General features: G+C 41.7%; 49 protein-coding genes, 25 tRNA genes, 2 rRNA genes, 1 other RNA gene, 1 riboswitch and 1 other annotated feature (2 of these 79 running past the window's edge). Of the genes, 61 read left to right on the top strand and 16 right to left on the bottom strand.

The genetic code is table 11. From position 1 onward, the window contains the following. The 30 genes from IGI67_RS14185 to IGI67_RS14330 all read left to right on the top strand — a co-directional run. Window positions 1-105, top strand: a 23S ribosomal RNA gene (locus tag IGI67_RS14185); it begins 2,808 nt to the left of the window's first position. 77 nt (window positions 106-182) lie between these two features. Continuing rightward, window positions 183-298, top strand: a 5S ribosomal RNA gene (gene rrf, locus IGI67_RS14190). Between the two features lie 8 nt (window positions 299-306). Then, window positions 307-379 (top strand) — tRNA-Val (locus IGI67_RS14195). A 3-nt stretch (window positions 380-382) separates the two neighbouring features. Further along, window positions 383-455: transfer RNA gene (locus tag IGI67_RS14200), tRNA-Lys, on the top strand. Window positions 456-464: 9 nt separating this feature from the next. Continuing rightward, window positions 465-546, top strand: a tRNA-Leu gene (locus IGI67_RS14205). A 19-nt stretch (window positions 547-565) separates the two neighbouring features. Further along, window positions 566-638, top strand: a tRNA-Thr gene (locus IGI67_RS14210). A 4-nt stretch (window positions 639-642) separates the two neighbouring features. Further along, window positions 643-714 (top strand) — tRNA-Gly (locus IGI67_RS14215). Between the two features lie 22 nt (window positions 715-736). Continuing rightward, window positions 737-822, top strand: a tRNA-Leu gene (locus tag IGI67_RS14220). Between the two features lie 13 nt (window positions 823-835). Next, window positions 836-909, top strand: a tRNA-Arg gene (locus tag IGI67_RS14225). A gap of 3 nt (window positions 910-912) precedes the next feature. Then, window positions 913-986, top strand: a tRNA-Pro gene (locus IGI67_RS14230). Window positions 987-1,001: 15 nt separating this feature from the next. Beyond that, window positions 1,002-1,074, top strand: a tRNA-Ala gene (locus IGI67_RS14235). A 12-nt stretch (window positions 1,075-1,086) separates the two neighbouring features. Further along, window positions 1,087-1,160 (top strand) — tRNA-Met (locus tag IGI67_RS14240). A gap of 14 nt (window positions 1,161-1,174) precedes the next feature. Beyond that, a tRNA-Ile gene (locus IGI67_RS14245) sits at window positions 1,175-1,248 on the top strand. A gap of 15 nt (window positions 1,249-1,263) precedes the next feature. Then, window positions 1,264-1,353, top strand: a tRNA-Ser gene (locus IGI67_RS14250). 15 nt (window positions 1,354-1,368) lie between these two features. Further along, window positions 1,369-1,442: transfer RNA gene (locus tag IGI67_RS14255), tRNA-Met, on the top strand. Between the two features lie 18 nt (window positions 1,443-1,460). After that, a tRNA-Asp gene (locus IGI67_RS14260) sits at window positions 1,461-1,536 on the top strand. Window position 1,537: 1 nt separating this feature from the next. Continuing rightward, window positions 1,538-1,608 (top strand) — tRNA-Gly (locus tag IGI67_RS14265). Window positions 1,609-1,626: 18 nt separating this feature from the next. Further along, a tRNA-Ile gene (locus tag IGI67_RS14270) sits at window positions 1,627-1,700 on the top strand. 10 nt (window positions 1,701-1,710) lie between these two features. After that, window positions 1,711-1,782: transfer RNA gene (locus IGI67_RS14275), tRNA-Glu, on the top strand. Window positions 1,783-1,794: 12 nt separating this feature from the next. After that, window positions 1,795-1,884, top strand: a tRNA-Ser gene (locus IGI67_RS14280). Between the two features lie 15 nt (window positions 1,885-1,899). Further along, window positions 1,900-1,973, top strand: a tRNA-Met gene (locus tag IGI67_RS14285). Window positions 1,974-1,991: 18 nt separating this feature from the next. Next, a tRNA-Asp gene (locus IGI67_RS14290) sits at window positions 1,992-2,064 on the top strand. A gap of 5 nt (window positions 2,065-2,069) precedes the next feature. Continuing rightward, window positions 2,070-2,142 (top strand) — tRNA-Phe (locus IGI67_RS14295). 10 nt (window positions 2,143-2,152) lie between these two features. Next, window positions 2,153-2,223 (top strand) — tRNA-Gly (locus IGI67_RS14300). Between the two features lie 16 nt (window positions 2,224-2,239). Next, a tRNA-Ile gene (locus IGI67_RS14305) sits at window positions 2,240-2,313 on the top strand. Window positions 2,314-2,334: 21 nt separating this feature from the next. After that, window positions 2,335-2,422: transfer RNA gene (locus IGI67_RS14310), tRNA-Ser, on the top strand. A gap of 13 nt (window positions 2,423-2,435) precedes the next feature. Next, window positions 2,436-2,507, top strand: a tRNA-Glu gene (locus IGI67_RS14315). Between the two features lie 102 nt (window positions 2,508-2,609). Then, window positions 2,610-2,693, top strand: a riboswitch (SMK box riboswitch). Beyond that, window positions 2,691-3,881, top strand: a complete 1,191-nt coding sequence (gene metK, locus IGI67_RS14320) for a methionine adenosyltransferase (protein WP_429958114.1) — start codon at window positions 2,691-2,693, stop codon at window positions 3,879-3,881. It overlaps the preceding riboswitch by 3 nt. A gap of 177 nt (window positions 3,882-4,058) precedes the next feature. Further along, a complete protein-coding gene (locus IGI67_RS14325) occupies window positions 4,059-5,537 on the top strand; it encodes an MDR family MFS transporter (RefSeq protein WP_207109123.1) in 1,479 nt (492 codons plus the stop codon). Between the two features lie 22 nt (window positions 5,538-5,559). Then, the gene (locus IGI67_RS14330) at window positions 5,560-6,342 is read left to right on the top strand and encodes an alpha/beta hydrolase (RefSeq protein ID WP_207109122.1); all 783 of its coding nucleotides are present in this window, start codon (window positions 5,560-5,562) and stop codon (window positions 6,340-6,342) included. A gap of 83 nt (window positions 6,343-6,425) precedes the next feature. Here the strand turns inward: IGI67_RS14330 and IGI67_RS14335 are convergent, their stop codons facing one another. Genes IGI67_RS14335 through IGI67_RS14345 form a run of 3 tightly spaced genes read right to left on the bottom strand, consistent with a single transcriptional unit; the run spans window position 6,426 to window position 8,609 of the window. Continuing rightward, window positions 6,426-6,998, bottom strand: coding sequence for a class I SAM-dependent methyltransferase (locus IGI67_RS14335; RefSeq protein ID WP_429958115.1), 573 nt, complete (start codon window positions 6,996-6,998; stop codon window positions 6,426-6,428). Beyond that, complete coding sequence (locus IGI67_RS14340) at window positions 6,973-7,953, bottom strand: TIGR01212 family radical SAM protein (protein ID WP_207109120.1); 981 nt, start codon at window positions 7,951-7,953, stop codon at window positions 6,973-6,975. Before IGI67_RS14340 ends, IGI67_RS14335 begins: the two co-directional genes overlap by 26 nt. Then, window positions 7,950-8,609, bottom strand: a complete 660-nt coding sequence (locus IGI67_RS14345; RefSeq protein ID WP_429958116.1) for a phosphatase PAP2 family protein — start codon at window positions 8,607-8,609, stop codon at window positions 7,950-7,952. The genes IGI67_RS14340 and IGI67_RS14345 overlap by 4 nt, the downstream gene beginning before the upstream one ends. Window positions 8,610-8,746: 137 nt before the next feature. Then, window positions 8,747-8,938: a binding site (T-box leader), on the top strand. A 290-nt stretch (window positions 8,939-9,228) separates the two neighbouring features. Between IGI67_RS14345 and leuS the strand changes: the two genes are divergently transcribed. Next, on the top strand, window positions 9,229-11,742 hold the full coding sequence (gene leuS / locus IGI67_RS14350; RefSeq protein ID WP_429958117.1) for a leucine--tRNA ligase: 2,514 nt from the start codon (window positions 9,229-9,231) through the stop codon (window positions 11,740-11,742). A 217-nt stretch (window positions 11,743-11,959) separates the two neighbouring features. On the opposite strand, the gene IGI67_RS14355 is transcribed toward leuS, so the two are convergent. Continuing rightward, a complete protein-coding gene (locus IGI67_RS14355; RefSeq protein ID WP_429958118.1) occupies window positions 11,960-12,481 on the bottom strand; it encodes a hypothetical protein in 522 nt (173 codons plus the stop codon). A gap of 189 nt (window positions 12,482-12,670) precedes the next feature. On the opposite strand from IGI67_RS14355, the gene IGI67_RS14360 reads away from it, so the two are divergent. Continuing rightward, on the top strand, window positions 12,671-13,570 hold the full coding sequence (locus IGI67_RS14360; RefSeq protein WP_429958119.1) for a nitronate monooxygenase: 900 nt from the start codon (window positions 12,671-12,673) through the stop codon (window positions 13,568-13,570). Between the two features lie 12 nt (window positions 13,571-13,582). Here IGI67_RS14360 and IGI67_RS14365 read toward each other — a convergent pair whose 3' ends face one another. Further along, window positions 13,583-15,079: a UDP-N-acetylmuramoyl-L-alanyl-D-glutamate--L-lysine ligase gene (locus tag IGI67_RS14365; protein ID WP_429958120.1), complete on the bottom strand. Its 1,497-nt coding sequence runs from the start codon at window positions 15,077-15,079 to the stop codon at window positions 13,583-13,585. Between the two features lie 126 nt (window positions 15,080-15,205). Between IGI67_RS14365 and IGI67_RS14370 the strand changes: the two genes are divergently transcribed. Both IGI67_RS14370 and IGI67_RS14375 read left to right on the top strand, forming a co-directional pair. After that, entirely contained in the window at window positions 15,206-16,843 is a 1,638-nt protein-coding gene (locus IGI67_RS14370; RefSeq protein ID WP_429958121.1) for a putative polysaccharide biosynthesis protein, read from the top strand. Window positions 16,844-17,253: 410 nt separating this feature from the next. After that, window positions 17,254-17,895: a LysM peptidoglycan-binding domain-containing protein gene (locus tag IGI67_RS14375; RefSeq protein WP_429958122.1), complete on the top strand. Its 642-nt coding sequence runs from the start codon at window positions 17,254-17,256 to the stop codon at window positions 17,893-17,895. Window positions 17,896-18,018: 123 nt separating this feature from the next. Here IGI67_RS14375 and IGI67_RS14380 read toward each other — a convergent pair whose 3' ends face one another. Then, window positions 18,019-18,870, bottom strand: a complete 852-nt coding sequence (locus IGI67_RS14380) for an RluA family pseudouridine synthase (RefSeq protein ID WP_429958123.1) — start codon at window positions 18,868-18,870, stop codon at window positions 18,019-18,021. Between the two features lie 408 nt (window positions 18,871-19,278). Between IGI67_RS14380 and IGI67_RS14385 the strand changes: the two genes are divergently transcribed. Further along, window positions 19,279-21,480: a PBP1A family penicillin-binding protein gene (locus IGI67_RS14385; protein ID WP_429958124.1), complete on the top strand. Its 2,202-nt coding sequence runs from the start codon at window positions 19,279-19,281 to the stop codon at window positions 21,478-21,480. 68 nt (window positions 21,481-21,548) lie between these two features. Next, window positions 21,549-21,890, top strand: a complete 342-nt coding sequence (locus IGI67_RS14390) for a YlbF family regulator (protein ID WP_207109111.1) — start codon at window positions 21,549-21,551, stop codon at window positions 21,888-21,890. Window positions 21,891-22,093: 203 nt separating this feature from the next. Here the strand turns inward: IGI67_RS14390 and IGI67_RS14395 are convergent, their stop codons facing one another. The 4 genes from IGI67_RS14395 to IGI67_RS14410 all read right to left on the bottom strand — a co-directional run bounded on the left by IGI67_RS14395 (window position 22,094) and on the right by IGI67_RS14410 (window position 25,939). After that, window positions 22,094-22,276, bottom strand: a complete 183-nt coding sequence (locus IGI67_RS14395) for a hypothetical protein (RefSeq protein WP_429958125.1) — start codon at window positions 22,274-22,276, stop codon at window positions 22,094-22,096. Between the two features lie 86 nt (window positions 22,277-22,362). After that, on the bottom strand, window positions 22,363-22,953 hold the full coding sequence (locus IGI67_RS14400) for a TetR/AcrR family transcriptional regulator (protein WP_429958126.1): 591 nt from the start codon (window positions 22,951-22,953) through the stop codon (window positions 22,363-22,365). 77 nt (window positions 22,954-23,030) lie between these two features. Beyond that, a complete protein-coding gene (locus IGI67_RS14405; protein ID WP_429958127.1) occupies window positions 23,031-25,241 on the bottom strand; it encodes an FtsX-like permease family protein in 2,211 nt (736 codons plus the stop codon). Next, window positions 25,235-25,939: an ABC transporter ATP-binding protein gene (locus IGI67_RS14410; protein ID WP_429958128.1), complete on the bottom strand. Its 705-nt coding sequence runs from the start codon at window positions 25,937-25,939 to the stop codon at window positions 25,235-25,237. Before IGI67_RS14410 ends, IGI67_RS14405 begins: the two co-directional genes overlap by 7 nt. Before the next feature lie 317 nt (window positions 25,940-26,256). Here IGI67_RS14410 and IGI67_RS14415 point away from each other — a divergent pair, with 317 nt between their 5' ends. The 10 genes from IGI67_RS14415 to IGI67_RS14460 all read left to right on the top strand — a co-directional run bounded on the left by IGI67_RS14415 (window position 26,257) and on the right by IGI67_RS14460 (window position 39,465). Beyond that, the gene (locus IGI67_RS14415; RefSeq protein ID WP_429958129.1) at window positions 26,257-27,438 is read left to right on the top strand and encodes a metallophosphoesterase family protein; all 1,182 of its coding nucleotides are present in this window, start codon (window positions 26,257-26,259) and stop codon (window positions 27,436-27,438) included. Further along, the gene (locus tag IGI67_RS14420; RefSeq protein ID WP_429958130.1) at window positions 27,428-30,058 is read left to right on the top strand and encodes an AAA family ATPase; all 2,631 of its coding nucleotides are present in this window, start codon (window positions 27,428-27,430) and stop codon (window positions 30,056-30,058) included. Before IGI67_RS14415 ends, IGI67_RS14420 begins: the two co-directional genes overlap by 11 nt. Continuing rightward, a complete protein-coding gene (locus IGI67_RS14425) occupies window positions 30,055-30,999 on the top strand; it encodes a 3'-5' exoribonuclease YhaM family protein (protein WP_207109108.1) in 945 nt (314 codons plus the stop codon). Before IGI67_RS14420 ends, IGI67_RS14425 begins: the two co-directional genes overlap by 4 nt. A gap of 173 nt (window positions 31,000-31,172) precedes the next feature. Continuing rightward, window positions 31,173-31,679, top strand: coding sequence for a GNAT family N-acetyltransferase (locus tag IGI67_RS14430; protein ID WP_429958131.1), 507 nt, complete (start codon window positions 31,173-31,175; stop codon window positions 31,677-31,679). 188 nt (window positions 31,680-31,867) lie between these two features. After that, a complete protein-coding gene (locus tag IGI67_RS14435) occupies window positions 31,868-34,288 on the top strand; it encodes an HAD-IC family P-type ATPase (protein ID WP_429958132.1) in 2,421 nt (806 codons plus the stop codon). 175 nt (window positions 34,289-34,463) lie between these two features. After that, window positions 34,464-35,957, top strand: a complete 1,494-nt coding sequence (locus IGI67_RS14440; protein ID WP_429958133.1) for a phosphomannomutase/phosphoglucomutase — start codon at window positions 34,464-34,466, stop codon at window positions 35,955-35,957. A gap of 207 nt (window positions 35,958-36,164) precedes the next feature. Then, complete coding sequence (locus tag IGI67_RS14445) at window positions 36,165-36,518, top strand: iron-sulfur cluster biosynthesis family protein (protein WP_429958134.1); 354 nt, start codon at window positions 36,165-36,167, stop codon at window positions 36,516-36,518. 70 nt (window positions 36,519-36,588) lie between these two features. Beyond that, window positions 36,589-37,260 (top strand): two-component system response regulator SapR, encoded by a 672-nt coding sequence (gene sapR / locus IGI67_RS14450; RefSeq protein ID WP_429958135.1) that lies wholly within the window; start codon window positions 36,589-36,591, stop codon window positions 37,258-37,260. A 9-nt stretch (window positions 37,261-37,269) separates the two neighbouring features. Continuing rightward, a complete protein-coding gene (gene sapS, locus IGI67_RS14455) occupies window positions 37,270-38,292 on the top strand; it encodes a two-component system sensor histidine kinase SapS (protein WP_429958136.1) in 1,023 nt (340 codons plus the stop codon). 309 nt (window positions 38,293-38,601) lie between these two features. Continuing rightward, window positions 38,602-39,465, top strand: a complete 864-nt coding sequence (locus IGI67_RS14460; RefSeq protein ID WP_429958137.1) for a GRP family sugar transporter — start codon at window positions 38,602-38,604, stop codon at window positions 39,463-39,465. A 64-nt stretch (window positions 39,466-39,529) separates the two neighbouring features. Here the strand turns inward: IGI67_RS14460 and IGI67_RS14465 are convergent, their stop codons facing one another. Together IGI67_RS14465 and IGI67_RS14470 are read right to left on the bottom strand one after the other, a co-directional pair. Continuing rightward, on the bottom strand, window positions 39,530-40,720 hold the full coding sequence (locus IGI67_RS14465; RefSeq protein ID WP_207109101.1) for a toxic anion resistance protein: 1,191 nt from the start codon (window positions 40,718-40,720) through the stop codon (window positions 39,530-39,532). A 73-nt stretch (window positions 40,721-40,793) separates the two neighbouring features. Further along, window positions 40,794-41,447 (bottom strand): 5-bromo-4-chloroindolyl phosphate hydrolysis family protein, encoded by a 654-nt coding sequence (locus tag IGI67_RS14470; protein WP_429958138.1) that lies wholly within the window; start codon window positions 41,445-41,447, stop codon window positions 40,794-40,796. A 376-nt stretch (window positions 41,448-41,823) separates the two neighbouring features. Here IGI67_RS14470 and IGI67_RS14475 point away from each other — a divergent pair, with 376 nt between their 5' ends. The 4 genes from IGI67_RS14475 to IGI67_RS14490 all read left to right on the top strand — a co-directional run bounded on the left by IGI67_RS14475 (window position 41,824) and on the right by IGI67_RS14490 (window position 44,089). After that, window positions 41,824-42,387, top strand: a complete 564-nt coding sequence (locus IGI67_RS14475; protein ID WP_429958139.1) for an NUDIX hydrolase — start codon at window positions 41,824-41,826, stop codon at window positions 42,385-42,387. A gap of 89 nt (window positions 42,388-42,476) precedes the next feature. Next, the gene (gene macP, locus IGI67_RS14480) at window positions 42,477-42,761 is read left to right on the top strand and encodes a cell wall synthase accessory phosphoprotein MacP (RefSeq protein WP_429958140.1); all 285 of its coding nucleotides are present in this window, start codon (window positions 42,477-42,479) and stop codon (window positions 42,759-42,761) included. Between the two features lie 46 nt (window positions 42,762-42,807). After that, window positions 42,808-43,500, top strand: a complete 693-nt coding sequence (locus IGI67_RS14485) for a 5'-methylthioadenosine/adenosylhomocysteine nucleosidase (RefSeq protein ID WP_207109097.1) — start codon at window positions 42,808-42,810, stop codon at window positions 43,498-43,500. 43 nt (window positions 43,501-43,543) lie between these two features. Continuing rightward, window positions 43,544-44,089 carry a cysteine hydrolase family protein gene (locus tag IGI67_RS14490; RefSeq protein WP_429958141.1) on the top strand — a complete coding sequence of 182 codons (546 nt, stop codon included), beginning with the start codon at window positions 43,544-43,546 and terminating at the stop codon, window positions 44,087-44,089. Between the two features lie 43 nt (window positions 44,090-44,132). Here IGI67_RS14490 and IGI67_RS14495 read toward each other — a convergent pair whose 3' ends face one another. Then, window positions 44,133-44,804, bottom strand: a complete 672-nt coding sequence (locus IGI67_RS14495; RefSeq protein ID WP_207109095.1) for an HAD family hydrolase — start codon at window positions 44,802-44,804, stop codon at window positions 44,133-44,135. Between the two features lie 136 nt (window positions 44,805-44,940). Here IGI67_RS14495 and crcB point away from each other — a divergent pair, with 136 nt between their 5' ends. From crcB to fucO, 10 genes are all read left to right on the top strand, one after another. After that, complete coding sequence (crcB, locus tag IGI67_RS14500; RefSeq protein WP_429958142.1) at window positions 44,941-45,321, top strand: fluoride efflux transporter CrcB; 381 nt, start codon at window positions 44,941-44,943, stop codon at window positions 45,319-45,321. Then, window positions 45,318-45,671 carry a fluoride efflux transporter FluC gene (locus IGI67_RS14505; RefSeq protein WP_429958143.1) on the top strand — a complete coding sequence of 118 codons (354 nt, stop codon included), beginning with the start codon at window positions 45,318-45,320 and terminating at the stop codon, window positions 45,669-45,671. The genes crcB and IGI67_RS14505 overlap by 4 nt, the downstream gene beginning before the upstream one ends. Window positions 45,672-45,892: 221 nt before the next feature. Further along, window positions 45,893-46,375, top strand: coding sequence for a PTS sugar transporter subunit IIA (locus IGI67_RS14510; RefSeq protein WP_207109093.1), 483 nt, complete (start codon window positions 45,893-45,895; stop codon window positions 46,373-46,375). A gap of 3 nt (window positions 46,376-46,378) precedes the next feature. Continuing rightward, the gene (rhaD, locus tag IGI67_RS14515; RefSeq protein WP_207109092.1) at window positions 46,379-47,215 is read left to right on the top strand and encodes a rhamnulose-1-phosphate aldolase; all 837 of its coding nucleotides are present in this window, start codon (window positions 46,379-46,381) and stop codon (window positions 47,213-47,215) included. A gap of 42 nt (window positions 47,216-47,257) precedes the next feature. Beyond that, complete coding sequence (locus tag IGI67_RS14520; protein ID WP_429958144.1) at window positions 47,258-47,560, top strand: PTS sugar transporter subunit IIB; 303 nt, start codon at window positions 47,258-47,260, stop codon at window positions 47,558-47,560. Between the two features lie 16 nt (window positions 47,561-47,576). Continuing rightward, window positions 47,577-49,004 carry a PTS galactitol transporter subunit IIC gene (locus tag IGI67_RS14525; RefSeq protein ID WP_207109090.1) on the top strand — a complete coding sequence of 476 codons (1,428 nt, stop codon included), beginning with the start codon at window positions 47,577-47,579 and terminating at the stop codon, window positions 49,002-49,004. Between the two features lies 1 nt (window position 49,005). Beyond that, window positions 49,006-50,052, top strand: coding sequence for an NAD(P)-dependent oxidoreductase (locus IGI67_RS14530; RefSeq protein ID WP_429958145.1), 1,047 nt, complete (start codon window positions 49,006-49,008; stop codon window positions 50,050-50,052). A gap of 29 nt (window positions 50,053-50,081) precedes the next feature. After that, entirely contained in the window at window positions 50,082-52,145 is a 2,064-nt protein-coding gene (locus IGI67_RS14535) for a BglG family transcription antiterminator (RefSeq protein ID WP_429958146.1), read from the top strand. Window positions 52,146-52,158: 13 nt separating this feature from the next. Continuing rightward, window positions 52,159-52,725, top strand: a complete 567-nt coding sequence (locus tag IGI67_RS14540) for a hypothetical protein (RefSeq protein ID WP_429958147.1) — start codon at window positions 52,159-52,161, stop codon at window positions 52,723-52,725. A gap of 116 nt (window positions 52,726-52,841) precedes the next feature. Next, window positions 52,842-53,996: a lactaldehyde reductase gene (gene fucO / locus IGI67_RS14545; protein ID WP_207109086.1), complete on the top strand. Its 1,155-nt coding sequence runs from the start codon at window positions 52,842-52,844 to the stop codon at window positions 53,994-53,996. Window positions 53,997-54,043: 47 nt separating this feature from the next. On the opposite strand, the gene IGI67_RS14550 is transcribed toward fucO, so the two are convergent. The 3 genes from IGI67_RS14550 to ssrS form a co-directional block, all read right to left on the bottom strand. Further along, complete coding sequence (locus IGI67_RS14550) at window positions 54,044-54,514, bottom strand: universal stress protein (RefSeq protein ID WP_429958148.1); 471 nt, start codon at window positions 54,512-54,514, stop codon at window positions 54,044-54,046. Between the two features lie 58 nt (window positions 54,515-54,572). Continuing rightward, complete coding sequence (locus IGI67_RS14555; RefSeq protein WP_429958149.1) at window positions 54,573-54,857, bottom strand: hypothetical protein; 285 nt, start codon at window positions 54,855-54,857, stop codon at window positions 54,573-54,575. Between the two features lie 65 nt (window positions 54,858-54,922). Continuing rightward, a non-coding RNA gene (ssrS, locus tag IGI67_RS14560) (6S RNA) lies at window positions 54,923-55,116 on the bottom strand. A gap of 120 nt (window positions 55,117-55,236) precedes the next feature. Here ssrS and IGI67_RS14565 point away from each other — a divergent pair. Beyond that, window positions 55,237-56,864: the beginning of a hypothetical protein gene (locus IGI67_RS14565; RefSeq protein WP_429958150.1), read on the top strand. It continues 1,915 nt past the right edge of the window; only the first 1,628 of its 3,543 coding nucleotides appear in the window; its start codon is at window positions 55,237-55,239; the stop codon falls past the right edge of the window.

The following is a 56,864-nucleotide window of genomic DNA, read 5'->3' on the forward strand; positions in this document are numbered from 1 at the left end:
TTAAGAAAGTAAGATCCCTGAGAGAAGATCAGGTAGATAGGTCAGGAGTGGAAGTGCAGTGATGTACGGAGCGGACTGATACTAATCGATCGAGGACTTAACCAAAAATTGATTTGAGGTTGTTTAAAAGACGTTTCTGATCCAGTTTTGAGTGAACGACGTTTACTCAAAAAAGAAAATAGTGTGGTGGCGATAGCGAGAAGGATACACCTGTTCCCATGTCGAACACAGAAGTTAAGCTTCTTAGCGCCGATTGTAGTGAGGGGTTGCCCCTTGTGAGATTAGGACGTCGCCACGCGAACTTATGGGGGTTTAGCTCAGCTGGGAGAGCATCTGCCTTACAAGCAGAGGGTCAGCGGTTCGAACCCGTTAACCCCCATTTGAGCCGTTAGCTCAGTTGGTAGAGCATCTGACTTTTAATCAGAGGGTCACTGGTTCGAGCCCAGTACGGCTCATAAACATATGCGGGTGTGGCGGAATTGGCAGACGCACTAGATTTAGGATCTAGCGCCTTACGGCGTGGGGGTTCAAGTCCCTTCACCCGCATTTTTATTTTTTTGTAGTTGCCGGCTTAGCTCAGTTGGTAGAGCATCTGATTTGTAATCAGAGGGTCGAGGGTTCAAGTCCTTTAGCCGGCATCATGCGGAAATAGCTCAGTGGTAGAGCACCACCTTGCCAAGGTGGGGGTCGCGGGTTCGAACCCCGTTTTCCGCTTTCCTGAAGACCAGGGAAGAACGCCGGGGTGGCGGAACTGGCAGACGCACAGGACTTAAAATCCTGCGGTGAGTGATCACCGTACCGGTTCGATTCCGGTCCTCGGCATTAACTAAATAACGCACCCGTAGCTCAATTGGATAGAGTACTTGACTACGAATCAAGGGGTTAGAGGTTCGAGTCCTCTCGGGTGCATTTCGGGAAGTAGCTCAGCTTGGTAGAGCACTTGGTTTGGGACCAAGGGGTCGCAGGTTCGAATCCTGTCTTCCCGATAGAAACAAAATTATGGGGCCTTAGCTCAGCTGGGAGAGCGCCTGCTTTGCACGCAGGAGGTCAGCGGTTCGATCCCGCTAGGCTCCATTTTATTAATAACGCGGTGTAGCTCAGCTGGCTAGAGCGTCCGGTTCATACCCGGGAGGTCGGGGGTTCGATCCCCTCCGCCGCGATTTCATTCGAGCCAGGACCTTTAGCTCAGTTGGTTAGAGCAGACGGCTCATAACCGTCCGGTCGTAGGTTCGAGTCCTACAAGGTCCATAGAGACTCTTTTACGGAGGATTACCCAAGTCCGGCTGAAGGGAACGGTCTTGAAAACCGTCAGGCGGGTAAAACCGTGCAAGGGTTCGAATCCCTTATCCTCCTTTTTAATAATATTATCGCGGGATGGAGCAGTCTGGTAGCTCGTCGGGCTCATAACCCGAAGGTCGTAGGTTCAAATCCTGCTCCCGCAATTAAAAACTAAAAATTACGGTTCCGTGGTGTAGGGGTTAACATGCCTGCCTGTCACGCAGGAGATCGCGGGTTCAAATCCCGTCGGGACCGCCACGCGGGTGTAGTTTAGTGGTAAAACCACAGCCTTCCAAGCTGTTGTCGCGAGTTCGATTCTCGTCACCCGCTTTTAGTTTTTTTTAAGAAGGGCCTATAGCTCAGCTGGTTAGAGCGCACGCCTGATAAGCGTGAGGTCGATGGTTCGAGTCCATTTAGGCCCATTAAAATCATGGCCCGTTGGTCAAGCGGTTAAGACACCGCCCTTTCACGGCGGTAACACGGGTTCGAGTCCCGTACGGGTCATTATTTTTATTTGGAGGATTACCCAAGTCCGGCTGAAGGGAACGGTCTTGAAAACCGTCAGGCGGGTAAAACCGTGCAAGGGTTCGAATCCCTTATCCTCCTTTTTAATAATATTATCGCGGGATGGAGCAGTCTGGTAGCTCGTCGGGCTCATAACCCGAAGGTCGTAGGTTCAAATCCTGCTCCCGCAATTAAAAACTAAAAATTACGGTTCCGTGGTGTAGGGGTTAACATGCCTGCCTGTCACGCAGGAGATCGCGGGTTCAAATCCCGTCGGGACCGTTTCTGGCTCGGTAGCTCAGTTGGTAGAGCAATGGATTGAAGCTCCATGTGTCGGCAGTTCGATTCTGTCCCGCGCCATATAAGAGTTGCGGGTGTAGTTTAGTGGTAAAACCACAGCCTTCCAAGCTGTTGTCGCGAGTTCGATTCTCGTCACCCGCTTTTAGTTTTTTAAGAAGGGCCTATAGCTCAGCTGGTTAGAGCGCACGCCTGATAAGCGTGAGGTCGATGGTTCGAGTCCATTTAGGCCCATTAAAAATCTTTTTGGTTTTTGGGGAAGTACTCAAGTGGCTGAAGAGGCGCCCCTGCTAAGGGTGTAGGTCGGGAAACCGGCGCGAGGGTTCAAATCCCTCCTTCTCCGTTTTTATTGTTATGGCCCGTTGGTCAAGCGGTTAAGACACCGCCCTTTCACGGCGGTAACACGGGTTCGAGTCCCGTACGGGTCATTTTGAGACGTTTTCTAACGTCTCTTTTTTTATGCTCTGAAAATAGATTTTTATAAGTTTTAAGATTTATTGGTGACAGGAGCTGTTTTTCTGTTATAATCGAGTCGTTGCAAGTTCCCGATAGGCTCTGGAAAAGCTCAGAGATTCCTTGTAACCGAATAAAAATTAGGGGGAATATATATAATGGAAGAACGTCGTTTATTTACATCTGAATCAGTTTCAGAAGGACATCCGGATAAGGTTGCTGATCAAATCAGTGATGCAATTTTGGATGCGATTTTGGAAAAAGATCCAAAAGCCAGAGTTGCATGTGAGACATCTGTAACGACTGGGCTTGTTTTAGTTTTTGGAGAAATTTCTACTTCGGCGTATGTAGATATCCAAAAGGTTGTGCGTGAAACAATTAAACGCATTGGGTATACAGAATCTAAATTTGGTTTTGATGGAGACAATGTAGCTGTTTTAGTTGCGATCGATGAACAATCACCTGATATTGCACAAGGGGTGGATGATGCTTTAGAAACTCGTGGCAAAGAAGAATTGTTGGATGATATCGGTGCTGGGGATCAAGGTCTTATGTTTGGTTTTGCAGTAAATGAGACACCTGAATTGATGCCTTTACCCATTTCGTTGAGTCATCATTTGGTGAAGCGTTTGGCTGATTTGCGTAAGTCTGGTGAAGTTGCCTACTTTGGGCCAGATGCAAAATCACAAGTAACGGTAGAGTATGATGAAAATGGCAAGCCATTGCGTGTGGATACAGTCGTTATCAGTACTCAACATAACGATGATGCTGACAACGAGACGATTCAAAAAGATGTAATGGAAAAAGTGATCAAGCATGAAATTCCTGCTGAATTATTAGATGAGAAGACAAAATACTTTATCAATCCAACTGGTCGTTTTGTAATCGGTGGACCTCAAGGAGATGCTGGTCTAACTGGACGTAAAATCATTGTTGATACTTACGGTGGTTATTCACGTCACGGCGGCGGTGCTTTTTCTGGTAAGGATGCAACCAAGGTAGACCGTTCAGCTTCTTATGCTGCACGTTATATTGCTAAAAACATCGTAGCTGCCGACCTAGCAGAAAAAGTTGAAGTCCAACTTGCTTATGCGATCGGTGTAGCACAGCCAGTTTCTATTTCAGTGAATACTTTTGGGACAGCTAAGGTCTCTGAAGAAGCTTTGATTGGCGCAATTCGGGAAAACTTTGATTTGCGACCAGCTGGGATTATTGAGATGCTCGATTTATTACGTCCAATTTATAGTGATACAGCTGCCTATGGTCATTTTGGTCGCACAGATGTGGATCTACCATGGGAGCACGTAGATAAAGTTGCTGCGTTGAAAAAAAGTTTGAATTTGGCATAGATCGTACAGACATAAATTATTTATGGAGTTCACGAGGCGGTTTCTATTGGTCATTGATCGATGGGACCGTCTCTTTTTGTCTTTTTAACTAAGCAAAAAAATCAATTAAGAAGAGTGTCGCACCATCAGTATCTTAATAGGGTGTGAATGAGAGGATAAATGGTTATGGAGGGAAAAATGAAAAGAAAAACGAATGTAAAGGTTGTAACTGCAGGGATTTTTATCGCAACGTTTATGTCAGCGATTGAAGGAACCATTGTGACGACAGCTATGCCAACGATCGTGGGTAGTTTGCATGGGATTGAAATAATGAATTGGGTCTTTTCAATTTATTTATTAACAAATGCGATGATTACACCGATTTATGGGAAGCTGGCGGATAAAATTGGAAGAAAACCAATTTTTATCGTCGGTATTTTACTATTCGTATTTGGTTCAGCATTGTGTGGAATGTCTAATGAAATGCTGACGCTGATCATTGCTCGAGGGATTCAAGGAGTTGGTGCTGGTGCGATTATGCCGGTATCATTGACGATTATTGCGGATTTATATGATATTGAGAAGCGGGCAAAAGTTTTAGGTTTAACAAGTGCTGCTTGGGGCGTGGCTAGTGTTTTTGGTCCTCTTGCTGGCGGCTTGATCGTGGATACGATTGGCTGGCATTGGATATTCTTCATCAACGTACCGATTGGTCTTGGCTTGATTGTGTTGTTGCAATACTTCTTTGTGGAAGAGAAAAAAGTACATCAAGCTAAGAAAATGGATATTTTCGGCAGCATGTTCCTTATGTTGACATTGGTGAGTCTTTTGCTGGGTTTCCAGCTTTTAGGCGACAATGGAATTACTGTAACCGTTATTGGTTTATTTGTGATGAGCGTTCTTTCGTTAGGTCTTTTTATCCGTACGGAAAAACGTGCAGAGGATCCAGTAATCAATTTGAATTTATTCAGTAATCGCACCTTTGCAAGTGTAAATATTGTGGCTGCTTTGATAAGCGGCTTTTTAATGGGATTGGATGTTTATATTCCTATGTGGATGCAAGGGGTGTTAGGAAAGCCGGCGGGGCTTGGCGGCTTGGTTTTAGCACCGATGTCGATTGTCTGGATGTATGGTTCTTTTTTATCGGGACAATTATTGCGCAAGTATGCAGCAAAATGGATAATTATGGCTGGTTTAACCATTATTTTAGCTGGTGGAGGAACGTTGTTGGCATTACCGATGCAGAGTCCTTTTTGGGTATTCTTCATCATCATGGGTGTTCTGGGGATTGGTTATGGTCTAGCCGTCACGACTACGACGGTAGAAGCACAGGCCAGCGTGCCCAAAGAAGAAATCGGCGTAGCGACATCATTTAATACGTTGTCCCGTACGATAGGACAGACAGTGATGGTCTCACTGTTTGGTATCATCTTGAACATCGCAAACGGACAGCAATTAGTAAACGCAGGAATTACTGACCTAGATATTATGAATCGATTGATTAATCCCCATACAGCGCTGCAAATTGAAGCGAGCCTGCGAGCAGAGTTACGAGAAGTTCTTTTTTCCAGCTTGCATTGGGTGTATTTCGCAGGACTGTTGCTGATTATTTTTGCACTAGTTTTCAGCTTTATGGTTGGCAAACAATCGAGAAGTGTTAAACTAAACGAAGAATAAAAGAACTGGAGGTTCTAGCTGAATGGCTTTTTTACAGGTGAATGTCTATTCGAACATTTTACAAATGGAAGTAGCAATGAATGTGATCCTGCCTCAAACTACACACAAAAAAATTGGAACTGAGACTGCTGGCATAACCGAAGATGTCCCTGTCTTGTATTTATTGCACGGCATGGGTGGGAATCATAGTGTATGGGAGCGTCGTACCTCGATCGAACGTTACGTGGCCGAATATCAGATGGCGGTAGTCATGCCTTCGACGGACCTGGGATTTTATACTGATACGACCTACGATATGAAATACTGGACATTTGTTTCGGAGGAACTCCCAACGATCGTTCATGAGCTGTTTCCTCAAATTACTTGCAAACGAGAAAAAACTTTTGCAGCAGGTTTATCGATGGGTGGTTATGGTGCGTTAAAATTGGGGTTGGCAAAACCTGAAAATTTTGCGGCAGTAGCGTCATTATCCGGTGCGGTTGTGTTAGCAGATGTAGAAAGCTTATTGCAGGTACGCAATGAGGCGTATTGGCAAGGCATTTTTGGACCGTTGGATCAGATTCAAGGCTCCGTAAATGATCCGCTGTATTTATTGGATAAATTAGTAGCAGCACAAAAAAAGACACCTCGGTTTTTCTTAGCATGCGGAACCGAAGATGAGTTGTATCCTGCTAGTCAGTATATGGCTCACAAAATGAAACAGAAAAACCTCGATGTGACCTTTGAAGAAGGACCAGGCAGACATGATTGGGTGTTTTGGGATACTTGGATCAAACGAGTATTGGAATGGTTTAATGAAGTGTAAACAGCGACTATGATATAAGTAAAAAAGATGGCTTCAATTTCCGAATGGAAAATCTGAAGTCATCTTCTTTTATCTTGTCTGCACTAAAAATGATACGATCGTCTTTTTTCTACACAAAGCAGAATTGGCGGATTATTTTTTTGATTGATGAATTGATAATTCAAGACACTGAAATTTTCTTGTGGCAAGTTTTGGCAAAAATGCAGCACTTCATTTTTTTCGGCTTCGCCGCCTTTATGACCGTAATAAATGACAACGATCATTCGTCCGCCAACGGTCAAGCGCTTCAAAATTGCTGACATCGCTCGTTTGGTAGTTTCTGGCAGCGTGATAATCTGCTTGTCGCTTTTCGGCAGGTACCCAAGATTGAAGATCGCTGCTTGGATGGATTGATCAGCAGGGATGTTTTCTTCAATTGTTTCATGCCCTGCAAGAAAAAGCGTTGAACGCTCGGCATATTCCGCTAGTTTTTCTCGAGTGTTTTGAACAGCTTGCTCTTGGATATCAAAAGCATAGACGTGCCCCGTTGGACCGACTAATCCAGCTAAAAAAAGCGTATCGTTGCCATTTCCCATCGTGGCGTCAATCACGTGATCTCCTTCAGAAACTGTTTCTTTTAGCAACTGATGACTAAAACGCAACGCTGTTAGTAACATGCTTTAAATCCTTTCTTAAGGAATATTTCCCTTGGTAAGAGTCGCGGCGGATCAGTTCTTGATCAATCGCATTCAAGACTTCCCATTTTTTCAGACTCCACATCGGCCCAATCAATGAATCCCACGGTGCATCACCAGTCAAACGATGGATGATGATCTCTGGCGGAATCATTTCCAACTGATCACAAATGACTGTGACGTAATCCTCCTTGCTCATTAGCTGTAAATGTCCATCCGCATAATCTCGCAGCATTTTTGTATTGCGCATTAGGTGCAGCAGATGTAGTTTGATGCCTTGAACATCAGAGTCTAAAATCGTTCGGCGGACATTTTCCCGCATCATATCTAATGATTCACCCGGAAGTCCATTAATCAAATGGGTGCAGACATTGATATTGTGCTTGCGTAAACGGGCAACAGCGTCAACATAGGTTGGGTAGTCATGGGCGCGGTTGATTCTGTCACTCGTAGATTCATAAGTTGTTTGCAAACCTAGCTCGACCCATAAATAGAGCCGTTGATTGAGTTCCGCTAAATAATCTACGACTTCTGGCGGCAAACAATCTGGACGAGTGCCGACAGATAAGCCAACGACACCCGGAAGGTTGACAACTTGTTCAAATCGTTCTCGAATCACTTCGACTGGTGCATGTGTATTGGTGAAATTTTGGAAATAAACGATATATTGATCTACGCTAGGCCATTTTTTGTGCATCATATCGATTTCTTTGTGAAATTGCTGAGGAAGCGGATCACTAGGAGCGACAATCATATCCCCAGACCCAGAAACACTGCAGAAAGTACAACCGCCATGTGCGACCGTACCATCGCGATTTGGGCAATCAAAGCCGCCATCTACAGGTACTTTAAAGATTTTTCCGCCAAACTGCTGGCGTAATGCGTAATTCCATGAATGATACCGTTTGGTTGAATCATCACTATATTGAAAGGTCATTTTTGTCTCCTAATTGCTTTGAGATCATAAGCTAATTTTTTTTGTTTATAATAAGGGTAGGTAAACAGCAGCCAACTGCTGCTAAAGAGTACGCCACCAAGAACATCGCTCGGATAGTGAACCCCTAGATAAATTCGACTGACGACGATACTAAAAATCAATAAACCGACCACAATCTGAGCGATTAAACGCGGTGTTTTTTCCTTAAAGAACAGAGCCATAACAAAAATCAAGGTACCATATAATAGGGTACTGGCTGTTGCATGGCCGCTTGGAAAGCTAAGACTGTGTTCGCTCACCATATGAGGTAAGATCGTTGGGCGTGTCCGATGAAAAAAAAGCTTCAGCGAATGATTGCCGATCCCGCTGATTAGTGCCATACTGATTGCCAGCCATAAAGCTGTGACTTTTTGCTTATTGAAATAAAACAAACCGACAAACACGATTGATAAAATGATAATTGTGATTGGATTGGCAAATTTTGTCACCCACAAAAAATAGCTGTTCATCTGCGGATGAAGTTGATGGATCGCATGGATGATGCCGCGATCGAAGCCGGATAAAGTTTCCGGATAAAAACGGATAATGTAGCACAAGGCCGCAAAAAACAGCAGGGTGAAACTGCCGATTAATTGGTAGATGGGTTTATTTTTCATTGCTTTGTCTGATTCATCCTTTCTAAACAGAAATATTATATCATGTTTCCTTAATAGGACAATTTTTTCTGAGATTTCTTAAGGGGAATTCAATTGAATAATATTTTGGAATCTGCTAAGATGGAACTACTTTGAATATTACTGCCCAGAAGAGGAGTAGTAGGAACGAACGCATTTCAGAGAGCGCGCGGTGCTGTGAGCGTGTATGCGAAAGATTCGAACTTACCTTGGAGCATGATCGTAGGATCCGGTTAAAGACCGTTATTTCTTTTGAGGTCTGTCATTTGGCAGATAAAAATAGGTGGTACCACGTTGATAACGTCCTATGAGAGCTCTTTTTCGAGCTTTCATAGGACTTTTTTTGCGAGTTCTACTTTCACGCTTTGCGTGATTAGTGGAATCGTATGCGTAGCGAGAGTCAAAAAATTGATTTCCCTACACCGAGCTAGCTGCAACTTCCTTTTTTCGATTTATTCAAAGTAACCGCACAAGAAGTAGTTGGAATTTTCATTTATTAGAAATTTTTCTATTATCACGAGTCAGCATTTAGTTTCAATTTAGAATCTTCGGCTATATTATTAACGTAAACAAAATAAGTTCATATATTAGGAGGAGCAATATGAGTTACGAGCACAAAGCGATTGAAAAAAAATGGCAGAAATATTGGGCGAAGCACAATGTGTTTAATACCCAAGATGATCCTGAAAAACCAAAATTTTATGCATTGGATATGTTTCCTTATCCGTCTGGACAAGGGTTGCATGTTGGACACCCAGAAGGATACACTGCGACTGATGTGATTTCACGGATGAAGCGGGCGCAAGGTTACAATGTTCTACATCCAATGGGCTGGGATGCTTTTGGGTTACCTGCGGAGCAGTATGCGCTGGATACAGGGAATGACCCTGCGGAATTTACTAAGAAAAATATCGAGACCTTCAAGCGTCAAATCAATTCTCTGGGATTCAGCTATGATTGGAATCGTGAATTGAATACAACGGATCCTGAGTACTATAAATGGACTCAGTGGATTTTTGAACAAATGTATGAAAAGGGCTTGGCTTATGAAGCGGAAGTTCCTGTTAACTGGGTACCTGAATTAGGTACAGTTATTTCTAATGAAGAAGTGATCGATGGCAAAAGTGAACGGGGCGGCTACGATGTAATCCGCAAGCCGATGCGTCAATGGATGCTGAAAATTACCGCTTATGCAGATCGTTTGCTGGATGATTTAGAAACGGTTGATTGGCCTGAAAGCATCAAAGAAATGCAGCGCAACTGGATCGGTCGTTCGATCGGTGCGAATGTCAGCTTCAAGATCGAGGGCAGTGATGAAACATTTACTGTTTTCACTACACGTCCTGATACCTTATTTGGCGCGACTTATGCAGTCTTGGCACCAGAATTGGAATTGGTACAAAAAATTACTACTTCTGAACAAGAAGCAGCTGTCAATGACTATATTGAAGAAGCCTCGAAAAAATCTGAACTGAATCGTACCGATTTAGCGAAGGAAAAAACTGGGGTCTTCACGGGTGCTTACGCGATCAATCCTGTGAATGGCAAAAAAATGCCGATCTGGATCGGGGATTATGTGTTGGCTTCATATGGAACAGGTGCTATCATGGCCGTTCCTGCACATGATGAACGAGATTATGAGTTTGCGAAAACATTTGGTTTACCGATTATCCCTGTACTTGAAGGCGGTGATGTGGACAAAGAAGCCTTTACTGGTGATGGTTCACATATTAATTCCGAGTTCCTGGATGGACTGAATAAACAAGACGCAATCGATAAGATGGTGGCTTGGCTAGAAGAACATGAATGTGGCAAGAAAGAAATCAGCTATCGATTGCGTGACTGGTTGTTTTCTCGTCAACGCTACTGGGGTGAACCAATTCCTGTCATTCACTGGGAAGATGGGACGACCGGCTTGGTTCCGGAAGACGAATTGCCGTTAGAGCTGCCGAAAACTACGGATATTAAACCAAGCGGTACTGGAGAATCACCATTAGCAAACATTGAAGACTGGGTTAATGTAGTTGATCCAGACACTGGTAAAAAAGGGCGTCGTGAAACCAATACGATGCCGCAATGGGCTGGAAGCTCGTGGTATTACTTGCGTTTCATTGATCCACATAACAAAGAAGCGTTAGCGGATTACGATAAATTGAAACGCTGGATGCCGGTAGATCTTTATATTGGCGGAGCAGAGCATGCCGTGCTGCATTTATTGTATGTTCGTTTCTGGCATAAATTCTTGTATGACATTGGCGTGGTGCCAACTAATGAACCGTTCCAAAAGTTATACAATCAAGGGATGATCTTAGGACAAAGCTTCCGCGATAGCCGAGGCGCTTTAGTGCCGACTAATATGGTAGAAAAACGCGATGGCAAATGGTTCAGCATTGAAACAGGTGAAGAATTGGAAGAAGCACCAGCGAAAATGAGTAAATCATTGAAGAACGTCGTGAATCCTGATGATGTCGTAGAAAAGTATGGTGCGGATACATTAAGAATGTACGAAATGTTCATGGGGCCGTTGGACGCTTCGATCGCTTGGAGCGAAAATGGACTGGAAGGTTCACGTAAATTCCTAGAGCGTGTATGGCGCCTGATCGTTGATGAAGAAGGCAAGATGCGTGATCATATCACGACATTCAATGATGGTTCACTGACGAAGGTCTATAACCAAACTATAAAAAAAGTAACGGAAGATATGGAACATCTGCATTTAAATACTGCCATTTCTCAATTAATGGTCTTCGTAAATGATGCCTATAAAGCAGAAGCATTAACGTATGAATATGTGGAAGGCTTTGTACAATTGCTGGCTCCGATTGCCCCTCATATCGCTGAAGAACTTTGGGCGATTCTAGGGCACGACGAAGGAATCTCTCATGTAGCTTGGCCAACGTATGACGAAGAAGCTTTGATTGAAAATGAAATTGAAGTAATCTTGCAGGTTAACGGAAAAGTTCGTTCAAAAGTAATGGTCGCTGTGGATCTTGCAAAAGACGAGTTGGAAAAACTAGCGATGGCTGATGAACATATTCAAAGAAATATTGAGGGCAAAACGGTTCGCAAAGTAATTGTTGTACCGAATAAATTAGTCAATATTGTAGCCAATTAATTTGTGAGGCCGATTCTAAAAGAAATATATCTGACCACGTTCGGCTGCTTAGCGATGAAGTCTCAAAAATCAGTTGAATAGTCAAAAACTGCACGTGCATCTATTATCCTCGTTGATAACAGATGGGCGTGCAGTTTTTCTGTTGTTTAGTTTTGTAAAAGGTGCCTAAGAGATTCCTACGCAAAAAAAATTAATCATGGCAATTGTGCGTTAGCATTTATTCACTGTATCTAAGATAAAATGCTTCGATTTTTTCTTTAAATTCTTTGGTTGGTAAACTTCCTCGCAGGTCAAAGTTATAGACCTCGCCATTAGTGAACTTAATTTGGTATTTATACACTAGTTTTTCTGATTCTTGTCTATAAGAACCTACATCTTCAAATTCAGACCAAGTCTTTCTTTTTACTTCTTTTGTTTCAAAATTATAATATTGAATTCCTTGCTGATCCATATAGAAAAAGATTCCTTGATGTTTCAATAAAAATGTTAGATCGCTGATCCCTTGAAAGAAAAATAGACTGGAAATCCAGAATATTATTCCTAAAAATAATAAAACGGGTATAGGATTCCAAAGGATAGAGGTTTTTATAATCAAGAGAATACTCGCGGAATTATTGGCTTTGAATAGCTGGAAAAGTACGTAGAAAATGTAACCGATGATGCCGGCAATGCTGATCATACCAGTTAATCCAACCATTAATGTTCTGAGCATTTCTTGGGTAGTTATTTGAAGTTTCAAAAAATCGTCCTCTATTTTCATAGCCAATGTCCTAATCTATTTTTAGTTAACTTACTTGTAAACTTGTTCGTGTGATCATTCTGAATTTAGTATATAGTTAAAATTAGAAAATGACTATCCCCTAGCTAAGCTATCGTAAGGCGCACGATCGTCAACTATGTTAGAAAGAAAAAGAAATGAGGAACTGCTATGAAAAGAATCACCGATTTACTTGGTATCCAGTATCCGATTTTTCAAGGAGCGATGGCCCATATTGCCCGTTATCCATTAGTTAGTGCTGTATCAGAAGCAGGTGGACTAGGAATTATTGCGGCAGGCGGACTGAGTGGAGAAGAATTGCGGGAACAAATTCGTGAGACGCAGAAACGCACGGAAAAACCTTTTGCGGTCAATCTGATGCTCCAGATGGAAACTATTTCGGAGCAGGTCGAAGTATTGATTACAGAGGGAGTCAAGATCGTAACGACTGGTGCCGGAACACCAAGACCTTATATGGAAAGCTTAAAGCAGGCTGGGATCAAAGTTTTTCCGGTCGTTCCTTCGGTGAAGTTGGCTAAGAAAATGGAGGAGCTAGGGGCAGATGGTGTAATTGCAGAAGGAATGGAAGCTGGTGGTCATATTGGAGAGACGACTACAATGGCATTGATTCCTCAGGTCACTCAGGCAGTCACTATACCGGTTATTGCAGCAGGCGGAATCGGTGATGGACGTGGGATGGCTGCGGCGTTTGCACTAGGGGCACGAGGAGTACAGCTGGGAACGGTTTTTTTGACAGCAACGGAATGCCCAATTCACGTTAATTATCAGCAGGCGATTTTGCAGGCTGACGACACCGCGACAACAGTAATTCGGAAAGCCAAAGGCGGAGCGCTGCGCGGGTTGAAGAACCAGTTGACTGAAGAACATACTAACGACGCTTTTTCTCTAGCTGCATTAGAGCGAGCAGCAGATGCGGGTGACATCCAACAGGGAATGATTATGACAGGACAGATTGCAGGGCTGCTTACACAGGTAAAGCCAGCGAAAACATTAATTGAAGAGATCTTTACTGAGGCAGAGCTTATCAGTAAGAGTATAAAAATAGACTAACGGATAATCCCGTTAGTCTTTAATAAATTCTTCTGCTAGATGGTAGTCGCCTTCATAAGGAAGATCTTTCCCATTAACAGTCATGTATTTGTCTGTTCCTTTACCGGCTAAAATGATGGCATCATTCGGACCAGCATTTTGGATAGCTTCTTTGATGGCTTTTTTACGGTCTGCTTCAAACTGAACATGGACATGCGCGTTTTGGATACTTTGTTCGATTTCATTTGCGATTTTTTTAGGATCTTCAAAATTGGGATCGTCGCTGGTCAAAACAGCGCTATCGGCATATTCACCGATTGCCTGACCTAAACCTTCGCGGCGGGATTCTGCCTTATTTCCAGTTGATCCAGTTATAACGAGCAGTTGTCCATCTGGATGCTGCTCTTTCGCGAAGGCCAGCAATGATTTCATACTCAGATAATTGTGAGCATAGTCTACATAGATATGAGCTCCGTTTGGTTTTAGCAGCAGGTTCATTCGGCCAGGAACCAATGCTTCTGCCAATCCCTGACGGCCAGCATTTTGATCAGCACCCACTAAGGCGCCTGCAATCAAGGCGGCAGCTGCGTTTTCTTTATTAAAGTCACCAGCTAGTAAGAGTTGGTAGCTCCCATTTAAATGGTATTGATCCGTTGAACTTGACAAGGAAAAAGCCAATGGATGTTCCAAAGGTTTTACATAATAATCCGCTGCTTCATTTCCGTACGTGATGACGGGAATGTTTTTTATTTCCGCTAATTCTTGTAATAGCTCGAAGTGATCGATTTCGTGCTGCAGAATGACTTGGCGGGAATTTGCGACTAATTGACGTTTACAATAGAAGTAATCTTCAAAAGTCGGGTGTTCGATTGGCCCTATATGATCAGGGGAAATATTTAGGAAAAGCCCTACGTCAAAGGTCAAGCCATAGACTCGCGCTACTTTATAAGCTTGCGAAGATACTTCCATGACCAGATGTGTCATGCCATTGGCTGCAGCTTCCGCCATCATTCGATACAAGTCCAGTGATTCTGGCGTCGTAAGTTTTGATTTGAAAAAGGTTACGCCATCCAGTGTTGTATTTAAGGTAGATAAAAGTGCGGTCTTTTTATTTGTCGCGATATCTAAAATTTGTTTCGTGAAATAAGCGACAGTAGTTTTGCCTTTAGTACCAGTAATTCCGATCAGTTTTAATTTTTCCTGCGGATAATCGTAAAAGGCCATGCTCAGAACAGCCAGCGCTTGGCGAATGTCTGTTACAATGATCGCTAATTCTGCCGGCACCTCATAGGGCTGTTCGGCGATGTAGCTCGTTAGACCATCTGCTAAAGCTTGTTCTAAAAAGCGTTGTTGAAAATTATTTCCTTTACAGAAAAAAAGTGTGTCGCTATCGACTTCACGTGAGTCGTAAGAAATTTTTTGATAGCTTTTGTCAAAGGGCGCACTCAACGTCCAACGCGTTGGTGTGATGAACTCCCGTAAGAGATTTTCTTTTTCAAGAATTTGTTGGATTTGGGTAAGTGTCAGCATGTAGAGACCTCCAATATATAGTCTAGGCTATTATAGCATAGCTCAGTAGGAGAAAAAGTAAAGAGTGATTGTCAGAAGTGTGATTTAGCTTTACTATAAGGGTAACGATTTTTTTAGGAGGAGACCATGAAAGAGACACGACCAAGTGATCTGAGCTACCAGGAAAAGATGATTCAAGGTTCGGCCTGGATGTCAATCGGAAGTATTTTTTCGCGGCTGCTGGGTGCCATCTACATTATTCCTTGGTATGCCTGGATGGGTGAAAATGCCCGTGCTGCTAATGGACTATTTAATATGGGTTATACCTTTTATGCCTTGTTCATGATGATCTCTACGGCGGGATTGCCAGGAGCAATCGCCAAGCAGGTGGCCCGCTATAATTCGATGGGAGAATATCGAACGAGTCGTCGATTGTTTATCAAAGCTCTGCAGGTAACAGCGATTTTAGGGATTATTTTTGGCGGTGTGATGTTTTTTACGGCACCTTTACTGGCTAGCTTATCTGGTGGCGGCCGTGCATTGATTCCAGTGATCCAGGCCTTGAGTATTGCAGTCGTTGCTTTTCCATGTATGAGTGTCTTAAGAGGATATTTTCAAGGGCAGCAAGATATGCGGCCTTCAGCGATTTCACAATTGGTGGAACAAGCGCTTCGTGTTTTGTATATGCTTTTAAGTGTCTTCATCATTATGAAGGTCATGAAGGGCGATTACTTGAGTGCGGTGATCCAGTCAACGTTCGCTGCTTCGGTGGGGATGATTGGTTCCTATGCTGTTCTGCTTTTTTATTGGTTCAAAGAGCGCAAACGCGATGACCTGCAGGTAGAGCATAGCTTAGACAAAGTGACGATCGATACGAAGAAATTATTGATCGAAACCATACGGCAGGCCATCCCGTTCATTTTACTAGGCAGCGGGATCACCTTTTATAAGTTGATTGATCAAGTGACCTTTATTCATACAATGGCTGCTAATACGAACTATAGTCATGAGCAATTAGTTGCGCTATATGCACTTTTCAGTGCAAACCCAGATAAACTGACAATGGTCGTAGTCGCATTAGGCACTTCTTTAGCATTAACGAGCTTGCCGATGCTGACGGAGCTTTTTACTCAAAGACGCAGACCTGAGCTAGCGAAGTTGGTGAATACAAATATTCAACTGTTTGCTTATATTATGCTGCCGGCAGTTTTTGGCATGATGCTATTGGCCTATCCTTTGAATACAGTCTTTTATTCAGCCGATCTTCTTGGAAGTCGTGTCTTGGTTGTCGCCTGCTGGACTGGTTTGGTATCGGCCTTGTTCATGATGCTGTCCACGACGCTGCAAGGAATCTCCCACAGTCGGATTGCTGTGAGGTATTGGTTCGCTGGCCTGCTGTTAAAAATAGTGATCCAAAGACCATTGATCCAATTGCTGGAGGTATATGGTCCTCTGGTCGCTACGTTTATTGGATTGAGTTTAACCTGTGGTTTGTGTTTGTGGAAACTGCGAAGAGTGGTTCATGCGAACTATCAGCTGGCCTTTCGCCGCTGTGTGCTGATTTTGATCTTAACGATTTTGATGCTGATCGTCGCTATTGTAGTTCGGCAGCTAAGCTATCTCGTATTTGATCCGGCATCCCGTTTTCCAGCATTGATTGTTTGTCTATTGACTGCAGGTGCTGGTGGTCTGGTTTATTTCTATTTGGGTTTGAAAATTCGTTTGATTGATAAATTAGTGGGCTCTCAGGCAAAAAAATGGCGTCGTCGTCTAAGAATCAAATAAGAAATACTTCTGCTTTTTTAACAAGCAGGAGTATTTTTTTTATTATAAATCAATAGTTCAATTCAAATTCAATAAGAAATATTTGCAAAATAATTCAAAAAGAACAAGTTTATTTTCTTGTTTTTCTTTACAAAAAGATTGCAATGTTTCTAAAGATAATTTTTGTAATACAAGAATAAAACAGTTACATTCGACGGAACAGGCTTCAACACTGGGTTTTGTCAGATAAAGATAAAAGTGATATATTTCAAAATGACACACTGCGAGGCGTTTTGTTACATAGTTTTATGTTATTGTAATGAACTGTTACATTAATATTACCCATGAAACACAAAAGGATGGTAAAGTAGCACTCGTAGTCAAGAAGACAGAAGAAAAAAGACATAAGAAAAATCGGAGGAAGTTACATAATGAAATTAGGGAAAACATTTCTTTTTAGTACAGTATTAGCAGCAGGTGCAGGTTTAGCGATGGGAGCTACAGATGCGCACGCTTCAGAAACTTATACTGTAGAAGCAGGAGATACTTTATCAAAAATCTCTCACAAGTTTGCTGGTAATGACAGCTTAGTAGATGCAATTGCAAAAGCAAACAAAATTTCTAACGTGAACATGATTTTTGCAGGTCAAGAATTAACGATTGACAGCGAAGGTAAAGCAGCTCCAGCAGCTAAACAAGAAGAAGCGGCTCCAGCACAAGCGGCTGAACCAGTTCAAGAAACTGCGGCAGCACAAGAAGCTACACCAGCGGCTCCAGTACAAGAAGCAACGCCAGTGCAAGAAGCAACACCCGTACAACAAACAGAAGCAGCTCCAGCAGCATCTGCAGCGACAACTTCATCAGCAAAAGAATGGATCGCTCAACGTGAATCAGGCGGCTCTTACGCAGCTACTAACGGTCAGTACATCGGACGTTATCAATTATCTGCTTCATACTTAAACGGTGACTATTCTGAAGCAAACCAAGAACGTGTTGCTGATCAATATGTAACTTCTCGTTACGGCTCATGGGAAGGCGCGCAAGCTTTCTGGCAAGCAAACGGTTGGTACTAAGATTAAGATCACTCAAAGCCCAAGTCGCAATGACTTGGGCTTTTTTTTAATTTGTAAAAAATGATGTCGGGCTTCACGAACGGACTTTTTTGCGTAAGCTTTGCCCATCGTTCCTGCAAAAGACTACCACAATCCCGGTATGGCTTTAACAGCTATTTTTTGACTGGTAAATGGATGAATCAGATGCAGTTCATAGGAATGCAGCATTAAACGCCCGCTAGGCTGCTTGCTATATAAAGGATCACCGACCAATGGATGCCCGATACTAGCTAAATGGACGCGGATTTGATGGGTTCTTCCTGTATCTAGCTGGCAGAAAATAGCTGTTTGATTGGTTAATTGTTTTGCCACGGCTACATGAGTGATTGCTGTTTTTCCGCCTTTAGGATCAATCCGCCGCTTCCGCCGATCATGGCGGTCTCGTCCAATCTTTTTGTTGATGGTCAGCTCTTTCTTGAGTGAGCCATGAACGATGGCTTGATAGCGGCGATAGATACTTTTTTGTTCCAGCAGGCGACCTAAAATCGGTAGCACGAATGGGTTTTTAGCAAATAAAATCGCGCCGCTCGTTTCTTTATCCAGCCGGTGGACGACGTGTGGCTGAAAGTCCGGCGCTAAATAGGCGGCTAAATGGTTCAGCAAAGTATCCTGTTCATCGGGTTGGTTTGGATGGGTCTTCATACCGTAAGGTTTATTAACAATGATTAAGTGCTCGTCTTCATAAAGAACCTTGATTTGGTTCTTATCCCCCAAATGTATGCTTCGCTCGGGATAATCGCTCGCTTCAACAGTGAGGGTGATAATATCGCCAGGATGAACCAATGATTGAAAATGGCAGGTTTCTCCGTTGATCAAGATGCCTTTGCGTGTTCGAATGAAGTGGCGAACTTTTCGTGGTACCAGCCATTCTTGTTCTAACAGCTCTTTGACCGACATTTCAATCGAGTGATCAGGCATAGTCATGGTAAATTTCATTAAATTACTCCTTTTCCAATTAATAGGGGGCCGCTTCAAATGAATAATCAGCTAACTTAGATACTGCACGGATGCGGTAATCTGTAATAAAAGTATAAATTTTCAAATAAAGGGTCTAGTGAATTCTCAAACACATTTGCTTTTTTCGCTAAGGTAATAAAAATACGAAAGGAATTAGCGAGTTTGAAGGTAAGAGGATAGTGCTGGTTCTTTTATTTTATTAAGTAAAATAAGGGATCGTCCGGCCTATTGTATCACTTTTAACGGATATTTAAGAAAAAAATCAGCTTTTCCTTGCGAGTGCATGCTAGAATACTCTCAAGTGTGTATCAGTCTCAGGTCCCAAGCCTTAAATAGGCAATTTGTGATACACTGTGTCTGAATTTTGAATAGAATGGAGATCAAAAAATGGATTTTCAGGAATTTTGGCGCAAGTTTAAAAATGGTGCGAAAGTTTTTTGGCAGAAGTTCCGCAGTGGGACAAAAACTTTTTGGCAATGGATCAAGCCATACTTGATTCGTTTTCATCATTGGCGCAAACGTATTTGGAAAAAATACCATATTAATAAAATCTTGCTTTTATTAACCCTCGTGGTTGTTTTAGTAATGAGTGTCTATCTCTTTTTCTTGGCAAAATCGGTCAATGTAGAGACATTGCAATCCAGCTTGAAGCAATCGACCGTTATTTATGATAAGAAGAATGAACAGGCAGGGTCTCTTTATGGTCAAAAAGGAACCTATGTTGAAAGTGATCAGATATCCCCTTATTTAAAGGATGCGGTGGTTTCCACAGAGGATCGAAACTTTTACAGTCATCATGGATTTGATATCAAAGGGATCGCGCGGGCCGCTCTAGGTCTGGTGACTTCCGGCCATATTACCGGCGGGGGAAGTACCTTGACTCAGCAGTTAGCAAAGAATGCTTACTTAAGCTTGGACCAAACATTCGAGCGAAAAGCCAAAGAAATCTTCATGGCGATTGAAATTGAAAAGAAATATGATAAAGACCAAATTTTAACGATGTACTTAAACAACTCCTACTTTGGTAACGGTGTTTGGGGTGTTCAGGATGCGGCCAGAAAGTATTTCGGTGTAGATGCGAATCAATTGACGGTTGGAGAGGCTGCGACGATCGTTGGAATGCTGAAGGGCCCAAGTATTTATAATCCAATCGACAATTTAGAAAATGCTGTAAACCGAAGAAATACTGTACTTTCAGTGATGGTAGAAAATGGCAAGCTGTCCAAAGAGCAAGAGGACCAGGAAAAAGCTGTTGATCTTGGTGCGGAACTGAACGATACGTATTCTTCGGCGGATGCAGGTTATCGTTATCCTTCCTATTTTGATGCTGTGATCGATGAAGCAGTAGAGCGTTATGGAATGTCTGAGAAGGACTTATTGAACAAGGGGTATAAAATCTATACTTCATTGGATCAGGATTATCAAAAGCAAATGGAAGCTGTTTATGATAACAATGCAAACTTCCCTGCAAATGCAGCGGATGGTGCGATGCCGCAGTCCGCTTCAGTTGCGATGGATCCTAAAACAGGCGGTGTTCAGGCTCTAGTTGGTCGACGAGGAGAGCATATCTTCCGCAGCTATAATTTTGCGACACAAATGCAGCGTTCACCTGGCTCGACGATGAAGCCGCTGAGTGTTTATTCATCCGCACTAGAAGCCGGTTATAAGCCGGACAGTGTATTAAAGGATGAGCCGCAATCTTATTACAAAGCGAAAAACTATGATGGCACGTATCAAGGCGAAGTACCGATGTATCAAGCGGTTGCCCAAAGCTTGAACCTGCCGGCAGTCTGGTTGCTGCATGAGATCGGCTTGAATAAGGGCTATAACAAGTCTGAAGAGTTCGGTATCCCATTGAGCAAGTCAGATAAATATTACGGCTTAGCACTAGGCGGATTAGAAAAAGGAACTTCTCCAATGCAAATGGCCGCGGCTTATGGCGCCTTTGCGAATGAAGGAAAAGTTTACCAGCCACACTTGATTACAAAAGTCATTGATTCAACGGGTGCTGTAATTGAAGATAACAGCTCGCCAAAATATGAGCAGGTGATTTCAAAGGAAGTTGCCAACGAAATGACTAGCATGCTCTTAGGAACCTTTTCAAACGGAACAGCTACTCAAGCAGCTCCTGCTGGTTTTACTGTTGCTGGTAAAACAGGAACGACTGAAACCAACTTTGATGCGAATAAGGTCAACGACCAGTGGATCGTAGGGTATACACCGAATGTCGTGATCTCTACATGGTTAGGTTTTGAAAAAGTCAGTGAGACTCATTATTTGAGCGGAACCAGTGGATCAGAGGTCGGTCAGGTCTTCAGAGCGGAAGCTGAATCGATCTTGCCATATGCCGGCCAATACTCATTTGATGTGGCAGATGCTTATGCGACAGGCGGAAAAGTGGTAGCGGCTGACGAGGTGAACCAAGGTGCTCAAAATGGGGATTCAAGTAAATGGCGGGAGGACCTGAAAGATATTGGCGGAAAGGCCAGCGAAGGTGCAGCAAACTTCTTCGAAAAAGCCAAAGAAGGTGCCAATAAGCTGAAGGAAAAAGGCCAGGAATTGTGGCGGCAGTATCAACCAGGAAATTAGGGTGTGAACCCGTTTCCATTCATGTTACAATAGAACAGTAACTTTTATAGAAAATGAGGGAATAAAAAATGGCAAATATTTACGATTCAGCGAACGGATTGGAACGCGAAATCCGCGAACTACCAGAATTTAAATCTTTAGAAGAAGCTTTTGCGGAATTAAAGAAAAATGAAGCAGCGTATGCAGCGTTCAAAGATTTCCAAGCATTCCAACAAAGCTTACAAGAAAAACAAATGCGCGGGGAAGACTTCAGCGACGAAGATGCTGCTCAAGCCCAAGCTTTAGCTGAAAAGGTTCAACAAGAAGAATTGATCAACGAATTAATGGTGAAAGAACAAGCTTTCAGCGTGATCATCAATGACTTGAACCGTATCATCATGACTCCAATTCGTGAATTGTACGAAGGTTAATTTGAATTAGAAGCTGCGACGTGAATCTGCGTCGCAGCTTTTTTTGGCGTATTGAGCTTTCGTCGGTTGTCTAATGAGAGAACAAGGTGAGGAGTTAAGAGACATTTTTGATAAAAGCGTAGAAGGAAATAAAAGGAGCTGTACAAGATGAAATAAAAAAGTTAGAAGTACCGATCATTGAGAGTCGGGCTTCTAACTTTCTATTAAAAGAATTTTTTGAGGTGATCTATCAAACCATCGATTTTCTCAGATTTTAGTAAACCTTTAGCTTTATCATAGTAATCACCTAAATCCTCCTTGTGATCTTCGATAAATTCCTTGGCTTTGTCGATATTGCCTTCATTCAATAGTTCTTTGGCTTTTTTGATTAGGTCCTCTTTAGTCATCAGCGAGCATCCTTTCCTTTTACAGCAATAGTTTATACGATTCGAGCTGCTTTGACGAGAATTAAAACTCGGTTAACAAGTGACAATCAAATTTCCAAGTAATCCATCAAGCCATCAAGCATGATATGGATCGTTTCGGTTAAATAGCTTTCGATCATTATTTCTTGATGAAACATCCCGAACCCCATTACGTGAATATAGTTTTGAACAATTTCCGGTTGCTTGCCTTCAATTCCTAGAATAGCAAAAAAGTCTCGATAATTTTGAATCTCAAAGGCCTCAAGCTCAGTCATCTTTTCCTTTGAGTAACGGAAAAGAAAATTATGGACCTCCTGCTGTTCATTCACGAAAAAGGTCATGTCTTTCGAAGAAAAAAATTGATCAGAAAAAGCCTTGATGGTTTGCCGCCGTTCGCTAGAAGTTAATGGTTTGATGCGTTCGGCAATGTGTCTTAAACCGCCAAATAATTCTCGATGAATTTGATAAACAATCTCATAAATGAAATCATCCTTAGAAGAGAAATAGTGATAAAATGAGCCTTTAGCTACACCTGCAGAGGCGGCTACATCGTCTACGCTGATCTTTTTGATACCATATTGATAAACCAACGCGCGGCCCTTATCCAATAGAATCTGCTTGTTGTGTCTTTTTTCTTCTGGTGTTAATTCACGCGGCAACTGTTTACACCCCTTTACTACGACCTTCAATTAGGCACTGTACTGAGGTCAATTATATACTGAAATGTAAGATTGGGCTATTCTTCTTGCATTTTTAGACCTTCGACAATATTCAATCGATCAATGTAACGATTAGATATCATCAGACGCAAACTACTGATAAAAGTTACGATCAGAGCAGTAATAATAAAGGATTCGGGTTGAATCTCTGGCTGCATGGCAAAGCTGTTTTGGGAGAATTGGTCTTTAATGGCCTCCAATAATTGAAGGCCAAGGAAAAAACCTAGTGGAATTGCCAACAAGAGTTGCAGCAGATTTTCCTTATTGATTGCTTGAAGAATTAATCGTTTGGAATAGCCCATAATATTCATAAACATATATTCAAATTCTCGAATAGTCAGATTCATCAAGTTTAGACAGAAGATTACTGTTCCTCCTAAAATGACTGAACAGGTCACTAATAAGAAGATCAGTATCTTCATATTTTCTAGCAATGAATGAAAAGACTGTCGATCCTCTTCAGCCGTCGTATAAAAAAGACCTCTCTTGTTTAATTGGTGCTTGACTTTATCGGGCTGTTTTGAAGTCAAATAGACGGTGTTGCATATCTTTGGCAGCTCGGTGAAAAGAGAGCCAGCGTAATCATAGGAGGTGTAAATAGCTAAACCCATACTCAGCGGCAGCACAGCAGAGATAATCGCTTGGTGATCATTGATGGTTATCCGATCACCAACTGTTACCTGCCATTTCTTGGCATAATAATCAGGAATGACTAAGCCCTGATCGAGTTTTTTATTCGGTAGGCTTAGCGTTGAGACAGAGGCGTTCATGATAATCAGCGGATAGTCCTCATTTTTTATCTTTCCGCTTAACTGAAGCATGGGGTCCTGTTTATCAATTGCCGAAATATCCTGTAATAATTTTTGATCTAAAGCTGCAGGCTGCGGCAGTTGAACAACCAAGTCATAATCAGCAAATGTGTTGAAATAATTATCTGCTACACTTCCAATAGAATCATTAAAGCCTAGTGAGAAAAGCAGCAGCCCCGTTGAAGCCGCCATCCCTAACACCATAAGTAAAAAACGCCCCTTATTTCTCAGAGATGTGGCAAAGGCATAGCGAGTATTAAAGGAGAAGGAGTGGAGTAGTTGAGAATGGCTTTCTCTTTTTTTCGTTTTTGGAATTCTCTGACTCATTGAAACAGCCGGAAACTCCTTCAGAATATCAAGCATGGAACTTAAAGAAAATAAACTGCAACCGACAGTCGAAACTAAAATCGTGATTATCCAGTAGCGAAGTTCAAAATGATAGGTCAGTGTAGGAAGCTCGATCATTGTACTAAAAACCTGGAACAGCAACTCAGTAATAGGGTAGCTTAAAAAACAGCCGATTAGTGAACTAAAGAAACCTAACAAAACAAATTGTCTGATATAAATAGTGACGATGGAACGATTACTTGTTCCTAGCGCTTTGAGTATACCGATTTGTTTATGCTCCTTCAGCAATGTCCGTCGTAGAATAATAAAAATGATCCCAAAAGATAGTAACCAAAAAATAGTAGGAAAAATACAGGCGAAAGAAACAAATTGTTCTAAATCCCCTTCGTACATTTGGTAGTTGATCTGATCTTTTTGATAGATGAAGGATTGATAGTCAAGCAGATTTTTCAGTTTTTCTTCCTTTATTTTCTCTGGGCTAGCTAACAATAATTGATTAGTGAAGGGAAAGAAATCCTTTACTACATAAGCAACCGCAAATTTCTTTGGATTTGCTGAAAAGGAGCGTTCATTTTGGGAATAATACACATACTCTGGAGAGCGGACGATTCCGACAACTGTTAGCTTCTGCTGATCAACAATGAGAGAATCTTTCAGCTTTACCCGATTTTTACGGGCGTACTGGCTGATGAGCACACATTCTGATGTTGTTTTTGGAAGCCGCCCTTTTTCTAAGAGCACTTGATTTAGTTTGGGCGAAAGGGAGATCAAACGAACCGTTTTTTCACCGCTTCTGAAATCCTGAACAGTACGTCCTTCAATCGTGGAAAGGATCGTTTCATTTTCTAGTTTGGCCTTAGAGGCATTTGAGAAGTTTCCAGTAAGGGTAACATCCGCATAATTTTGCTGACGAAAAAAAGTGGTCATCTCTTTTTCATAGATGGCTTTGAAAGTGAAGAGAGTAGTAAAGAACATTGCTGCAATTGCAATCAATAACCCCATTCCGAATATTTGAGTGATACTACTTTTCATTTTGCGAAATGAAAGAATCGTTAAAAGATTCATTACCATTCCACCTCCTTAGGTGTCAACGGGGAAAGGTTTTCTTCAATGGATAGAATTTTACCGCTTCGAAGTCGGATGACTGTATCAGCGATTCTTGCTATTTCTTTATTATGGGTAATAAAGATGATCGTATTTTTAGTATCGGACTGAATTTCTTTTAATACCTCCAAAATTTTAATTCCTGTTTCAAAATCTAAGGCTCCTGTCGGTTCATCACATAATAAGATTTCCGGCTTTTTGACAATGGCTCTAGCGATGGATACACGCTGCTGCTCACCGCCAGAAAGTTCACCTGGAAAATGAGTGATCCGATCCTTTAGTCCGACTGAGACCAATGCTTGTTCAGCGTCCATTTTCATTTTATTGACTAATTCGGTCGAAAACTCCACGTTCTCCAAGGCACTTAGATCAGGCAATAAATTATAGCTTTGGAAAACAAAGCCGATTTTATTCTTGCGAAATTCTGTCATCTGAGTTTTAGATAGCTTTGTCAGATCTTTTCCTTCGAAAAGTATTTTTCCTGAGCTTGGTTTATCCATACAACCAATTAGATTCAAAAGAGTCGACTTTCCCGAACCGCTCTCTCCTAATACCACAATAAAACGATTTTTCGGAATATCTAAAGTGATATTATCCAGTGCAACAACCTGTGATTCTTTAGTTCCATAGATTTTTGACAAATTTCGGATTTTAAAAGTAGTCATTATGGCGTCCCCCTATTGTTTATTTTGACCGTATTTCATAATCCAGTCATTATATGTGTAAAAAAAGAAAATCATTTTTGATTTTTATCCAAAGAACTATTATGACTGAATTTGTATTTATAGTCATAATACTACAAATACAATTTATTGTATAGGTTAAATTAATTGAAAAATCTATCGCATCAGCAAAAAGCGAACAAGCTTTCGTTTTTTTATGGTAAAATAAATGGGATTGGAAATCGGTTCGGCATTTTCAATAATGAAGGGAAACGACTGGTTTTCCTGAAATTAATTCCTAGGACTAGGAGGAGAAATAAATGAAATTCCTACATGCAGCTGATCTGCATCTAGATCGTTCCTTTGAAGGGCTGATCGCTGTGCCAGAGCATTTTCAAGAACAATTGGCAGCTGCCAATCAGAAAATGCTAAGAAATATTGTAGATACAGCGATTGCAGAGGCCGTCGATTTCATTTTATTGGCTGGAGATACCTTTCATCAAAATCGGCCTACATTAAAAACACAGCGTTATTTCTTTCAAGAAATGGCTCGCTTAGATGAAGCGTCGATCCCAGTTTTTATGAATTTCGGCAATCATGATTTTTATCAAGCCGACCGTTATTGGTTTGCTTTTCCAGATAACATTCAACGTTTCAATACGGAACAAGTTGAAACGAAAACGTTCCGGACTGGTGCAGGAGAAAAGGTCGGTATTACGAGCTTTAGTTATCAACATCCCACGATCGAAGCTGCAATGGTTGAAAAATTCCCTCACAAACAAGCTGTTGATTTTCAAATAGGGATGTATCATGGCGGACAAATGCCCTATGCCCCATTTCAGCTTACCCAGCTAGTATCAAAGGGCTATGATTATTGGGCGCTAGGTCATATCCATGTGCCGCAGGTTTTGTCGCAGCAACCTTATATTATCTATCCGGGTACACCTCAGGGCCATACACAAAAGGAAACAAATCTGACTGGTGTGACCTTAGTAGAAAGCCAAGGGAATCAATTGATTCCTAAGTCCATTTCTGTTGAAGCCGTTCGTTGGGAAAAACGGACATTGTCTTTGGCTGCGGTTCGTCACCCGCGGGAAATTTTTTCATTGGTGCGTAAGCTGACGGTGAATTTGCCGACTTTACTGCATTTAGAATTAAGTGATACTGAAAATCTGGGAGAAGAATTGGCCTATAAATTAGCTTCAGGTGAATTATTGGAGGCTCTGCAGGAGGAGGTTGCGCAAGAGATTTGTCTATGGCAATTGACGTTAACAGAGCAGCCGACTGAACGACCTTATCTGGCTGTTGACAAAGAATTGGTTGATCAGCTGATTATGACCTATCAAGCACCTCCAATCTTTAATGAATTACTGAGTGAGTTGGACCAGAACCCACAGCTCCATCACTTGATGGATCACGAATTTAGAGCAGATGCAGTGGCATTGTTAGAGAAAAAAATGCGTCAAAGCTATCAATTTAGGAGGGCTGCCGATGTGGATTAAAAAAGCGGAGATTACGAGCTTTGGCAAGTGGCGTCAGCAAACGTTCCTGTTTGAAGCGAAAAATCAATTAGTCTATGGCTTGAATGAAGCGGGGAAATCAACGCTGTACCAGTTTATCCAAGCGATTTTATTCGGCTTTCCGACGAAGCGAAAAAAAGGACAGGACTACACCCCAAATGACGGCAGCGGGTTTGGTGGCCGCTTATTAATCGTTCATCCAACTTATGGAGCAGTGACAATCGAGCGATATAAAGCAAAAAATAAAGGAAAAGCCAAAGTTTGGCTGGAAGATGGTCAGCAGGGTGAAGAAGAATTACTGGAAAAAATACTTTATCCTTTGAATCAGCCGCTTTTTCGTCAGGTTTTTACCTTCCAACAGGAACAGCTTCAACAGCTGGATGTATTAAGCGAAGAAAATCTGCATGAAGCGTTGATTTCATTAGGGTTGTCTGGCAGCAATGAGCTATTTGAGCAGCGTATCCAGCTGAAAAACAAGTATGAAGGGATTTATCGCCCCCGTGGACGAAAACAGCCCTTGAATCAGGCGTTGCAGAGCTATCAAATCCTGCAGCAAAAAATCAAAGAAAAAGAAGCACAGGAGGCTGGCTTTCAGAAGTTGGTTCGTCAGGCGGATGAGGAGAAGCGAGCGGTCACGCAGCAAGCCGCGAAGAATCGGAATTTGCAGGAACGGCAATTAGTTTTAGAGCAGCAGCGTATGAACTGGGCGAGCTATGCGGAACTTCTAGAATTGCAAAAAGCAGATTTGCAGGTATCAGCCAACGAAGAAGAACAAGCCAGTCTGCAAGCATTCTATCAAGAATACCAGCAATTGATGAAAGAGCAGGAGAAATTGCATGCGGCATTGCAGCAGCATAGCGGCAATCAAGAGTCGGCACGCTATTATTTTTACTTAGAAAATGAGCAGCGCATTCAACAGCTATTAGCTGAAAAAGTTGCGATTACTCGGATGCTGGATGAAGAACAGCGGATCGCGCTTAAATTGGCACAAGCAAATGAGACGCCTATCAGCTGGCAGCAACATCCGCCACGCCCTTTTACTGACGAGCAAGCAATTCAAACACTTTTTGCACCACTGCAATCCCAGCAAAAAAAGCTGGAGGAGCAGGAAATTCGCTTGCGTTTAATCAAAGAGCAGCGGGATCAAGCGGAAACGAGTCTGAATGCTTATGAACAAAAGCATCCAGAACTTTTTAATCGCAAAAAGAATCCGCCGTGGCTGTTTATCGCAGCTGGGCTGGGGTTGGTAGCCGCGTTTTTACTTCCTGCGCCTTTGCGCTATATTGTGATAGCTGCAGCCGCAGCTTGCGGGATAGGCGGATTGTTGAAGCAGAGTAAGCCGGCGAACAAAGATGCTTGGCAGGAGAAACTCGGCCAGCTGGATGTTTATGAAGGTCAGACAGCCGAGATGACAGAAAAAGTCGCAAAGGGCCAACGCGTTTCCCAACAGTTGCTTGATCAGATTCAAAACGAGCTGCGTCAAAGAAATCTGAGCGGCGCTGAGAATGAATTTGCGGTGGTACAGGAGAATCAGCGAGCTCAAAACTATTTGGCGCAATTGCAGGCACACGAAGAGCTTCAACTGCGTCAATCGATTCTGCGCCAAAATTTGATGCACCAGGAACAAGGATTTGAATTTTTGGCAGAATGGCTGCCGCTGCATGAAAAAAATCTGTCAGAGAAACTATCGAATTTGGAGCAATTTGCGAAGGAGATGGAGCAGATTCGTTTCGCTCAGACGTATCAAGAAAATACGGTTCTGCAGCAGCGAATTCATGAAGCGCAGAAGCAACAGCAGCAGTTATTGGACCAGCATCAAGTCTTGTTGGAAAAAGTGCGTTTGGCCTATCCTTCAGAAATTCCCGCATTTTTACAGCGAGAATCAGAAGTAGTCCAAAAGCAAACACGTTTAAGAGAATTGACCGAAACGGTGGCCCCGCTATTTGAACAGGAAACGACACTTGCAGAAATTGAAGACGCTCTGCGTATCTTACAGCAGGAGATTCAAACAGGCGAAATACAGCTGCATCAGCTGCAAGAACAGGAACAGCGGTCTCGTTTGCAAATCCAGCAAATGCAGGCGGATGGCACACTGGACAGTCTATATCAGCAAGCGACTCAACAACGGGCATTGATTGAAAAATTAACAACGGATTATGCGGTAGCGAAATTGGAGAATCAATTGCTGCAGGATATCGCAACAGAATTATCCGAGCAGCAGCTGCCCGAGCTATTGAAGCAGGCGACCAGCTATTTTCAAGAGCTGACGAATAATGCCCATAGCCGATTGGACTTTTCAGAAGGGGTGTTAACGATTGATCAGTTGAGTATTTATCATCTTTCAACTGGAACCAAAGATCAGGTCATCATGGCTTTCCGATTTGCCTATTTAGCTTTGCAGCAAAAACATCCGCTGTGTCCAGTTATTATTGATGACGGCTGGCTGCATTACGATCATCAGCGGAAATACCAATTTGCCAAATTATTACAGCAATTTAGTCAAAATTATCAAGTCATATGTTTGTCATCTGACCAAGAAATGGTAAGCTATTACCAAGAGCTTCACCAGCCAGTCTGGGAATTGAAGGGAGTCCAACGATGAAAAAAATCAAAGAATTAACAGTCGATGAGCAATTTGAAATGTATGTGCTGATTAAAAATGCCGATGTCCGCTTAGCGAAAAATGGCAAAAAATTTATCGCTTTTACGTTCCAAGATACATCTGGAGCGATCGATGGTAAGTTTTGGGATGCCTCTGAAGAAGAGATCAAACGCTACAAAGCGGGTCAGGTCGTTTTGCTAAACGGCAAGCGGGAAATGTATCAAGGCAATCCACAGGTCAAAATCCTGCATCTGCGTACCACTAAACCAGATGAACCGAATGATCCTGCTCTTTATATGGAGCGTGCGCCTATCAAGCGTGAAGAAATGGAAGAAGAGTTCAACAAAACATTATTCGAGATCACCAATGCCCATTGGAACCGGATCGTTCGCTTCTTGCTGAACAAATACCAAAAGGAATTCTTTGAGTTTCCGGCGGCTAAACGCAATCATCATGCCTTTGCTGGTGGTTTGGCCTTCCATACATTAACGATGCTGCGTTTAGGAAAGGCGATCGTGAAGGAATATCCGCAGTTAAATGCTTCCCTGCTTTATGCCGGCATTATCATCCATGATCTAGGGAAAGTGATTGAGTTGACAGGACCTTCCTCGACTGAATATACAGTAGTAGGAAACCTTGTTGGTCATCTTGTTTTAGTTGATGAAGAGATTACCAAAGCCTGTGCTGAATTGAAGATTAATGATGCAGATGAAGATATCGTGGTCTTGCGTCACATGGTATTGTCGCATCACGGTCTTTTAGAATACGGCTCACCTGTGCGCCCGCGTATTATGGAAGCAGAGATCCTGCATCAAATCGATAATATCGATGCGTCAATGCAAATGATGTCCAGTGCTGTGAAGAATGCTGAACCGGGAACGTATACGGAGCGCATTTTTGGACTGGATAATCGCAGTTTTTATGTACCAAAAGATATTTAAGACAAAACATGCCGTGAATTCTCTGCGGCATGTTTTTTGTCACGCCAACCTTTCACCGGCTAAGTGAATGGAGGCCCAAGCATATAGGGAACAAAGAGAAGACTACTTCGCTTTTTTATAGATGCCAGCTTGTCAACAAAGCTAAGCTGGTTATGTTAGGAGGGCAAACAAGGATGATCGAAACGGAAAGACTCTATCTTCGTGAGCTGCAGCAATCGGATATAGGCTCATTGAGCAAAATTTTACAGGATGATCAAACAATGTACGCCTATGAAGGGGCCTTCGATGATAAGGAGGTTCAAGATTGGCTGGATAAACAACTCGCCAATTATCGTCGTGACGGTTTTGGCCTGTGGGCGGTTATACTAAAGGAAACAGAGGAAATGATTGGTCAATGCGGGTTGACTTGGCAGAATTTCGACAGTAAGCCGGTTTTAGAAATTGGTTATTTGTTTCAACGGGCATTTTGGCATAAAGGGTACGCTATCGAAGCGGCAAGAGCCTGTAAAAAGTATGCCTTTGAAGAAGTAAAGGCCGAAGAAGTTTTTTCGATTATTCGGGATACCAATACAGCTTCGCAAAAAGTAGCAGCGAGAAATAGCATGACTTTTCGTGGGGAAGTGATGAAGTATTATCGTGAAGTAGAAATGCTGCATTATGTCTATGCGGTTCAAAAGTAAGTCGCAGTCTGCTGCGGCTTTTTTTATTCTCGAAAAGGGTAATGTTTCAAAAATAGTTTAAAAGCTACCAGCTTTCAGAGCGCAATACCGACTTAAAAAGCAAGTCGTGTTAAGATAATAATAGAGAAAATAACATAGTTTATCGCTGTAAAACAGCGTTAGTGACAAATGAGATGAGGTGAAACCGGATGAAGAAAAAGGAAGTCATTCAAACGGTGGAAGAAAATTTTGATCATGTGGAGACCCCAGCAGAACTAGCGGGATTAACAGCAGCTGAGGTCCAGCGAAAAATAGAGGAAGGACAGATCAATCAGGTCGAAGAGAATCTATTAAAGTCAGACAAAGAAATTATTAAAGAAAATACAATCAATATCTTTAATATTCTCAACTTTGTGTTGGCTTTGCTGGTGTTGTTAGTCGGTTCGCCCAAGAATACACTATTTTTCGGCGTAGTAGTCATCAATACGTTGATCGGGATCATCCAAGAATTACGAGCAAAGCATACGATCGACAAATTGTCGGTCCTAGCCAAGACCAAAGCGGTCGTGTTAAGAGATGGTCGGTTGCAGCAGATTGATCAGGAAGCGATTGTCTTAGGGGATATTCTTTATTTGCGCAATGGCGATCAAGTTCCTGTAGATGGGAATTTATTGTCTGGTGAGGGTGTAGAAGTCGACGAGTCGCTGCTGACTGGTGAGGCAGATCGTGTGCAAAAAGCCATGCGTGATAAATTATTCAGCGGCAGCTTCGTGACCGCGGGTGAATGCTTTTATCAAGGAACGGCTGTCGGAAGTGATAATTTTGCAGAGCAGCTGACCAGCGAAGCAAAAACTAAAAAGTCGGGCAATTCAGAATTGACGAAAGTTTTGAGCCGCATGATCGCGGTTTTGACGGTTGTGATCATTCCTGTAGGTTTAGGTCTTTTTTACAGTCAATATCAAGCTTCTGATTCCATCAAGCAGGCTGTTCTAGGAACAGTTGCGGCGTTAGTCAGTATGATACCTGAAGGATTGATGCTATTGACCAGTGTTGCTTTTGCAGTGGGAGCGGCGAATTTAGCACGAAAGAAAGTATTGGTCCAGGCCTTGCCTTCGATTGAAACATTAGCCCGAGTAGACGTGATTTGTTTAGACAAGACTGGGACGATCACTGATGGGACGTTGAAATTTGAGGAGGCTCTGCTTGAGGATATTTCTGAGAATCGGCTAAACGCGATTATGAGTGCTTTGATGGCTCACTTAAAGGATCAAAATGCGACAGCAAAAGCATTGCGGGCGGCTTTTCCGCCGACTAATAAGTGGCAAGCAGAGAAGATTGTTCCATTCTCTTCTGCTCGAAAATGGAGCGGTGTGACTTTTAAGGATCAAGGCAGCTTTGCATTCGGTGCGCCAGAATTTATTTTCAACGAGATGTCGCCTGAAAGGCAGCTTAAGATTCAGCCATATCTGGAAGATGGGCAGCGTGTACTGGTTTTAGTGGAATATCCGGGAGTCTTAGAAGAGGAGCTAGTCTATGAACCACGACTGCTTGCAACGTTGATCATCTCAGATAATTTAAGGGAGAATGCCCGGACGACTTTCGGCTATTTTGCTAAACAAGAGGTAGAATTGAAAGTTATATCGGGAGATCACCCATTAACTGTGTCAAAAATCGCTCAAAAAGCCGGAATTAAAAATGCTGAAGCGTTTGTCGATATGTCTAGCTTAGAGGAGCCTATTGATTATAACGCCTTGGCAAATCACACGACTGTCTTTGGTCGGGTCACTCCAAAGCAAAAGCAATCCTTGATTCGAGCGTTGAAGGTCAATCATACGGTTTGCATGACTGGTGATGGTGTTAATGATGTATTGGCTTTGCGTGAAGCGGATATTGGTGTAGCGATGGCGAACGGGAGCAGTGCAGCCAGAGCGGCATCAGATGTTATCTTGCTGGATTCGGACTTTGCCCGGATGCAGAATGTTTTAAACGAAGGTCGGCGCGTCATCAATAATATTGAGCGTGTAGCATCAATGTATTTGGTCAAAACAATCTATTCGCTAGTATTAGCTGTAATCTTTATGATTATTGCGAGTCCCTATCCTTTTGAGCCGGTGCAATTAACCCCAATCAATGCGTTGACTGTTGGGATTCCCTCCTTTTTCTTGGCTCTGAAGCCTAGCTATGAGCGAATCAAAGGCGATTTCTTGAATAATATTTTACGCGTCTCTTTACCCGGAGCGTTGACAGTAGTCAGTGCAGTAATGATCATTCAATTGGCGAATGTGCTGTTTGATTTGGATTATCAGGCGACATCAACAATGTCAGTCTTTTTGACGGGCTGTGTAGGACTGCTTGTTTTATACAAGGTCTCCTTTCCGTTGGATAAGAAGAAAATAGCGCTGATTGCATTATTGAGTACGGCATATCTAAGCTGCTATCTATTCTTTAGAGCCTTCTTTGAGTTTGACAAGCTTTGGAATCGCAATTTATTTTTTGTGATCCCTCTAACCTTTGGGATTTATTGGCTATTCAAAGGACTGACCTTTGTAATGGATCGTCTGGTCACATGGAGAATTCGTTGGCAGAAGAAGCGGCGGGCTAAAAAGAACCCGCAATCACGTGTCATTTAAAAGAGTAAGAATTACTTAAATTGATAAAAAATCCCGGAAAAGGCTTTCTTTTCCGGGATTTTTGGTATAATGAACTAAAAGTAGGATCAAAGGGTACCGCTTCAACTTTATGCTATACAGCTATTTTGGTTGGAGGGGATACAGCATAAGAATAGGAATGAGGAGGATTTCGTCAATGGAGTTAACAAAATTGCAAAATGGTTCAGATATTCGTGGAATCGCTATCAACGCTGAGGATAAAGTAAAAAACTTAGGTACTGAGGAAGCACAGCTGATTGCGAAGGGCATTCTTAATTGGCTGGCAGATAAAGGGGTAAAACGGCCATTTAAAATCGGGATTGGGCATGACAGTCGTTTAACTGGACCAGAGTTAAAGGGTGCGATGATCACAGTTTTTGAAGCGGCTGGTTGTGAGGTCTTGGATTTTGGGCTAGCAACAACACCTGCTTTATTTATGGCAACTCAATTTGAGGAATTCGCCTGCGATGCCGGAATCATGCTGACGGCTAGCCATTTGCCATTCTATTTCAACGGCATCAAGATTTTCAGTCAAACCGGCGGTGCGGAGAAAAGTGATATCGCATACATTTTGACCCATACAGACGCAGGTGAAACAGCGGTTGGAAGTGTTAAGAAAGCGGATCTGCTGTCTCGTTACGCGGCGGATCTTGTTGAAAAAATCCAACGAGGCAGCGGCAGTGAACAACCATTGAAGGGCCTAAAAATCGTTGTGGATGCTGGGAATGGTGCTGGAGGCTATTTTGCTGATAAAGTACTGGCTGTCCTTGGTGCTGATACAAGCGGCTCACAGTTTTTAGAACCTGACGGCCATTTTCCTAATCATATTCCGAATCCTGATAATAAAGAAGCCATGGCGAGTATCAAACAGGCTGTGCTGGCTAATCAAGCCGATCTCGGTGTGATTTTTGATACGGATGTCGATCGTTCAGCGATTGTTTCAAAAGATGGACAAATGATCAATCGCAATAATCTGATCGCTGTTTTATCCGCAATCGTCCTACAGGAACATCCGGGCAGTACGATCGTGACCAACTCACCGACCTCCGATCATTTGAAAAACTTCATTGAAGAAAAAGGCGGCAAGCAATATCGTTACATCTCCGGCTATCGGAATGTTATCAATAAAGCGATTGAGCTAAATGAAAATGGTATTGATTGTCAGCTAGCGATTGAGACTAGCTCTCACGCAGCTTTTAAAGAGAACTATTTCTTAGATGATGGTGCGTATGTGATTGCGAAGGTACTGATGCTTCTGCCGAAATTACAAAAAGAAAATCGTGAGTTGACCGATTTGATGGCTGAGCTGGAACAGCCGGTGGAAACCTTGGAGATTCGTTACACGATCAGCGGCGAGGATTATAAAGAAGCTGGCCAACGGATGATCGAGAAATTCCGTGCGGAGCTGCCAAAGCAAGCAGGCTTTGCGGAAAATTCTGAAAACCAGGAGGGTGTACGCTTTTCTGTCACTGAACCGTTTGGAAAAGGTTGGATGATATTACGCTTGAGTCTGCATGAACCATTATTGGTAATGCAGGTAGAGAATGATCAAGCCGATCAGATTCAAAAGCAATTACCGATCTTTCGTGAAATTTTAGCACAAGACACACAGCTTGATTTAACGAAGCTGGATCAACAATTGAATAAGTAAGATTACTTGCAAAAAAGGCCCCTTCGTCTGATGATTAGAGTCAGATGAAGGGGCTTTACCAGTTTTTCTTCCCGCTTTAGCGTGATTAGAAAAAGGTATTCATCGCAAAGGAGTTAGCTGCCAGTTCAACTTTTCGCGAGGTGACAGCCTAGCGACTGAATGCGACTAAAAGATAAGACTAAAGTTTCCAGAATAGGAGAGAGAATTATGCACATTACACTTGATGATACAGCCAAAGAAAAAATTTCAGCACACTTAGATGCGGACAAAATTTTACTATTAACTTTTGAAGATGGAGTAGGACCGTATTCGCAGCATGCGATGATTCATATGCAGACACAATTTTCTCTCAATATCATTTCGGCGGAAATGGAAAAGAGTACGTATGATGAAAAAATTCAATCAGAGATCGGTGATTTTTGGATCAAAGGATATTCAAAGGAAGACCTGCAGGAAGAGATGACAATCAAGTTTAATCCGCGTTTGAGTACGTTTAGTTTATCAGGCGAAGGCGGAATGATCGATGATAATTTAGGTTTTATTGATTTTACGAAAAATTAATTTAAAAAGGATCGTCTTTCATTTTTTTTCTGTTCTTTGATATGATGGAAACAGAAAGCGGGGGAATAGAATGGCAAAAATCATGATCGTGGAAGATGAAGCGGTGATTCGCCAATTGATCGGTGAGGAACTAACCAAATGGAGATTTGATGTTTATCAAACAACGGACTTCAACAGCGTGTTTGAGGAATTTGAGCAGATCGCTCCACAGCTGGTTTTATTGGATATTAATTTGCCGGTTTACGATGGGTACTATTGGTGTCAAAAAATTCGTGAAGTCTCTAAGGTTCCGATTATTTTTATTTCTTCCCGGAATACGAACATGGATCAAATCATGGCGATGAACATGGGAGCAGACGATTATATTACCAAGCCGTTTCAAGTGGATATTTTAGTTGCAAAGATCAATGCACTGCTGCGCCGCTCTTATAACTATGCTGAAAGCGGTGAGGAATTAGAGCACAATGGCATCACCTTGAATATTGACAACAGCAGCATGACTATTCAGGATGAAGTTGTCGATCTTAGTAAAAATGAATACCGTCTGCTCTTTATTCTAATGAAGCAGCATGGAAAAATATTAAGTCGAGATAAATTGTTGCGGGCTTTATGGGATGATGAACGCTTTGTTGATGACAATACACTGACCGTTAATATCAATCGTCTGCGTCGGAAGATCGAACAAGCTGGAATTGATGATTACATTCAAACGAAGGTCGGACAAGGATACATTGTCCCATAAGGAGCCGCTATGACATTTATCAAGTATTTAAAGGATCGCCTGCTTGTTTTATTAGGGTGGGCCGTTTTAAGTCTATTGCTGATTTTTATGGTTTGGCTGACACCTGAAATGCATAACTTTTGGGACAATCTGAGCTACCTATTGGTTCTGCAATTATTTTTAGTGTTTCTCTTTTTTACGATCGATTATTATCGGCGAAAAAAGTGGTATAAGGAATTCGATAAACAAGAGGATTCTCATTTGCAGCATTTTGTTGAGTCAGCGACGAATAGTGAAGAGCGGATGATTCAGGAATATGTGAATCAGCAGGTACGAGAACATCACTTGATGCTGGAGCAGCTATTAAATAGTCAAAAGGATCAAAAAGATTATATGGATTCTTGGATTCATGAGATAAAGGTGCCGCTGGCAGCAGTTGATTTGATTTTAAGCGCGATTGAATTTGATATTCCTGATGAGAAGTTTGTCCTGCTTCAAAATGAAATTCAGCAAATCGATGAATACGTGGAACAGATACTTTACTATTCTCGTTCGGATGAATTCGTGAATGATTATTTGATTCAAGAGTATTCGTTGAAGAAAATCATCCAGCCAATCATTCGCAGCCAAGCAAATTACTTTATCCAGAAAAATCTGCAACTGACGTTAACAGAAAATGACGCGAAGGTTCTGACGGATGCGAAATGGATCGAATTTATCTTCCGACAATTATTGAGTAATGCAATCAAGTATACGCCGGATAATGGCAAGATCACTATTACGATCGAAACAAAAAGTGCGGGCAGCTCATTAATTTTGGAGGATAACGGCGTTGGTATCCCGCCGGAGGACCTGGGCCGAATTTTTGATAAGGGCTTTACTGGTGAAAATGGGCGAAAAGCGCAGCAGCATTCCACTGGCTTAGGCCTCTATTTAGCGAAGAAATTGGCAGAAAAACTAGGGGTCGTTTTAACCGCAAAATCAACCATGAATGGAGGAACAACGATGACGTTGTTTTTCCCTCGATTAGATTATTATCATGAAGAGCGGTGATTTTTTAGTTTTTAATTGCCAAATTCCCCTTTTTTCGCTAAACTGTTCCAGTTGTGAAAAATTATCTGGCTGTACAGACTAGCTTTTTCGGCAATAAGCAAAAATCTTGGTAAATCTGAGGAGCGATTTCTCAAGATTTTGGACTTATTGCTCAAGCTAATTCCTATTTAGGAAATCATTTTTCGAAAAACGCGAAAAATGAATTTGATCCTCGTCACGCATACCATTCCACTAATCACGCTAAAGCGTGAAGTGGAACTGGCAAAGCTGAACGAGTCTGTTCTGCTTTTATAAAAAGGGAGTAAGTATATGAGTATTTTGATCGCCCTAATACCGATGGTAGCATGGGGAAGTATTGCTTTGGTGAGCGGGAAGTTGGGCGGCGACGCCAACCAGCAAACCTTGGGAATGACGATGGGGGCTTTCGTTTTTGCGATCGCGACCTATATTATTGTTCAGCCTGCAATGAGCAGCTGGATAGTGTTAATTGGTTTCTTGTCAGGATTCTTTTGGTCAATTGGTCAGAACGGTCAGTTTCATGGGATGAAATTTATGGGTGTTTCGGTCGGGTTGCCGATCTCAACCGGCTTTCAATTAATTTTGAATACCGTCGCCGGTGCAGTGTTTTTCCATGAATGGACAAAAACGAAAGATTTTGTTTTCGGCTTTATCGCATTAGCGCTGCTTGTCCTTGGTGCGTATTTAACAGCACGTAAAGATGATGAGAGCGGTGTTCAAACAGATAGCAGCATGTTAAATTTCGGCAAAGGCTTTCGTGCTTTGATTATTTCAACGCTGGGCTATGGTGTTTACACGGTTATTATTACGTGGGCAGGACTTGACCCATTAGCAATCATCTTGCCGCAAAGTGTCGGTATGCTGGTTGGTGCTGGATTCTTTGCCTTTCGCAAGACGAAGGTCGATCGCTATGTATGGCGTAATATGGCTTCTGGTTTATTGTGGGGGATCGGAAATGTGTGCATGCTGCTAAGCGTGCAGAATATCGGTTTAGCGATTGGTTTCTCATTATCACAAATGGGAATTATCATCTCAACTTTAGGTGGGATTTTCCTTTTGGGCGAACGCAAAACCAAAAAAGAGATGTACTATGTCATTATCGGCTGTCTGCTGATTATTGTCGGCGGCGTCGTGTTAGGATATATGAAGTCATAAAAAATAAGCCTGCCTTTGAACCAACCTTCAATAGGGGAACGGTTCAAATGGCCAGGCTTATTTTTTATTGTTCGGAATTTAATTCCATTAATTTTTGTTTTAAGTCGTTTTCCATGTTTCCGATCTCGATCTCGGCAACATGACGTCGTTCGCGACCTTCTTTTTGAATCCGTAGAGTTTCTTCCAAAGTTTCTACTAGATCGTTTTGTGTTTGCTGCAGCGTATCTAGATCGACGATTCCGCGTTCGTTTTCTTTGGCCGTTTCGATCGTTGAAATCTTCAGCATTTCTGAATTTTTCTTCAATAGGTCATTCGTTGTTTCAGATACTTGACGCTGCGCCGTAGCAGCATCCTTTTGACGTAATAATGTCAAAGCGATCGCTACTTGGTTTTTCCATAAAGGAATCGCCGTATTGATCGATGCTTGAATCTTCTCAGCCAATGCTTGGTTGGTGTTTTGAATCAAGCGAATTTGCGGTGCTTGCTGGATCGTAATTTGACGCGCTAATTTCAAATCGTATGTTCGTTTGTCTAAACGATCTAAAAATTGCGTGTAGTCATTAACGACTTGAACGTCCATCTGATCACCGGAAGCTTGCGCTTTTTCAGTTGCGGCAGGAATTGTTGTAAGCTTCATTTCTTCGATCTTCAATTCCGCTGCAGCAATATAGATGTTCAATGCATCAAAGTAATCCTTGTTTTTGTTGTAAAGAGTCTCGAGCATTTGATTGTCGCGTAGTAAACCGTCCTTTTCGACGTTCAATTTTGTCGCGATTTTATCGATTTGTGCACCGATTTTTTGATATTTGGTAGTAATCTCATAAATCGATTGTTTTACTTTACCAAACATTTTTTGGAAAATATTGCCTTCGCCGACACGTAGTTCGTCAGGATTGGCTTCGTTTAAGCGATACATCAATTGGTTCAAAGAATCACCAATAGGGCCAATATCCTGTGAAGATACGGTACTCAGCATTGATTGTGAAAATTCACTTAATTTTGTTTGGGCTGTTGAGCCATAGCTGATTACAGCCTGTGAGTCATTGACATCGATTTTTTTGGCAAGCTCGCGTGCTTGTGCTTGGCGTTCTTCAGGTAATTTATCCACTAAGCGGTCCGCTTGTTCCTGCGATTGCAGGTGGGAGATTTCTTGTTGCTGGACCGGGGTTAACGAATCGGTGCCAAAAGGGTTGCTAAGCAGGTCGTCTAAAGTACTATCGACCGGTTTGGTCTCTGGTTTATTTTCTGGTTCCATTGTGTGTCCTCCTGTTCGAAAAAAATCTAGCTTAAGCTAGATTTTTTTGTTAATGATTAGCTATTTTTTTTGTTTATTTTGTGGACAAATCAGGATCGTGATCTAGATTTTTTTTCGCGATCGAGATCTCAACATCCATATCTTCTAAATCTTCAGAGACGAATTGTTGATAGTCTTTCACGATTAAATCAGCCATTTGATCAATGATCTGTGCGCTTTCTTCTAGTTTACCATAAACTTCTTTTGACTTGACCTCATGTCCGTTGATTTCGACATAATTATCAGTCAAATCGACGATATTGGGCAAGTGTGTATAAAGAAATTGACTAGCCTCAGGTAAACGTTTTGGATCCTTTACTAATTCCTTGAATAATGCTTTGGCAGCCTTCAACGTATCATGACGCAAATCGATCGCTTTCAGCTTGGCATTTTTTTGGATATTTTGCTGCAGACGCAACACTTGTTGTTTCGATAGATTCATTGTTTCACGGAACAATTCGATCTCGCGTTCACTCATACCCAGTTTTTTATAGTAAGCTTCCTTTTCTTTCGTAAGAAATGGCAATTCTTCTTTTTGCGGCCGAACTTTTCTACCCTTAAATCCACGATAAATCAGCCAAAAGCCAACAACCAACATTAAAAAGACGATATAGTCGCCAAAGTCTCCCTCAAAAAAGGAGAGAATGCCAATTGCAGCGATGATGATAGGGAATATTTTCCTTCGCATAATAATCCTCCTAGTCTAGTAATAACCCTTCACATTATTTATTCAAATTACTTGATTTCTTTACACGCTCATCATAGCATGAATTTCTATAGAAATAGTATCGGACTAAAGATGGATTTTTCAGATTTAGAAAAAACATAAGAATTTTCTGTGATACAATAAGGCAGAACCATCTAGGTTGAGCTATTTGCTAGTGTGTATTCCTCTTTAGACTTTGTTCAACTAGGGGAAAACGGATGTCAGCGACGATAAGAGAAGTCGTTTCAAACGGTTCATTTATGAAACTGGCGCTCACTTGCTTTAGCAAAACTAGGTGGATAGTCTCCGCAGTGAAAGTTGAATTCTTTAAGTATGGAAAAGAAAGACAGGTGTCTCAATGTTAGAGTATAAAGATTTTGAAGAGAAGACCATAGAACGCAAGGAAATATTTAAGGGAAAGATCATTGATGTTTATTTAGATGATGTCGCTTTACCGATGGGCGGAACTGCAAAACGCGAATTAGTTTTCCACCATGGCGGTGTAGGAATCATTCCTATTACAAAAGAACAGAAAATGATCATGGTCAAGCAATTTCGCAAGCCCTTGGAAAAAGTCGTATTGGAGATTCCCGCAGGAAAAATTGATCCTGGTGAAGGACAGCATCCAGAAAAAACAGCGATGCGGGAATTAGAAGAAGAGACGGGATATCGTACCGAAGAATTAACCTACATAAATGAAATGTATCTATCACCAGGATTTTCCAATGAGAAATTATACATCTATGCTGCGACTGATTTGGTCAAAGTTGAGAATCCGCGACCACAAGATGAGGATGAAGTTTTAGAGCTTTACGAATTGACGATGGCTGAAGCGAAGCAAGCGATCCAAGATGGATTGATCTGTGATGCTAAGACAATTTTTGCCGTTAATTATTGGGAATTGCTACAGTATAAGCAATAGATTTAGAGGATTAGCCGACACGGTATAAAATCAAATTCATTTCCTAGGAAAACGGAACCCATTTAGTATGATTAAGGAGAGGATCACGCATGAGGCAATCACCCCTGGTGACGCGCAGCGAATTAAGGAAGCGAAAAGAAGAGCAGGAGCGTCTAGCAGAGGAACAACGTAAAGCTGCTGAGCGAGCCTATGAAAAAAGAGAAAAAGAGATCAGTACAGTCTATCGCAAGGAATTGAAAAAGAACAAGCCTGTCACAAAGTCTCGCAGCAGCGAGCGAGTGAAGCAAAAAGAGCGCAGCAGCTTTTTGAATAAGGCGATTATTTTTGTTTTACTGCTTTTGATCGTAGTAATGTTGGCTGTATTCTTTATTTAGCCTGTGGATTAAACGAAAAAAATTAATAAGAAATAGGGGAATCGTTATGAAAATCGGTATTATCGGTGCAATGGAACCAGAGGTAAGAGCATTAAGAGAGAGTTTAGATCATCCTTTATCTTGGGAGCAGTCAGGCGCATTGTTTATCTCGGGCGGATTAGGCAATCATGAAGTGATTGTCGTGCAATCAGGGATTGGTAAAGTTTTGGCTTCAATTACCACTTCTGTTTTGATCCAGCAATATAAGGTCAACATGGTGATCAATACCGGGACCGCTGGCGGAATCGGCGAAGGTTTGGCGATCGGCGATTTAGTCATTGCGGATAAAGTAGCCTATTTTGATGTGGATGCAACGACATTTGGTTATAAGATTGGACAAGTTCCTGGAATGCCGCTTTATTATGATGGCTCCACCTATCTGAAGGGTGAAATGCTGGAAGCCAGCAAAAAGATGGGACAATCTGCTCATGTTGGATTGATTGTTTCCGGCGACACGTTTGTCAGCAGTCCAGTCAAAATTAGTGAGATTAAAACCTCGTTCCCTGATGCCTTAGCCGTTGAAATGGAAGGGGCTGCGATTGGGCATACCGCCGCACAATTTGGTATTCCATTTTTAATCGTGCGCGCCATTAGCGATACTGCCGACAGCGAAGCTACTGAAACACACGAAGAATTTGTAAATCGTACAGGTACATTGTCTGCTCAACTTGTCATGGAGTTTGTAAACCATTTAAAATAGGAATGTGCAGCTTGAGGGATTTTTAACAGGAGGAGGAACTTGCATGCGAGCGTTACTTTCAATTGATTACACCAATGATTTTGTTGCAACTGACGGAAATTTGACGACTGGTGAGGCTGGCCAAGCGATTGAACAAGATCTGGTCTCTATAACAGAAGAATACTTTCAGCAAGGAGACTTTATCGTCTTCGCTATTGATGGGCATGATCCGAGTGATCAATACCACCCGGAAAATAAACTTTTCCCGCCGCATAATGTGATTGGCACTAGCGGACGTGATTTGTATGGATCACTAGCAGATTTCTATCAAACCAATCAAGCAGAAAAAAATGTTTATTGGATCGATAAGCGTCACTATTCAGCCTTCAGTGGAACAGACTTGGATATTCGCTTGCGGGAGCGCGGTATTACCGAGCTTTGTTTGACGGGTGTTTGTACAGATATTTGTGTGCTGCATACAGCAGTGGATGCCTACAATTTAGGCTATCAATTAGTGATACCTGAAAAAGCCGTCGCAAGTTTTGATGCGACGGGTCATACTTGGGCATTGAATCACTTCAAGAATACGTTAGGTGCAAAGCTTATTTAAATGAAGGCCGCCACGAACGCTAAATGTTCATGGCGGCTTTTTGTTATAAGTAATCTGGAATAAAGGTGGAGAAATCCTCAATGATACCATCTGGAGCTAAACCTTCAGCAGCAAAAACAGCACGATTTTTCCCCTCTGGATCGATTGCTACGATTGTTCCGATCTGGGCATTGTGGGCCGCTTGCAATCCTGAATAGGAATCCTCGATCACTAAACAATTTTGCGGATCAACACCGATTTTTTCGGCTGCGATCAAGAAAATGTCTGGAGCAGGTTTGCCGGGAAAACTTCCTGTATGATAGACCATTTTTTTGTAGTCGAACCACTTACCTAAGTTTAGATAATCAAAATAGAAATCCATATTGATCTTTGGCGATGCAGAAGCGATCGTCATAGGGATTTTTTCTCTTTTTAAATAATCCAATACTTCGAGTAAGCCCTTCGTAAATTCTTTGTGAGCCGAACTGGCTAAGACGGAGTCCCGGTAATAGGCCTCTTTCTCATCAGATAATTTCTGTATTTCTTCCTCACTTAAATCCTGTGAAATAAAATGACGCAGGATCACATCATTGGTTTTTCCATGAATATTTTTTAGAATGTCTTCTTTTGTCATTTCCTTATTTGAATAGTTTTGGATCAGATATAGCCAAGCAGCTTCATGGAGATCAGAATCCATAAACATTGTCCCATTAAAGTCAAAAATGATACCCTTCATACATAGCCCTCGCTTTTTTCAAGATAGTCTTAGTTTAGCATGTTTTGAAAATGGTTGATGAAAAAGATGGGATTATTTGCAACTTCAAATCAATCACTTTATAGTAATAAGGAATGAATAAATGGAGATGAAAAGCATGTTGGACTATTTAGTGATTGCACTTTTTGCTTTTGTCGGCGGAACGGTACGCTATTGGTTGGGGATATGGCTCCCTGCAGTAGGAGATTTCCCCCTTGGAACGCTGGTGGCGAATGTATTAGGCTGTTTTCTTTTTAGCTGGATCGTTAAACATATTTTGACTGATATTGATATTTCTGCTCGGCTTGTTTTAGGGTTGGGAGTAGGCTTCTGTGGAGCATTGACCACATTTTCTTCTTTTGCTTTAGATACGATGAAATTGGTTCAAGCAGGAGAAATTGGGCTAGCCTTTTTATATTTATTGCTATCAATTGTCGGCGGATTTGCTATGACGGTGCTTGGTGAAGCACTCTACCACAGAAGGGCGGTAGGGGAATGATCGAGTCTTTATTAGTGGGCAGCGGAGCAGCAATCGGCGCGATGCTGCGTTTTACCTTGAACAATTATTTTGAACGACAGACGAAGCGGCTGCCAAGAGCCACCTTCCTCATTAATTTGACGGGAAGCTTTCTATTAGGTGTTTTCTTTGGTCTGCATCTTTCTGATCCGGTGTATTTATTTTTAGGAACAGGAATCATGGGCGGGTATACTACCTTTTCCACCTATAATTTTGAATTATATGTTTTATGGAAAAATGATCGACCAATGTTTTACCGCTATCTGTTTGGTTCCTATGGTATCGGTCTGCTGCTGAGTTTTATTGGTATCGTGATTGGATCAACCGTGTGAAAATGAGTGGCAGAAATCCTGCTGCTCTTTTTTGTTTGATTGAATAAGCATTTAACAGTTCCTCCTAACTGACTTTCATTTGTTCATAAAGCATCTCCACTGTGATTGGCAAGAACATCACAGTTTTTTTTTCGAGCATAAGTTTTTTTGTGATGAAAGCGCATACTAAAAAATTTTGTGGATGCTAAACTTACGATGTAATTAAGAAAGGAGGATAGCGAATGATCATTACTGATAAGATGTTTTACCCGGAATTGATTGACGTTTATGATGGCGAAAGTGCGCTGGACACGTTGGTTGATTATGCTGCGAACAGATTAGCAGAGCTGGGATTTATTGAAACAACCTATCAAAAGGCTTTGAAGGAACGGGAGCGAGAATACCCGACAGGCTTGCAGACACCTTCACTTGCCGTAGCGATCCCTCATACGGATCCTAGTCATATCAAGCAGCCTTTTATCTACATCATTAAATTGGCAAATCCAGTAACGTTTGGACAAATGGGGACGACCGATGAGTTTGTTTCAGCAAAGTACGCTTTTTTTCTAGGCTTTGATAAAGGTGAGGATCAGTTACAGTTATTACAAAAGCTGATGGCGATGTTTATGGATGAAACGGTAATGCTGCGATTGGAAAAAGAGGTTGATAAAAAGGAAATTTTAACACTGGTAACGCAATTTTTTAAAGCAGAAAGGGAGAAGTGAGAAATGAGAATTCACGATATTTATGAAGCACCTTTTATTCAGGAAATGTGCGAAGTAACGAAAAATCTGTGGCGCAATGGTTGGGATGAACGCAATGGAGGAAACATCAGCTATATGCTAGACGAATCCGAAGTTCGCTTTTATCTGGATCTAAATCATGTGATCAAAGAACAGGAATTAGATTTTGAGGTCAAAGAATTAGCCGGAAAAATTTTCTTAGTTTCCGCTTCAGGCAGCTACTTCAAAAATATTTGTAAGAATCCAGCGAAAAATTTGGCCATCGTTAAAATTTCGGATGATGGAAAAAGCTTCAACGTTTTATGGGGACTGGAAGATGGGGGGGTGCCAACTAGTGAATTAGCTTCGCACTTGAAATGCCATGCCGTTCGTTTGGCTCAGGATCCGGATCATCGTGTGATTTTACACTGCCATTCGATTGCGATCTCAGCGATGACCTTTATCCATGATCTGGATGAAAAGAAATTTACTCGATCCTTATGGGAAATGATTACGGAATGTTTAGTTGTTTTCCCGGATGGCGTTTCAGTTCTGCCTTGGATGGTAGCAGGAACGGTTGAACTGGGCCTTGCATCCGCTGAAAAAATGCATGATTCACGTGTAGTGATTTGGCCGCATCATGGCATCATGGGAGCGGGTCAATCGATGGATGATGCTTTTGGACTTGTTGAAACCGTTGAAAAAGCAGCCGATATCTACATGCGTGTGGCACAGGTACCAGGCGGCTTTAAGCAGAGAATTACAAGTGATCAATTATGGGATTTAGCTGAGCGCTTTGGCGTCACACCTAAAGCTGGTATTTTGGAAGAACGAAGTCGGTAAAGAAATAAAAAAGAGAAAAAAGAGTGCAGGAGGATGATTTTAATGGCTAAACGATTAAATGTAATTTCAGTATGTGGATCAGGTACGGTAACAAGTTCAATGGTAGCTGGAAAAGTAAAAGATTTTTTAGATGATCATGGAATCAAAGCAAAAACGGTTGAAGTGAATCCGGGAGGTGTGGAGGAACAATTAGCTAGTGGCGCTTGGGATTTGATCGTTCATACAAGTCCATTGAAAGGCAAATACGAGTTACCAACTATCAATGCAGTAGGGTTACTGTCTGGAATGGGAGAAGATGAATTCTTTGAAGAGCTGCTTGAGACTTCGCAAAAATTAGTAAATTAAAGAGAGGAGAAATGAAATGTTAGATGTTTTATCGAAGATTATGGATGCCTTTGGCGCAGCAATCGTGGTACCGGTAATTATTTTCTTTATTGCGCTATTAATGAAGGTAAAACCGAAAAAAGCCTTTAATGCCGCTCTGAATGCGGGGATCGGGCTGACCGGATTTAACATGATTATTGGTGCCTATACACCAATCGTCACACCAGCAATCAATCGAATGGTAGAAGAAACGGGTGTCAATCTGCGAATTCTTGACACAGGTTGGCAGGCAACGAGTGTCGTAGCCTATTCGACCCAAGTTGGAATGATTTTTTTAGCGTTAGGTTTGGCGCTGCAGGCCATTTTATTTGTTATCAAGTTCACGGATATTTTTATGCCTTCAGATCTGTGGAATAACTATTCCTTTATGCTGTGGGGATCGATGCTGTATATTTCCACTAAAAATCTTTGGTTATCGATCGGTTTGATGGTACTCTCCAATCTGTATTGCTTAGTATTTACTGAAATTGTTGCTAAGCGATGGTCTGTATATTATGGGTATCCTCGCTGTACAATGAGCGCACCTCATCATATTTGCTCAGTTCCATTGGCGATGGCGATGGATTGGATACTAACTAAATTAGGAGCAAATAAGGTTCGCTGGAATCCAGAAACGTTACAGGATAAACTGGGCTTTTTAGGAGAACCTACCTCATTAGGATTTATTTTGGGATTGGCGCTGGGGCTTGCTGGAAACTTTATGCGTTTAAATACATTGACTGGTTGGGGTGAGATCATGGTTATCGGTATCTCAACTTCAGCAATCATGGCGATTTTTCCAAAAATTGCCGGAATTTTTGCTTCTGCCTTTACGGCAATTACGGACGCATCGAAAAGTACTGCCAAAACGTCTGGCGGCAAAGACCGTGTTTGGTATCTGGCAATTAACGATGCTGCTGGGTATGGAGAAACAGCCACTTTATTAACGGGCATGCTGTTGATTCCAATTGTATTATTGCTAGCTATTTTCTTACCAGGCAATCAAACGTTGCCAATGGTGGATTTAATTGCGATCCCTTACATGATCGAGCTGGTCATCTGTATTTCCAATGGGAATATCTTCAAATCATTGATCAGCGGAGCGATTTGGTGTGCTGGCGGATTATACATTATTACCGCAGTTGCGCCGATCTTTACACAAGTTGCTGTTGACGTCGGTGTTAATTTACCAGAAGGGGCAATGATGATCTGCAGCTTTGCTGTAATGACGAATCATATTATGGGGATATTGTTCCTAGTCTTTATGACGCAAAATCCTCTTTGGATTGGACTGTCTGTAGTAGTTTATATTGCGCTGTATCTCTTTGTTCGTGTGAAAAAAGAAGCGATTCATACCTATTTAGAAAATATGGCGAGATTGGAAGAAGAAGCGGGAATTGTATCAGAGGAAGGAGCAGCTGTATAAAATGTCAAAAGTCGTTGTTGTTGGAGATGGTCTAGTTTCGGCGGAGACTTTAGCTGAAGCTGCTTTAGATTTGACTATTGAAGAACCTATAGAAGTAGTGAAATACCAGTGGTTTGCCGATTTAAATAAGGAGCAATTTCAAGAAAAAATCAAATTGATCGAGCAAAAGGGACCGGAAGCAGTGGAGATACCAGCCGGAATTTTAACCGATTTAGCCGATGCTGAGTATTTATTGGTTCATATTGCGCCAGTCTCAAAAGCGATGATTGAAGCGGCTGCGCAATTGAAATTAGTGGGGACTTGTCGCGGCGGTGTTGAACATGTCGCAGTACAAGAATTAAAAAAGAAAGACATCCCATTGATTCACGTTATTCGCAACGCCGAGCCTGTTGCTGATTTTACTTTAGGATTGTTTTACGCGTTGACGAGAAACATCGCTTTTTCCTATCAACAGGTAAAAGAAGCAAAATGGCCTAAGAAATTTGCCAATGATCCGTACAAGACAACGTTGGCCAATCTAAAAGTTGGGTTGGTCGGTTTGGGGTATATCGGAAAGCTGGTCGTTAAACGGCTGAATAGCTTAGGTGTTGAAGTGATCGCTTATGATCCTTTTGTAAATAAAGAAGCGATTCGTGCAGAAGGATTAAGCATAACCTTTGTGGAGCTGGAGGAATTGTTCAAAACAGCAGATATCGTGTCACTGCATGTTCGAGTGACACCAGAGACTAAGAACATGATCAACGCTGATCTGCTTTCTTTAATGAAGCCGTCTGCTTATTTAGTAAATACAGCTAGACCAGATATTGTTGATAAAGCCGATTTTGTAGAAGCATTGCAGATGAACATGATCGCTGGTGCAGCAACGGATGTTGTTTGGGAAGAGCCGATTCGGTCAGATGATCCATTACTAGACTTAGATAATTTAGTCATTACTTCTCATATTGCCGGGGATACGATTGATGCTATTCCTCGTTCCCCGTATTTATTACGTGATGTTTTGAATGATTATTTCGAAAGCGGAATGAGTGATATGCTCGTTCGAATCTAATGAGCTAGTAAGAATGAGGAGGAATAAAAATGGATGTTACGGCGATTCAATTGTTGGAATTGTTTCTTTCAAAAGACAGTCATACCTCACTATCCTTAGAAAAAAAGTTTAATTGGACAAAAGGTCAGCTAGATTACCGAATCAAGAAGGTTAACCAAGAACTGACCGAGTTGAAATTAGGAAAAATTAAGAAGACTGGTACTTTTTTTCTCTTGGCAGGTGAAGCTAAAGCAATCAAGAGCTATTTGACGAAGGTCTCGCCGTCGATCCATTTATCAGATAGAGAGCGCGAATGCTATCTCTATCTGATTGTTCTGTTTCATCAAGGGGAGACCTTGCAAACTTTAGCCGAAAAACTATTTGTCAGTAAGAACACCATTTTGAGTGATAAACGCAAACTAAATGAAAAGTACCTGAAGCCTTTAGCGATTGAACTTCGTTTTTCTAGGAAAAGAGGCTTTTACCTGGCAGGAAATGAAATGGAGATTCGCCGTTTGGGGATCAAATTTATTCGGGAAGTTGAAAAATCAGAAGGCAGTCTCGAACACTATCTGGCGATAATAGGAATACAAACACATACTCTATTAGCGATAAAGGATCGAATCCATTCATTGGAGCATGAATTAGGTCTAGAATTCACTGAGTTCAAATTAGTGGATCTTTATTTGACCAGTTATATGTGTTCTGTGAGATTTGGTCAAGGCAATGAATTGTCAGCGGGAGTATTAGGAAACTATGTTCAAATGGTAGAAAAAGATTTTTATTCAAAGATTTGCCAAGCACTGAAGCCCTTTTTCAAAGGTCCAAACTATTTGATTGAGATCCACTTCATTTCGATCCAATTACTGAGCACCAACCTGATCAAAATTCGTTCAAATTATAAAGATCAAGAACTGATGCAGCGGATTCAATCCTTCATCAATAGCTTTGAAATTCTAGGTATTACAGATATTAAAAATAAAGAACAGCTGGAAGAGGCAATCTACCAGCATATTATTCCGGCCTATTATCGAATAAAATTTGGCTTGCCGGATAATGAGCTGCTTTTTTTAGATAATGTTGAAAACTATGATTTTATCCATCCTTTGGTCCATCAATCGATCGGTATTATTGAAGACTATTTGAAGATCATTTTTCCAGAGGGGGAATTGATTTATTTATCGGTTATTCTCTTGAGCTTCATTAATGAAGAACTGGAAAAACAAAAACGGCGAAAAATTCAAGCGGTCGTTGTTTGTCAGCATGGTGTTTCTGTGTCAAAGCTGTTACTGGGAGAACTGAAGCAGTTGTTTACGACTATTGAGTTCACGCGGAATTTGTCATTACGCGAGTTTTATGAAGAAGAAAGCACTGCGGCTGATGTTGTCTTTTCAACAGTTCCAGTGAATACTAAAAAAGAAGTTTTTTTGATTCCACACTTTTTAACGGATGAAGATAAGATGCATTTGATCAGCGATGTGCGTAAACGAATTGATTTTGACGGGACATTTGGTCTGTCAAAAAATCGTGATTTGGTTCAAAATTTGCTGTCAATTATTAGAAAAAATACGAAAATCATCAATGAAGAGCAATTAACACAGGAGATTCAGGATTACTTGCTTGCAGCAGAAATCAATGAGGGCGTCAGTTTGCAAAATCAGAATCCTAAACTGGCGGAACTATTGCCTCTTTCTCATATTCAAATTTATCCAAGGGTCAAATCTGTGGAGGAGGCGATCCGGATTGCTGGTAAACCATTGGTCAACGAAGGATACGTGTCACCGAAGTATATTGAGACTGTCATTGAGCACTATGATCCAGAATATCCTTATTCTGTAATTTCACCGGATTTGGCTATTCCCCATGCTGGGCCAGAGGATGGTGTCTATCGTGTGGGAATGTCTTTATTAAAATTGGATCAACCCATCGCTTTTGCAGATAATATATCGATCAGCTTGATTGTTGTCATTGCACCAAGAGACAAGAAGAGCCATATCAAAGCGGTGACTAAACTTTACGAGCTAGCCAAAACACCGAGTTTCATTTCCGCGATGAAGCAGGCCAATTATGAAAAAGACATTTGCAACTATTTTCAGCTGGAAGTTGATAAATAATAAGGAGGAGACGATGGGAAATCAAGGGATACTGTTGCGTAAAGTAACGCTAGATAAAACACTCAATCAATTGAACTTTTTTTTAAAGGGTGCCTTCATGATTTTATTGATGTATCTCATTAATGGCTGGTTAATTGAGAAAAATCTTAAAATAGGTGATATTCAAACCATTGTTGGTTTATATGGTTTAGTTTTCTTTGGCTTTTTCTTTCTTAAAAAGAAAAAGCACCGTTTAAATGATAATCAAATTATGCAGGATTTGAAGGAATATTTTGACGTTCAAAAATTTGGTGAGGTCGAACAATTAGATAAGAAGCTGATTCAGGAGATCAAACAGCAGCGAAAGTTCGTCGTGAATAAAGGTCAGATCGTAGGGACACAGCATTTCTTACTGTTTGACTTAACCGATGGGCAATTTCTTCTCATTCCTGTGAACAAGATAAAGAAGCTGCAGCTGGAACGAATCGATCAGCATTTTTGTGTCAATTTACAAACAGAAATAAAAAAAGAAAAAATAGTTTTCAAAAAGAAAAGTGATGCGAATGCGTTCATCCTTCAATTTGAAAAATTTTACCGCTAAAAATGATCAAGATTGTATTATTTTGCAGCAAATATTTACAATTAGAAGACATAGAAACCGCTTTCTTTTTATGGGATAATAAATTGTGAAATAGAACACAATAAAGGAGAGAGAACATGGTAGTTAATCGAATGATTTTGAATGAAACATCTTATTTTGGGAAGGGAGCAATCCAAGAAGTAGCAAATGAGGCAAAGAAGCGCGGGTTTAAAAAGGCCTTAGTGGTAACAGACAAAGATTTATTAAAATTTGAAGTAGCTACCAGGGTTACGGCGATTTTAGACGAAGCTGGGCTGAGCTATGAGATTTTTGATGGGATTGTGCCAAATCCTTCAATAGAGGATGTACAGGCTGGAGTTAAGGCTTGTCAAGCGGCTGAAGCAGACTATATTGTAGCCATTGGCGGAGGCTCGCCAATCGACACAGCAAAAGCGATTGGAATCATTGTAACCAATCCTGATTTTTCGGATGTCATCAGTTTAGAAGGTACCGCTGCTACTGAAAACCCAGCGTTGCCGATTTTAGCTGTACCGACGACTTCTGGAACAGCAGCTGAAGTAACGATCAATTACGTTATTACGGATAAAGCCAAACAGCGTAAGTTTGTTTGTGTTGATCCTCATGATATCCCAGTTGTTGCGTTTGTTGATAGCGATATGATGATGGGGATGCCTAAGGGCTTGTGCGCTTCAACCGGTATGGATGCCTTAACACATGCGATTGAAGGCTTTATTACAAAAGGTGCATGGGAAATGACCGACATGCTGCACATTAAAGCGATTGGGATCATCAGTCATGCCTTACGTGATTCAGTGGCAGGAAATCAAGAAGCACGGGAGAAAATGGCGCTGGGACAATACATTGCTGGAATGGGATTTTCAAATGTCGGGCTAGGTTTAGTTCACGGAATGGCTCATCCGTTGTCCGCTTGGTATGATACACCTCATGGAGTAGCTTGCGCTACACTGCTGCCATTGATCATGGACTTTAATAAAGATCATACTGGCGAAAAATACCGTGAGATCGCTATTGCGATGGGGATAGATGGCGCAGCCGATATGCCGCTGTCAGAAGTTCGGGACGCCGCTGTTCAAGCTGTGAAGCAGCTGGGGATCGATGTGGGAATTCCACAAAACTTGACCGAGATTGGGATGAAGGAAGCGGATATTCAGCAAATCGCAGAAGATGCCTATCGTGATGTTTGCTCACCGGGCAATCCAAGGGACGCGACAGTAGAGGAAATCGTCGCATTGTACAAATCGATGTTATAAAAGAAAAAAAGCCAACCTTGCTAGGTTGGCTTTTTCAATGCGCGTAATTAGTCATCCTCTTCTGGTACTTTGTTTTCCAAATCTGTCCGAACAATCAAAACGTCACAGTTAGCATTGCGGATAACATACTCAGAAACTGAACCAATAAATAATCGTTCAACCGCATTTAAACCCGTCGCACCGAGCATGATCAAATCAATTTGGTTGTTTTCAGGAATTTGGTTGGCGATCATCACTTTTGGCGCACCGTATTCAATGACCTTGCTGATATGCTCTACACCAGCTTTTTTTGCGTCAGCTTCATAATCAGCTAACGTTTGTTTAGCCATATCCGTTGCTTGTTCAGCTAAAACATTATCAAATGAAGAAACTGTTTGAAATGCACGTGTATCAATGACATGAGCAAGCAATAATTCTGCCTGATTTCGTTTTGCGACATTTACCGCTTTTTTGAAGGCTAGTTCAGCTTCGTTAGAACCATCGACTGCTACCATAATTTTACTGTATTCTTGATCCATCGTTCCCAACTCCTTTTCTCATCTTTATTTTAAAACAAAATTCTTAAAATTGGTACTGTTACCCTTTTTTTGTTTTTGCTCCCATCAATAAAGCGAAGATCGCGGCGACTAGCAATAACAGAATTAAATACATCATTGAATAGCTTCGTTGGTTGAGGACGCCAATCACGAGGCCCATCACTCCCAACAACGCATAAATATAGCCAAATTGGCGCAAAAAGCTGCAGGATTCAGCTTGCATTTTCTCATTAAAGAGAACTAATAGTCCCTGAGGTTTTTTGATCAAATAATAGCTGCAGATTAATAAAATAAGTGCAAGTACAAATAATAAAATGCGGATCATTTTCTTCCTCCAATATAATAAAAAGCAATTTGCAGTACGCAAATTGCTTTCATTCCATAAAAATGGAAAATTCCGTCGATGCCGTTATTCACCCGATAGTATTGATCCCGCAAAATCTAGCAGGTGGGTTCCATGGTCTAAGCGTCGAACTACCAAATGAAAAGGCATGTTACCAACTTTGACACAAGACAGATCCCAAGATATCAATAAAAATGTTCGGTCAACACTGAAATAGGCAACGCGCACATCACAGAATTTCCATCTCAATCATAGCACAGTCATTATTGAGACGCAATGAAGCGGCTTATATCGCTAAATTTGGAACAATCCAAATGATTCACGTCTTCTATACGTATATTGTATAAAAAAGGAGGACAACATGTCAAAAAAAATTGCTTATTTTTTTATCTATTTACTTATTTTTTTATTCGGTCCCTGTTTAGTGAAGGCAGAAGCGGAAACGTTGGAACTTGTTCCCCCTGTGACACAGCAAAGAGAATACCCGCTAAGTGCTGAAGGATTCAAAGAAATTCTTTTTGATCTTTATCAATTTGGCACAGAGAGTCATTATACAATCGAATTGGATGGCATACTTGATTTAGGTCAAACAACCGTAGGGGCTGATAGAAGCTTGTCTGCTCCTACTCTTGAAACGATTAATTTTGCCAGTCTATCAGCCAATTTGACCTTCAAAGGTATAGGGACCGAAGCGAAGCTAGTTTTACCGAATACGTGTTTTTTTGGTCAGGATGCGCACTTCGAGACATTGAACTTACAGGCGGCGAAAATTTATGGGAATGGTCACAAGCTTCTTTTTGACAAGATTGAACATAGTCAGAATACGCAACTATTTGGGGGAGGAATCGGCGATTTGGTAGGAAATCCAGTGATCAGTTTCCAGCAGGTGAGCGGCGGAAGCTGGGAAATTTTCGGAGGAAATGAAGCCGGAACGCTGACGGGAAGTCCGGTGATTCACATTTCAGCGATGACTGGTGATATTACTCAGCTGTGTGGAGGCTCTTTGAAAGGAGAAATTTTAGGAGATGTCAGGACAGAAATTCGGAGTCTCAATGGTTCTTTACTTAATTATTATGGCGGTGGATTTGGCACGGAAGCTGAACCGGTGAAAGTGAGCGGTTCTATTACCAATCAATTATGTTCTCAGTCGTCAAATTTTAGTATCGAAAATTTTGTTGGCGGAGTGGCATTTGGCAGGACTGGGGCAATCGATACTCTGATCAATGGCGTTGGAGGCTTTACCGAAGACGGAATTTTAATCGGCGGTTCGCAGACTGGGGAAGTTTATGGGCAGGAAACAGCGATCAGGACCACGATAGATACACGCCAATTTCAAAAGGGCGAACGGAGTTTTGTAGGAGGTAATCAATATGGCGGTGCGATTTATGGCCATATTGAGAACCAATTATTTGCTGGAAAAGCCTCTAAAGGTTCCTTCAAGCGAATCGATGGAGCCGGCGGTATGGATGTGCAGAAGAAGAGCTTGACTCCTTCACAAACAGTAATACCAGCGATTAATCTGACGGACCCGCAAGAACGGACGGCTGAAGAGCTTTTCTATGATCGGCTAACTTCATCTGAACGATTTTCCATCGCTAAAAGTAAAACGGCTTTTTTGGTTGAAGGAAATGTAACGACACGATTGATGGGCGGGTGTGTCAGTCGTGGCGTGGGAAATGAAAATAATGTTTGCGGAGCCGGTTATGCAGGTGTGATCAATGGTGAAGTCCGTTTGACCTTAGGAGAAGAGGGTCTTGTGTACAGCAAGCGTTGGGAAGAGTCCGCACAAGAAAAAGGAAACGATCCAAATTTTTTAACGGAGGACGATAATTTAGGTTCGTACTATGGCTTTAGTGTAGCTGCTGGCGGTGGGAATAGTCTAAGTCCCTGGGAGAGTATTCTTTATATTAATGGAAAAACAGAATTGATCGTTAAGCAAGCACTACTAAGCTATGCATATGGTGGTAGTTTTAGCGGAATGATCGAAGG

The sequence above is a fragment of the Enterococcus sp. AZ196 genome, assembly GCF_050498845.1.
GTDB lineage: Bacteria > Bacillota > Bacilli > Lactobacillales > Enterococcaceae > Enterococcus_A > Enterococcus_A murrayae.

What these genes read in the sequence shown, in the direction of transcription:
- IGI67_RS14525 (WP_207109090.1), top strand. Translation starts at nt 47,577, where the DNA reads ATGTTAGATGTTTTATCGAAGATTATGGATGCCTTTGGCGCAGCAATC.
- IGI67_RS14410 (WP_429958128.1), bottom strand. Translation starts at nt 25,939, where the DNA reads ATGACTACTTTTAAAATCCGAAATTTGTCAAAAATCTATGGAACTAAA.
- IGI67_RS14445 (WP_429958134.1), top strand. Translation starts at nt 36,165, where the DNA reads ATGCACATTACACTTGATGATACAGCCAAAGAAAAAATTTCAGCACAC.
- leuS (WP_429958117.1), top strand. Translation starts at nt 9,229, where the DNA reads ATGAGTTACGAGCACAAAGCGATTGAAAAAAAATGGCAGAAATATTGG.
- IGI67_RS14550 (WP_429958148.1), bottom strand. Translation starts at nt 54,514, where the DNA reads ATGGATCAAGAATACAGTAAAATTATGGTAGCAGTCGATGGTTCTAAC.
- fucO (WP_207109086.1), top strand. Translation starts at nt 52,842, where the DNA reads ATGGTAGTTAATCGAATGATTTTGAATGAAACATCTTATTTTGGGAAG.
- IGI67_RS14485 (WP_207109097.1), top strand. Translation starts at nt 42,808, where the DNA reads ATGAAAATCGGTATTATCGGTGCAATGGAACCAGAGGTAAGAGCATTA.
- IGI67_RS14365 (WP_429958120.1), bottom strand. Translation starts at nt 15,079, where the DNA reads ATGCTGACACTTACCCAAATCCAACAAATTCTTGAAAAAGAAAATCTC.
- IGI67_RS14405 (WP_429958127.1), bottom strand. Translation starts at nt 25,241, where the DNA reads ATGGTAATGAATCTTTTAACGATTCTTTCATTTCGCAAAATGAAAAGT.
- IGI67_RS14425 (WP_207109108.1), top strand. Translation starts at nt 30,055, where the DNA reads ATGAAAAAAATCAAAGAATTAACAGTCGATGAGCAATTTGAAATGTAT.
- IGI67_RS14555 (WP_429958149.1), bottom strand. Translation starts at nt 54,857, where the DNA reads ATGATCCGCATTTTATTATTTGTACTTGCACTTATTTTATTAATCTGC.
- IGI67_RS14420 (WP_429958130.1), top strand. Translation starts at nt 27,428, where the DNA reads ATGTGGATTAAAAAAGCGGAGATTACGAGCTTTGGCAAGTGGCGTCAG.
- IGI67_RS14380 (WP_429958123.1), bottom strand. Translation starts at nt 18,870, where the DNA reads ATGAAATTTACCATGACTATGCCTGATCACTCGATTGAAATGTCGGTC.
- metK (WP_429958114.1), top strand. Translation starts at nt 2,691, where the DNA reads ATGGAAGAACGTCGTTTATTTACATCTGAATCAGTTTCAGAAGGACAT.
- IGI67_RS14460 (WP_429958137.1), top strand. Translation starts at nt 38,602, where the DNA reads ATGAGTATTTTGATCGCCCTAATACCGATGGTAGCATGGGGAAGTATT.
- IGI67_RS14360 (WP_429958119.1), top strand. Translation starts at nt 12,671, where the DNA reads ATGAAAAGAATCACCGATTTACTTGGTATCCAGTATCCGATTTTTCAA.
- IGI67_RS14505 (WP_429958143.1), top strand. Translation starts at nt 45,318, where the DNA reads ATGATCGAGTCTTTATTAGTGGGCAGCGGAGCAGCAATCGGCGCGATG.
- IGI67_RS14490 (WP_429958141.1), top strand. Translation starts at nt 43,544, where the DNA reads ATGCGAGCGTTACTTTCAATTGATTACACCAATGATTTTGTTGCAACT.
- IGI67_RS14415 (WP_429958129.1), top strand. Translation starts at nt 26,257, where the DNA reads ATGAAATTCCTACATGCAGCTGATCTGCATCTAGATCGTTCCTTTGAA.
- IGI67_RS14375 (WP_429958122.1), top strand. Translation starts at nt 17,254, where the DNA reads ATGAAATTAGGGAAAACATTTCTTTTTAGTACAGTATTAGCAGCAGGT.
- IGI67_RS14475 (WP_429958139.1), top strand. Translation starts at nt 41,824, where the DNA reads ATGTTAGAGTATAAAGATTTTGAAGAGAAGACCATAGAACGCAAGGAA.
- IGI67_RS14435 (WP_429958132.1), top strand. Translation starts at nt 31,868, where the DNA reads ATGAAGAAAAAGGAAGTCATTCAAACGGTGGAAGAAAATTTTGATCAT.
- IGI67_RS14325 (WP_207109123.1), top strand. Translation starts at nt 4,059, where the DNA reads ATGAAAAGAAAAACGAATGTAAAGGTTGTAACTGCAGGGATTTTTATC.
- rhaD (WP_207109092.1), top strand. Translation starts at nt 46,379, where the DNA reads ATGAGAATTCACGATATTTATGAAGCACCTTTTATTCAGGAAATGTGC.
- IGI67_RS14335 (WP_429958115.1), bottom strand. Translation starts at nt 6,998, where the DNA reads ATGTTACTAACAGCGTTGCGTTTTAGTCATCAGTTGCTAAAAGAAACA.
- IGI67_RS14430 (WP_429958131.1), top strand. Translation starts at nt 31,173, where the DNA reads ATGATCGAAACGGAAAGACTCTATCTTCGTGAGCTGCAGCAATCGGAT.
- IGI67_RS14440 (WP_429958133.1), top strand. Translation starts at nt 34,464, where the DNA reads ATGGAGTTAACAAAATTGCAAAATGGTTCAGATATTCGTGGAATCGCT.
- IGI67_RS14390 (WP_207109111.1), top strand. Translation starts at nt 21,549, where the DNA reads ATGGCAAATATTTACGATTCAGCGAACGGATTGGAACGCGAAATCCGC.
- IGI67_RS14385 (WP_429958124.1), top strand. Translation starts at nt 19,279, where the DNA reads ATGGATTTTCAGGAATTTTGGCGCAAGTTTAAAAATGGTGCGAAAGTT.
- sapS (WP_429958136.1), top strand. Translation starts at nt 37,270, where the DNA reads ATGACATTTATCAAGTATTTAAAGGATCGCCTGCTTGTTTTATTAGGG.
- IGI67_RS14520 (WP_429958144.1), top strand. Translation starts at nt 47,258, where the DNA reads ATGGCTAAACGATTAAATGTAATTTCAGTATGTGGATCAGGTACGGTA.
- IGI67_RS14340 (WP_207109120.1), bottom strand. Translation starts at nt 7,953, where the DNA reads ATGACCTTTCAATATAGTGATGATTCAACCAAACGGTATCATTCATGG.
- IGI67_RS14345 (WP_429958116.1), bottom strand. Translation starts at nt 8,609, where the DNA reads ATGAAAAATAAACCCATCTACCAATTAATCGGCAGTTTCACCCTGCTG.
- IGI67_RS14470 (WP_429958138.1), bottom strand. Translation starts at nt 41,447, where the DNA reads ATGCGAAGGAAAATATTCCCTATCATCATCGCTGCAATTGGCATTCTC.
- IGI67_RS14530 (WP_429958145.1), top strand. Translation starts at nt 49,006, where the DNA reads ATGTCAAAAGTCGTTGTTGTTGGAGATGGTCTAGTTTCGGCGGAGACT.
- macP (WP_429958140.1), top strand. Translation starts at nt 42,477, where the DNA reads ATGAGGCAATCACCCCTGGTGACGCGCAGCGAATTAAGGAAGCGAAAA.
- IGI67_RS14540 (WP_429958147.1), top strand. Translation starts at nt 52,159, where the DNA reads ATGGGAAATCAAGGGATACTGTTGCGTAAAGTAACGCTAGATAAAACA.
- IGI67_RS14395 (WP_429958125.1), bottom strand. Translation starts at nt 22,276, where the DNA reads ATGACTAAAGAGGACCTAATCAAAAAAGCCAAAGAACTATTGAATGAA.
- crcB (WP_429958142.1), top strand. Translation starts at nt 44,941, where the DNA reads ATGTTGGACTATTTAGTGATTGCACTTTTTGCTTTTGTCGGCGGAACG.
- IGI67_RS14495 (WP_207109095.1), bottom strand. Translation starts at nt 44,804, where the DNA reads ATGAAGGGTATCATTTTTGACTTTAATGGGACAATGTTTATGGATTCT.
- IGI67_RS14465 (WP_207109101.1), bottom strand. Translation starts at nt 40,720, where the DNA reads ATGGAACCAGAAAATAAACCAGAGACCAAACCGGTCGATAGTACTTTA.
- IGI67_RS14370 (WP_429958121.1), top strand. Translation starts at nt 15,206, where the DNA reads ATGAAAGAGACACGACCAAGTGATCTGAGCTACCAGGAAAAGATGATT.
- IGI67_RS14535 (WP_429958146.1), top strand. Translation starts at nt 50,082, where the DNA reads ATGGATGTTACGGCGATTCAATTGTTGGAATTGTTTCTTTCAAAAGAC.
- IGI67_RS14330 (WP_207109122.1), top strand. Translation starts at nt 5,560, where the DNA reads ATGGCTTTTTTACAGGTGAATGTCTATTCGAACATTTTACAAATGGAA.
- sapR (WP_429958135.1), top strand. Translation starts at nt 36,589, where the DNA reads ATGGCAAAAATCATGATCGTGGAAGATGAAGCGGTGATTCGCCAATTG.
- IGI67_RS14510 (WP_207109093.1), top strand. Translation starts at nt 45,893, where the DNA reads ATGATCATTACTGATAAGATGTTTTACCCGGAATTGATTGACGTTTAT.